54 protein-coding genes (1 of these 54 cut by a window edge) are annotated in these 55,700 nt (G+C 73.5%); 27 read left to right on the top strand and 27 right to left on the bottom strand.

Going from position 1 to position 55,700, the window contains the following annotated elements; genetic code table 11:
• Positions 1-965: the beginning of a discoidin domain-containing protein gene (locus EIY87_RS41865; protein WP_125315506.1), read on the bottom strand. 2,626 nt of this gene lie to the left of the window's left edge; the window shows 965 of its 3,591 coding nt (coding positions 1-965); the start codon lies at positions 963-965; its stop codon lies beyond the left edge, outside the window.
• 173 nt (positions 966-1,138) lie between these two features.
• A complete protein-coding gene (locus EIY87_RS41860; protein ID WP_125315505.1) occupies positions 1,139-2,002 on the bottom strand; it encodes a MerR family transcriptional regulator in 864 nt (287 codons plus the stop codon).
• 230 nt (positions 2,003-2,232) lie between these two features.
• Between EIY87_RS41860 and EIY87_RS41855 the strand changes: the two genes are divergently transcribed.
• The 5 genes from EIY87_RS41855 (at position 2,233) to glgC (ending at position 8,460) form a co-directional block, all read left to right on the top strand.
• The gene (locus EIY87_RS41855) at positions 2,233-2,619 is read left to right on the top strand and encodes an STAS domain-containing protein (protein ID WP_125315504.1); all 387 of its coding nucleotides are present in this window, start codon (positions 2,233-2,235) and stop codon (positions 2,617-2,619) included.
• A 94-nt stretch (positions 2,620-2,713) separates the two neighbouring features.
• A complete protein-coding gene (locus tag EIY87_RS41850) occupies positions 2,714-4,267 on the top strand; it encodes a choice-of-anchor A family protein (protein ID WP_191984461.1) in 1,554 nt (517 codons plus the stop codon).
• A 129-nt stretch (positions 4,268-4,396) separates the two neighbouring features.
• The gene (locus tag EIY87_RS41845) at positions 4,397-5,932 is read left to right on the top strand and encodes a glycosyltransferase family protein (RefSeq protein WP_225440370.1); all 1,536 of its coding nucleotides are present in this window, start codon (positions 4,397-4,399) and stop codon (positions 5,930-5,932) included.
• A gap of 159 nt (positions 5,933-6,091) precedes the next feature.
• Positions 6,092-7,246 carry a glycogen synthase gene (gene glgA, locus EIY87_RS41840; RefSeq protein WP_125315503.1) on the top strand — a complete coding sequence of 385 codons (1,155 nt, stop codon included), beginning with the start codon at positions 6,092-6,094 and terminating at the stop codon, positions 7,244-7,246.
• The gene (glgC, locus tag EIY87_RS41835; protein WP_191984460.1) at positions 7,243-8,460 is read left to right on the top strand and encodes a glucose-1-phosphate adenylyltransferase; all 1,218 of its coding nucleotides are present in this window, start codon (positions 7,243-7,245) and stop codon (positions 8,458-8,460) included. Before glgA ends, glgC begins: the two co-directional genes overlap by 4 nt.
• Positions 8,461-8,466: 6 nt before the next feature.
• Here the strand turns inward: glgC and EIY87_RS49085 are convergent, their stop codons facing one another.
• Both EIY87_RS49085 and EIY87_RS48190 read right to left on the bottom strand, forming a co-directional pair.
• Entirely contained in the window at positions 8,467-8,598 is a 132-nt protein-coding gene (locus EIY87_RS49085) for a hypothetical protein (protein ID WP_255482215.1), read from the bottom strand.
• Positions 8,599-8,698: 100 nt separating this feature from the next.
• On the bottom strand, positions 8,699-8,848 hold the full coding sequence (locus EIY87_RS48190) for a hypothetical protein (protein ID WP_191984459.1): 150 nt from the start codon (positions 8,846-8,848) through the stop codon (positions 8,699-8,701).
• Between the two features lie 179 nt (positions 8,849-9,027).
• Between EIY87_RS48190 and EIY87_RS41830 the strand changes: the two genes are divergently transcribed.
• Positions 9,028-10,062 carry an NADPH:quinone reductase gene (locus tag EIY87_RS41830; RefSeq protein WP_125315502.1) on the top strand — a complete coding sequence of 345 codons (1,035 nt, stop codon included), beginning with the start codon at positions 9,028-9,030 and terminating at the stop codon, positions 10,060-10,062.
• Here the strand turns inward: EIY87_RS41830 and EIY87_RS41825 are convergent.
• Complete coding sequence (locus tag EIY87_RS41825) at positions 10,049-12,817, bottom strand: AfsR/SARP family transcriptional regulator (protein WP_125315501.1); 2,769 nt, start codon at positions 12,815-12,817, stop codon at positions 10,049-10,051. The genes EIY87_RS41830 and EIY87_RS41825 overlap by 14 nt on opposite strands.
• Positions 12,818-12,935: 118 nt before the next feature.
• Between EIY87_RS41825 and EIY87_RS41820 the strand changes: the two genes are divergently transcribed.
• The 3 genes from EIY87_RS41820 (at position 12,936) to EIY87_RS41810 (ending at position 17,278) form a co-directional block, all read left to right on the top strand.
• Positions 12,936-13,415 carry a hypothetical protein gene (locus EIY87_RS41820; protein ID WP_125315500.1) on the top strand — a complete coding sequence of 160 codons (480 nt, stop codon included), beginning with the start codon at positions 12,936-12,938 and terminating at the stop codon, positions 13,413-13,415.
• A 219-nt stretch (positions 13,416-13,634) separates the two neighbouring features.
• The gene (locus EIY87_RS41815; RefSeq protein ID WP_125315499.1) at positions 13,635-15,506 is read left to right on the top strand and encodes a serine/threonine-protein kinase; all 1,872 of its coding nucleotides are present in this window, start codon (positions 13,635-13,637) and stop codon (positions 15,504-15,506) included.
• Complete coding sequence (locus EIY87_RS41810; protein ID WP_125315498.1) at positions 15,503-17,278, top strand: serine/threonine-protein kinase; 1,776 nt, start codon at positions 15,503-15,505, stop codon at positions 17,276-17,278. Before EIY87_RS41815 ends, EIY87_RS41810 begins: the two co-directional genes overlap by 4 nt.
• Before the next feature lies 1 nt (position 17,279).
• On the opposite strand, the gene EIY87_RS41805 is transcribed toward EIY87_RS41810, so the two are convergent.
• Positions 17,280-18,230 carry an alpha/beta hydrolase gene (locus EIY87_RS41805; protein WP_125315497.1) on the bottom strand — a complete coding sequence of 317 codons (951 nt, stop codon included), beginning with the start codon at positions 18,228-18,230 and terminating at the stop codon, positions 17,280-17,282.
• A gap of 104 nt (positions 18,231-18,334) precedes the next feature.
• Between EIY87_RS41805 and EIY87_RS41800 the strand changes: the two genes are divergently transcribed.
• Positions 18,335-19,375 (top strand): helix-turn-helix domain-containing protein, encoded by a 1,041-nt coding sequence (locus tag EIY87_RS41800; protein WP_125315496.1) that lies wholly within the window; start codon positions 18,335-18,337, stop codon positions 19,373-19,375.
• Here the strand turns inward: EIY87_RS41800 and EIY87_RS41795 are convergent.
• Both EIY87_RS41795 and EIY87_RS41790 read right to left on the bottom strand, forming a co-directional pair.
• Positions 19,368-20,327, bottom strand: a complete 960-nt coding sequence (locus EIY87_RS41795; protein ID WP_125315495.1) for a TIGR01777 family oxidoreductase — start codon at positions 20,325-20,327, stop codon at positions 19,368-19,370. The genes EIY87_RS41800 and EIY87_RS41795 overlap by 8 nt on opposite strands.
• Before the next feature lie 31 nt (positions 20,328-20,358).
• The gene (locus EIY87_RS41790) at positions 20,359-21,240 is read right to left on the bottom strand and encodes a LysR family transcriptional regulator (protein WP_125315494.1); all 882 of its coding nucleotides are present in this window, start codon (positions 21,238-21,240) and stop codon (positions 20,359-20,361) included.
• A 115-nt stretch (positions 21,241-21,355) separates the two neighbouring features.
• Here EIY87_RS41790 and EIY87_RS41785 point away from each other — a divergent pair, with 115 nt between their 5' ends.
• Positions 21,356-22,537, top strand: coding sequence for an MFS transporter (locus EIY87_RS41785; protein ID WP_125315493.1), 1,182 nt, complete (start codon positions 21,356-21,358; stop codon positions 22,535-22,537).
• Here the strand turns inward: EIY87_RS41785 and EIY87_RS41780 are convergent.
• On the bottom strand, positions 22,522-23,850 hold the full coding sequence (locus EIY87_RS41780; RefSeq protein ID WP_125315492.1) for a jacalin-like lectin: 1,329 nt from the start codon (positions 23,848-23,850) through the stop codon (positions 22,522-22,524). The genes EIY87_RS41785 and EIY87_RS41780 overlap by 16 nt on opposite strands.
• Positions 23,851-24,287: 437 nt before the next feature.
• Here EIY87_RS41780 and EIY87_RS41775 point away from each other — a divergent pair, with 437 nt between their 5' ends.
• The 11 genes from EIY87_RS41775 to EIY87_RS41725 all read left to right on the top strand — a co-directional run bounded on the left by EIY87_RS41775 (position 24,288) and on the right by EIY87_RS41725 (position 33,354).
• Entirely contained in the window at positions 24,288-24,737 is a 450-nt protein-coding gene (locus EIY87_RS41775) for a hypothetical protein (RefSeq protein ID WP_125315491.1), read from the top strand.
• A 7-nt stretch (positions 24,738-24,744) separates the two neighbouring features.
• On the top strand, positions 24,745-25,182 hold the full coding sequence (locus tag EIY87_RS41770) for a hypothetical protein (RefSeq protein ID WP_125315490.1): 438 nt from the start codon (positions 24,745-24,747) through the stop codon (positions 25,180-25,182).
• Positions 25,179-25,646, top strand: coding sequence for a hypothetical protein (locus tag EIY87_RS41765; protein ID WP_125315489.1), 468 nt, complete (start codon positions 25,179-25,181; stop codon positions 25,644-25,646). The genes EIY87_RS41770 and EIY87_RS41765 overlap by 4 nt, the downstream gene beginning before the upstream one ends.
• A complete protein-coding gene (locus tag EIY87_RS41760) occupies positions 25,643-26,041 on the top strand; it encodes a hypothetical protein (RefSeq protein WP_125315488.1) in 399 nt (132 codons plus the stop codon). The genes EIY87_RS41765 and EIY87_RS41760 overlap by 4 nt, the downstream gene beginning before the upstream one ends.
• A gap of 43 nt (positions 26,042-26,084) precedes the next feature.
• Complete coding sequence (locus tag EIY87_RS41755; protein WP_125315487.1) at positions 26,085-26,420, top strand: competence type IV pilus major pilin ComGC; 336 nt, start codon at positions 26,085-26,087, stop codon at positions 26,418-26,420.
• 75 nt (positions 26,421-26,495) lie between these two features.
• Positions 26,496-27,584 carry a type IV pilus twitching motility protein PilT gene (locus EIY87_RS41750; RefSeq protein ID WP_125315486.1) on the top strand — a complete coding sequence of 363 codons (1,089 nt, stop codon included), beginning with the start codon at positions 26,496-26,498 and terminating at the stop codon, positions 27,582-27,584.
• A complete protein-coding gene (locus EIY87_RS41745; protein WP_125315485.1) occupies positions 27,581-29,110 on the top strand; it encodes a GspE/PulE family protein in 1,530 nt (509 codons plus the stop codon). Before EIY87_RS41750 ends, EIY87_RS41745 begins: the two co-directional genes overlap by 4 nt.
• Complete coding sequence (locus EIY87_RS41740) at positions 29,107-30,312, top strand: type II secretion system F family protein (RefSeq protein WP_125315484.1); 1,206 nt, start codon at positions 29,107-29,109, stop codon at positions 30,310-30,312. Before EIY87_RS41745 ends, EIY87_RS41740 begins: the two co-directional genes overlap by 4 nt.
• On the top strand, positions 30,312-30,752 hold the full coding sequence (locus EIY87_RS41735; protein WP_125315483.1) for a type II secretion system protein: 441 nt from the start codon (positions 30,312-30,314) through the stop codon (positions 30,750-30,752). The genes EIY87_RS41740 and EIY87_RS41735 overlap by 1 nt, the downstream gene beginning before the upstream one ends.
• Entirely contained in the window at positions 30,746-31,372 is a 627-nt protein-coding gene (locus EIY87_RS41730) for a prepilin-type N-terminal cleavage/methylation domain-containing protein (protein WP_125315482.1), read from the top strand. The genes EIY87_RS41735 and EIY87_RS41730 overlap by 7 nt, the downstream gene beginning before the upstream one ends.
• A complete protein-coding gene (locus tag EIY87_RS41725; protein WP_125315481.1) occupies positions 31,369-33,354 on the top strand; it encodes a hypothetical protein in 1,986 nt (661 codons plus the stop codon). Before EIY87_RS41730 ends, EIY87_RS41725 begins: the two co-directional genes overlap by 4 nt.
• 5 nt (positions 33,355-33,359) lie before the next feature.
• On the opposite strand, the gene EIY87_RS41720 is transcribed toward EIY87_RS41725, so the two are convergent.
• The gene (locus tag EIY87_RS41720; protein ID WP_125315480.1) at positions 33,360-34,139 is read right to left on the bottom strand and encodes a prepilin peptidase; all 780 of its coding nucleotides are present in this window, start codon (positions 34,137-34,139) and stop codon (positions 33,360-33,362) included.
• A gap of 475 nt (positions 34,140-34,614) precedes the next feature.
• Here EIY87_RS41720 and EIY87_RS41715 point away from each other — a divergent pair, with 475 nt between their 5' ends.
• Both EIY87_RS41715 and EIY87_RS41710 read left to right on the top strand, forming a co-directional pair.
• Positions 34,615-35,469 (top strand): universal stress protein, encoded by an 855-nt coding sequence (locus EIY87_RS41715; protein WP_125315479.1) that lies wholly within the window; start codon positions 34,615-34,617, stop codon positions 35,467-35,469.
• A gap of 40 nt (positions 35,470-35,509) precedes the next feature.
• A complete protein-coding gene (locus tag EIY87_RS41710; RefSeq protein WP_125315478.1) occupies positions 35,510-35,920 on the top strand; it encodes a hypothetical protein in 411 nt (136 codons plus the stop codon).
• Here the strand turns inward: EIY87_RS41710 and EIY87_RS41705 are convergent.
• On the bottom strand, positions 35,913-36,503 hold the full coding sequence (locus EIY87_RS41705) for a TetR/AcrR family transcriptional regulator (protein ID WP_125315477.1): 591 nt from the start codon (positions 36,501-36,503) through the stop codon (positions 35,913-35,915). The genes EIY87_RS41710 and EIY87_RS41705 overlap by 8 nt on opposite strands.
• Positions 36,504-36,540: 37 nt before the next feature.
• On the opposite strand from EIY87_RS41705, the gene EIY87_RS41700 reads away from it, so the two are divergent.
• The gene (locus tag EIY87_RS41700) at positions 36,541-36,885 is read left to right on the top strand and encodes a cupin domain-containing protein (protein WP_125315476.1); all 345 of its coding nucleotides are present in this window, start codon (positions 36,541-36,543) and stop codon (positions 36,883-36,885) included.
• Between the two features lie 36 nt (positions 36,886-36,921).
• Here EIY87_RS41700 and EIY87_RS41695 read toward each other — a convergent pair whose 3' ends face one another.
• The 11 genes from EIY87_RS41695 to EIY87_RS41645 all read right to left on the bottom strand — a co-directional run bounded on the left by EIY87_RS41695 (position 36,922) and on the right by EIY87_RS41645 (position 48,877).
• Complete coding sequence (locus EIY87_RS41695) at positions 36,922-37,935, bottom strand: pectinesterase family protein (RefSeq protein ID WP_125315475.1); 1,014 nt, start codon at positions 37,933-37,935, stop codon at positions 36,922-36,924.
• Positions 37,936-37,997: 62 nt separating this feature from the next.
• Positions 37,998-38,768, bottom strand: a complete 771-nt coding sequence (locus EIY87_RS41690) for a pectate lyase (protein ID WP_125315594.1) — start codon at positions 38,766-38,768, stop codon at positions 37,998-38,000.
• Positions 38,769-38,977: 209 nt separating this feature from the next.
• A complete protein-coding gene (locus EIY87_RS41685; RefSeq protein WP_125315474.1) occupies positions 38,978-40,255 on the bottom strand; it encodes a pectate lyase family protein in 1,278 nt (425 codons plus the stop codon).
• Between the two features lie 10 nt (positions 40,256-40,265).
• Complete coding sequence (locus EIY87_RS41680) at positions 40,266-41,192, bottom strand: DUF6807 domain-containing protein (protein ID WP_125315473.1); 927 nt, start codon at positions 41,190-41,192, stop codon at positions 40,266-40,268.
• Complete coding sequence (locus tag EIY87_RS41675; RefSeq protein ID WP_191984458.1) at positions 41,189-42,466, bottom strand: Gfo/Idh/MocA family protein; 1,278 nt, start codon at positions 42,464-42,466, stop codon at positions 41,189-41,191. The genes EIY87_RS41680 and EIY87_RS41675 overlap by 4 nt, the downstream gene beginning before the upstream one ends.
• Positions 42,466-43,593 (bottom strand): Gfo/Idh/MocA family protein, encoded by a 1,128-nt coding sequence (locus EIY87_RS41670; protein ID WP_125315471.1) that lies wholly within the window; start codon positions 43,591-43,593, stop codon positions 42,466-42,468. The genes EIY87_RS41675 and EIY87_RS41670 overlap by 1 nt, the downstream gene beginning before the upstream one ends.
• Positions 43,590-44,372, bottom strand: a complete 783-nt coding sequence (locus tag EIY87_RS41665) for a DUF624 domain-containing protein (protein WP_125315470.1) — start codon at positions 44,370-44,372, stop codon at positions 43,590-43,592. The genes EIY87_RS41670 and EIY87_RS41665 overlap by 4 nt, the downstream gene beginning before the upstream one ends.
• Positions 44,373-44,376: 4 nt before the next feature.
• Positions 44,377-45,222, bottom strand: a complete 846-nt coding sequence (locus EIY87_RS41660; RefSeq protein ID WP_125315469.1) for a carbohydrate ABC transporter permease — start codon at positions 45,220-45,222, stop codon at positions 44,377-44,379.
• Positions 45,219-46,181: a carbohydrate ABC transporter permease gene (locus EIY87_RS41655; protein WP_125315468.1), complete on the bottom strand. Its 963-nt coding sequence runs from the start codon at positions 46,179-46,181 to the stop codon at positions 45,219-45,221. The genes EIY87_RS41660 and EIY87_RS41655 overlap by 4 nt, the downstream gene beginning before the upstream one ends.
• A gap of 3 nt (positions 46,182-46,184) precedes the next feature.
• Positions 46,185-47,477, bottom strand: coding sequence for an ABC transporter substrate-binding protein (locus EIY87_RS41650; protein ID WP_225440368.1), 1,293 nt, complete (start codon positions 47,475-47,477; stop codon positions 46,185-46,187).
• A 212-nt stretch (positions 47,478-47,689) separates the two neighbouring features.
• Complete coding sequence (locus tag EIY87_RS41645; protein WP_125315467.1) at positions 47,690-48,877, bottom strand: Gfo/Idh/MocA family protein; 1,188 nt, start codon at positions 48,875-48,877, stop codon at positions 47,690-47,692.
• A 262-nt stretch (positions 48,878-49,139) separates the two neighbouring features.
• Here EIY87_RS41645 and EIY87_RS41640 point away from each other — a divergent pair, with 262 nt between their 5' ends.
• Positions 49,140-50,123, top strand: a complete 984-nt coding sequence (locus tag EIY87_RS41640) for a LacI family DNA-binding transcriptional regulator (protein WP_125315466.1) — start codon at positions 49,140-49,142, stop codon at positions 50,121-50,123.
• Positions 50,124-50,192: 69 nt separating this feature from the next.
• On the opposite strand, the gene EIY87_RS41635 is transcribed toward EIY87_RS41640, so the two are convergent.
• The 5 genes from EIY87_RS41635 to EIY87_RS41615 all read right to left on the bottom strand — a co-directional run bounded on the left by EIY87_RS41635 (position 50,193) and on the right by EIY87_RS41615 (position 54,807).
• Entirely contained in the window at positions 50,193-51,437 is a 1,245-nt protein-coding gene (locus EIY87_RS41635) for an FAD-binding protein (protein ID WP_125315465.1), read from the bottom strand.
• Positions 51,438-51,483: 46 nt separating this feature from the next.
• Positions 51,484-52,512 carry an Lrp/AsnC family transcriptional regulator gene (locus EIY87_RS41630; RefSeq protein WP_125315464.1) on the bottom strand — a complete coding sequence of 343 codons (1,029 nt, stop codon included), beginning with the start codon at positions 52,510-52,512 and terminating at the stop codon, positions 51,484-51,486.
• Between the two features lie 144 nt (positions 52,513-52,656).
• Positions 52,657-53,427, bottom strand: coding sequence for a hypothetical protein (locus EIY87_RS41625; RefSeq protein ID WP_125315463.1), 771 nt, complete (start codon positions 53,425-53,427; stop codon positions 52,657-52,659).
• Positions 53,424-54,002, bottom strand: a complete 579-nt coding sequence (locus EIY87_RS41620) for a papain-like cysteine protease family protein (protein ID WP_191984457.1) — start codon at positions 54,000-54,002, stop codon at positions 53,424-53,426. Before EIY87_RS41620 ends, EIY87_RS41625 begins: the two co-directional genes overlap by 4 nt.
• Before the next feature lie 208 nt (positions 54,003-54,210).
• A complete protein-coding gene (locus tag EIY87_RS41615) occupies positions 54,211-54,807 on the bottom strand; it encodes a DUF6801 domain-containing protein (RefSeq protein ID WP_125315461.1) in 597 nt (198 codons plus the stop codon).
• A gap of 231 nt (positions 54,808-55,038) precedes the next feature.
• Between EIY87_RS41615 and EIY87_RS41610 the strand changes: the two genes are divergently transcribed.
• A complete protein-coding gene (locus EIY87_RS41610; RefSeq protein WP_125315460.1) occupies positions 55,039-55,545 on the top strand; it encodes a hypothetical protein in 507 nt (168 codons plus the stop codon).
• The last annotated feature ends 155 nt before the right edge of the window (positions 55,546-55,700 follow it).

Below are 55,700 nucleotides of genomic sequence, written 5' to 3'. Positions count from 1 at the left end.
AGGCCGAAGCGGCGGCGGTACCACCAGGCGTGCCGGGAAAGCGCTTCCGGGACGTGCAGGTTGTTCATCCCGGACACCGGGTCGGGCAGCTGGCCCTGCTCGACGAGCGAGGCCAGTACCGTGCCGGGCACGGTGGCGGGCAGCCAGCCGCGGGTGTCCACAGTGGAGCCGGACAGCGCCTTCCCGTCGCCGGTGGGCGCCCAGTCGTCCATCGTGAGGACCCAGCCGGACTCGAGCGGCACGGTGCCGTCGGGGGCCACGGCGAGCGCGGGCGGGTCGTCGTGCGGGCGGACCGGGAAGCTCGTCCAGCCGTGCACCTCGGGGCGGTTCCGCGGGCCGGTGCCGAAGACCTGGAAGCCGTTGAGGCCCAGCGGGTTGGTGGTCGAGCGGCGGCTCGCGGTGAAGCGGACCCAGCGCGCGGTGACGGCCAGGGGGATCGTCACGACGCCCCCGGTGCCGGCGTCGGTGTGGTGGACCGTGCGCCACGCGCGGCCGTCGTCGGAGACGTCGAGGTCGAACGCCGTCGCGTAGCTCGACTGGATCTCGGCACCGCTGGTGCGGCTGCGGGACGCGCCCGCGTCGAAGGCCGGGTCGCCGGGCCGGGCCTCGAAGGTGAGCACGACGGAGTCGATGCGGCAGGCGGCCTGCAGGTCGACGACGATCCACTGGCCGTCACCCTGGGCGGCGCGCCAGCCGGAACCGCGGACGCCGACCTGCGCGAGGCCGTCGACGGCGAACTCGGCGGGCGTGGCGGCGTACGCGGTCGAGGACACCTGGACCGGCCGGAAGAGCGCGAGGTCGGTCTGCTGCGCCACCGCGGGCGCGGCCGACGCGACCCCGGGCAGCACGGCGGCGAGCCCGAACCCGGCGAGCAGCCCGGTCCCGGCGGCCAGAACGTGCCGCCGCGACACCGCGGCAACCTCCACCGGCTCGACATCCGGGGCGACGCCGTACTCCTCGGCCATGCGAACTCCGTTTCCCGACAGGCTGACAACGTTGCCAGGAAGCTTCCGCCGAGCGCGTCGGAGCGGTCAAGAAGACAAGGTGGACAAGAATTCGGAAAAATGACATCGATGTCTGCGAAGCGGTGCGCGATGCGGCTGCAGCGAACTCGCACCGAAGCGGCCCGGAGCGCCGGCTACAGCTCCGCGTGCGCCGCTGCCAGCTCGACCGCCGCGTCGAGGTCGTTCACCGCCGGGTAGCCGCGGTCGCCCAGGTTCGCCCAGCCCGGACCCGCCGTGCCGACCGGGCGGCCGAGGGCGCGGACGCGGGCGGCCAGGAGGTCGTCCGCGGTCGGCGGGGTCATCGACCACAGGACCACCAGCACCGGGTCGAGGCGGGCCGCCAGGTCCGCCAGTGCCTCCGCCGGCACCAGCTGGCCGAGGTACGCCACCGGGATGCCCGCCTCCGCCAGCGTCGCCCGCAGGGCCTCCATCGGCAGCGAGTGCCGCTCGGCCGGGCAGCACGCCAGCAGCACCGGGCGGCCGGGAACGGCGGCCGGGAAGCGGGCGCTGAAGCGCTCGTACGCCAGTGAGATCTCCGTCGCCAGCGCCCACTCCGAGGCGAAGCAGGCGTCGCCGCGCTGCCAGCGTTCGCCGAGGCCGCGCAGGACCGGGGCCAGGACGTCGGTCCAGGCGGCGGCCGGGCCGAGCGTGCCCAGCGTTTCGTCGAGGAGGCCGGCCACCGTCGCGGACCGCAGCTCCTCCGCCGCGTCCGCGAGCTCGCGGGCCCGGTCGGCCGCCGGGATCTCGGGGGTGTCCGCGTCGCCGCCGAAGGCCGCGGCCGCCGCTTCGCGCACCGGCATGCCGCGCGCGACCAGGCGCTGCATCTGCTGCAGGCGGCGGACGTCGGCGTCGGAGTAGCGGCGGTGCCGTCCGGCGCCGGCCGGGGGGCCGATCCCGTACCGCGCGCTCCAGCTGCGCAGCGTCACGGGCGAGACGCCGAGCAGCTCGGCGACCTTGCCGGGCGCCCAGGCTCCCGCGTCGACGTTCTTGGCTTCCACCGCTTCCCTTCGCCTCGCGGACGGCGAACCGCCGAATCTTAGCGACGTCCGGTTCCGGGGAGGGACGCGGCGGCGAGGGGCCGGGAACGGTGGTGCTGCGCGAAATACGGTATACCCGGACGCAGCGCTTGCGCATCGAAACCGCCTGGATGTCGCAGCGTCCCGCCCGCCGACGAGTGATTTCGCGCCGCCCGGGGTACCACTCGCCCGGGAACGACTGGAGGGAACCGATGACCGAGCACCGCACCGCGCCCGAGTTTTCCACCAGCACGGACGCCGGGATCGTCACGGTCCGCTGCACCGGTGAACTCGACCTGGGCTCGGCGGGCCCGCTGCGCGACCGGCTGCTGGCCCCGATCCGCGCGGGGGCGCGCGGGGTCGTGGCCGACCTCACCGGCACCACCTTCTGCGATTCGACGGTGTTCAGCGTCCTGGTGGAGGCCCACCGCGACGCGGTCGCACGCGACGTCGCCTTCGCGATCGCGCCGAACGACGCGGCGGTGGCCCGGCCGCTGCGCGTCCTCGGCCTGGACGGAACGCTGCCGCTGCACCCCGGGCTCGCCGCCGCGAAGGCGGCCGTGGCGCAAGCGCGGGGCGCCGGGCGCCGCAGCGCTTGACGCGGCACTCCCCGATCGGGTGCATCCGCGGGCACCCCGCCTGACCCGGCGCTATCGTCCGGCACGGAAGTCCACAGTGGACAGGGGAGGTCCCGTGCGCGTGACCCATGCCGCCCTCGCGGCGCTGGCGGCCTGCGGGCTCGTGGTCCTTTCGATCCCGGCCGGGCGCCCCGCGGCCGCCGATCCGCTGCCCGGCGGGCTCGGGCCGTGCGTGCCAGGGACGTGTCCCGGCACCTTCCCGCCGGTCGGCAACGGCGCGTTCGCCGGCCGCGACAACGCCATCAACGTCTTCGCCGGCGGCGACATGCGCGTCACCGGCAGCGCCGCCGAGGCCGAGGGCCGGGTGGTCGTCGGCGGGGACTTCACGCTGCGCAAGACCGCCGGCTCGTCGATCTACAACGTCGGCGTCGCCGGGGTCGGCTCGCGCGTCCCGCCGCCGGACGGGGCCGACTACCTGACCGTCGGCGGGGACCTTTCGGTGGCCGACGGGCAGCGGCTCGACGCCGTGGGCGACTCCGGTGGCGGGGTCGTGCGGCACGCCGGGACCGTCAGCGGCACCGTGATCGGCACCCTCGTCCACGACCCGGCGGCGCTGAAGCCGTACGCGGGCCTGCGGGCCGAGCTCACCGCCGCCAGCGAGTGCTATGCGCGGGCCGCGGCCACCGGAACCGTGGTGAACCAGAACCACCAGACGCTCTTCACCGGCGACGGGAAGTCGGCGCTGCAGGTCTTCACCGTCACCCAGGACGTCGCCGGCCCCGGCGGCGCCACCCAGGGCATCGCGTTCGCGGGCATCCCGGACGGGGCCACGGTGCTGGTCAACCTCACCGGCTCGGCCCGGGTGATCAACACCTACAGCGGCAGCCTCGACGACACCGACCCGCTCAACCGGCTGCGGCCGCGCCTGCTGTGGAACTTCCCCGACGCCCGGGTGGTCCGCCTGACCGGCAGCGGCATGTTCCAGGGCAGCGTGCTCGCGGGCCGCCCGGACGGCACCACGACCGTCACCCTCCCCGGCACGAACGGCCGCTTCTTCACGGCGGGCAGCCTGGTCCACGGCTCCGGCGTGGGCCAGGGCAGCGGGCAGGAGTACCACGCGTACCCGTTCACCGGCGACCTGCCCTCGTGCGACCAGACCCCCGAGCCGACCACGACCACGACGGTGACGACGACCTCGACGGCACCCACCACCACGCCGACCAGCACCACCACCGGCCCGACCACCTCGACCACCACGGCGCCCACCTCCCCCACGAGCACCACGACCGAACCCCCGTCGACGAGCACCACCCCGACCACCGGGACGACGACCACCACGGTGCCCACCAGCACCACGACCGAGCCCACCTCGACGAGCACCACGCCGACCGGCCCGACCACGGCCCCCACCTCGACCACGGGGCCGAACACCACCAACCCCACCACTACGACGGTCACCTCGACCACGGTCACCACCCCGACCGCCACCTCGCCTGAGACGAGCACCACCCCGGCGGGCACGAACCCGACCGTCCCGACCACCCCGGGCGGCCACGGACGCCTCCCCAGCACCGGCACCGACCTGGGCCCGGTACTCGGTCTCGGCGCCCTGCTGCTCACCAGCGGCGTCGCGCTCGTCCTCGTCACGACCCGCCGCCGGACGCGCTGACGCTCCACAAAGGAACGCGGTCACACTGCGGTCCCACGCGAACCGTGCCACGATCGGGCGACCCCCGGACCGGCCACCCGGGGGCATTCGATCGTGCTGAGGGCGATGGCGCGCCCGCGAGGTGGACAGGTGCTGGCGGAGACTGACGCGGACAGAACGACCGAAGACCGGACGAGCACGCGCGGCCGCTGGCTGCCCGCCTACGGCGCCGTCCTGGCCGCCGCGGCCTTCCTGGTGACGCGCGGCAGCCTCACCGACGACGCCTACATCACCCTCGCCTACGCCAAGAACCTCGCCGTGCACGGCGAATGGGGCATCATCCCCGGTTCGCCGGCGAACTCCGCGACGTCGCCGCTGAACGTCCTGCTCCTCGGCGCGCTGACCCTCGTGACGCGGGTGGTGGGCGGGCCGCACCCGGTCGTCGCGCTCGGTGTGCTGACCGTCGGGTGCGGTGCCGCGCTCGGGTGGGCGTGGCAGCGGCTCGGCCGGCGGCTCGCGCTGCCGCCCGCGGCCGGTGTGCTCGGGGTCGCGCTGGTGCTGCTGAACCCGTTCGTGCTGTCCGCGGTCGGGCTCGAGGTGCTGCTGATCCCGGCCGTGCTGCTGGTGCTCACGGTCGTCGCGCTCGAAGGCCGGGTGCGCTGGTTCGGCGTGGTCGCCGGGCTGGCCGTGCTCACCCGGCTCGACCTCGTGGTGTTCGTGGTGGTCATCGCCCTCAGCGCGCCCGCGATCCGGCGGCGGCTGCTGCCCGCGGCCGGCTTCGCGGTGCTGACGGCGGCGCCGTGGTTCCTGGTCAGCTGGATCGTCTTCGGCTCGTTCGTGCCCGACACGCTCGCCATCAAGCAGACGCAGGCGGGCCTGTTCGCGCCGTGGAGCTACAGCACCGGGCCGATGATGTACTACCTCGGCTGGCCGGTGACCGTGTTCGTGTCGTTCGTGCCGGCGCTGCTGGGCGTCGTCGCGCTCGCCGGGTGGGCGGCGGCGCGGTTCGCCGTGCGGTGGCCGCTGTTCCCCGCGCTCGGCCCGGTCGCGGCGCTGGCCGGCGGCGGGGTCCTCTACTACCTGGCCTACTCGTTCATCGGGGTCGGCCCGTTCCACTGGTACTACGTGGCGCCGGTGACCGCGGCGAGCGCCTTCGCCGTCGCCGCGTTCGGCACCTGGTACGCCCAGGCCCGCGAGCGCGCGGAACTGCGGACCGGCCCGCCGGTGCTCGCCCTCGGGCTGACCGGCGTGCTGCTGCTGGGCGCGGCCGCGGTCGACGGCGCGCAGGGCCTGCCGTGGCCGTCGCCGGTGGTGTTCGGCAACTGGGCGAGCGCCGAGGACTACGCGCGGGTCGGCACCGAGCTCGGCGCGCGGCTGAACGGGGCGAGCGTGGCCAGCCCGGGCGAGATCGGCACCCTGGCCTACTTCTGCGAGTGCGCCATCCTCGACGAGTTCTCCGACCGCGGCGAGGCGGTGAAGCTGGTCGAGAAGCGGATCGCGACGGCGAACCCGCTGATGAGCCTGGCGCTGCGGGTCAACTACCACTGGCTGGACACGTCGGTGGCCCCGCGCAAACCGGACTTCCGGATGCAGTACGCGTCCGGCCCGGCGACCGGACCGGGCGACTGGCAGGTCCGCTCCGCGGCGAAGGGCGTCGGCCACTTCGTCTTCACCCGTGAGCCGTGAGCGCGCACTTGCCGTTAAGGCCACCTTACGGGCGTCTGACGCCCGTAAGGTGGCCTTAACGGCACTTCGGCCGCCTACCCGGGCGGTGACGGAAAACTCCGGTATTTCCCCTGGACGTCAGACTGCGCGAAACCCCCGTGAGGCCATAGGGTTCCGGTCATGAAGGTCGGCCTGCTCACCCGGGAGTACCCGCCGGAGGTCTACGGCGGCGCCGGGGTCCACGTGGAGTTCCTCGCCCGGGAGTTGCGGCCGCTGGTCGATCTCGACGTGCACTGCTGGGGCCCTGACCGCCCCGACGCGACCGGGCACACGGATCCCCACGGCTACCGCCAGCCCGCGTTCACGACCATGGACATCGCCGTGTCCATGGCGAACGCCCTCGAAGGCCACGACCTCGCGCACAGCCACACCTGGTACGCGAACCTGGCCGGGCACCTGGCGAAGCTGACGCACGGCATCCCCCACGTCGTCACCGCGCACTCGCTGGAGCCGCTGCGGCCGTGGAAGGCCGAGCAGCTCGGCGGCGGCTACCGCGTGTCGTCGTGGATCGAGCGCGAGGCCTACGAGTCCGCCGACGCGATCGTCGCGGTCAGCGGCGGCATGCGCCGGGACGTCCTCGCCGCCTACCCCGCGGTGCCGCCCGAGCGCGTGCACGTGATCCACAACGGTATCGACACGGCGCTGTACCGGCCCGACCCGGGCAAGGACGCGCTGGTCAAGCACGGCATCGACCCGGACCGGCCGTACGTGCTGTTCGTCGGCCGGATCACCCGGCAGAAGGGCGTCCCGCACCTCGTCCGCGCCGGCGCGAAGCTCGACCCGGGTGTCCAGCTGGTGCTGTGCGCCGGCGGCGCGGACACCCCGGAGCTGGACGCGGAGTTCCGCGGCCTGGTCGCCGAGCTGGAGCGGGCGCGCACCGGCGTCCGCTGGATCCCCGAGATGCTGCCGCGCGAGGAGGTCGTGCAGCTGCTCACCCACGCCGCGGTGTTCGCCTGCCCGTCGGTCTACGAGCCGCTCGGGATCGTGAACCTCGAGGCGATGGCGTGCGGCACGCCGGTGGTGGCCAGCGACGTCGGCGGCATCCCGGAGGTCGTCGACGACGGCCGGACCGGGCTGCTCGTGCACTACGACGAGCGGGACGCGGAAGGGTTCGAGGCGGGCCTGGCCGCCGCGCTGAACGAGGTGGTGGGGTCCCCGGACCGGGCCGCCGCGATGGGTACCGCCGGCCGCGAGCGCGCGGTCGGCGAGTTCGGCTGGAGGGCGATCGCCGAGCGGACGGTCGCCCTCTACGAGGCGTGCGGGAGGTCGTCGTGAACAGTGGAGCCGACGTGCTGGGCATCGTGCTCGCGGGCGGCGAGGGCAAGCGGCTGATGCCGCTGACCGCCGACCGGGCCAAACCCGCCGTGCCCTTCGGGGGTGTGCACCGGCTGGTCGACTTCGTGCTGTCGAACCTGGTGCACGGCGGGTTCCGGCGGCTGTGCGTGCTGACGCAGTACAAGTCGCACTCGCTCGACCGGCACATCTCGACGACGTGGCGGCTCTCGTCGCTCACCGGCGAGTACGTCACGCCGGTGCCGGCGCAGCAGCGGCTCGGGCCGCGCTGGTACCAGGGCAGCGCCGACGCCATCCACCAGAGCCTCAACCTGGTCTACGACGAGGACCCCGACTACATCGCGGTGTTCGGCGCGGACAACATCTACCGGATGGACCCCCGGCAGATGCTGGACGCCCACATCGCTTCCGGCGCCGGGGTGACGGTGGCCGGGATCCGGGTCCCGCGGTCGGAGGCGAGCTCGTTCGGCGTCATCCGCACCACCGACGGCCTGATGATCGACGCGTTCATGGAGAAGCCCGACGACCCGCCGGGCCTGCCGGACTCCCCCGACGAGTCGTACGTGTCGATGGGCAACTACATCTTCACGACGAAGGTGATGCTGGAAGCGCTGCACGCAGACGCCGAGAACGCGGCTTCGCACCACGACATGGGCCGCGACATCATCCCGGCGCTGGTGAAGTCCGGTGAAGCGGCGGTCTACGACTTCAACGGCAACGTCGTGCCCGGCGAGACCGAGCGCGACCACGGCTACTGGCGCGACGTCGGGACCATCGACAGCTACTACGAGGCGCACACCGACCTGATCTCGACGCACCCGATCTTCAACCTGTACAACCGGAAGTGGCCGATCCTCGCCCACCCGGGCCAGCGGGCGGCGGCGAAGTTCGTCGAGGGCGGCTCGGCGAACCAGTCGATCGTCAGCAACGGCTGCATCATCTCCGGGGCACAGGTCGTGGACTCGGTGCTCTCCCCCGACGTGCTCGTCGAGCAGGGCGCGGTGGTGCAGGGCTCGGTGCTGCTCGACGGCGCCCGCGTCGGCCGCGGCGCGGTGGTGCGGCGGGCGATCCTCGACAAGAACGTCGTGGTCCCGCCGGGGGCGCACATCGGGGTGGACCTGGCCCGCGACCGCGGGCACTACCACGTCAGCGAAGGCGGCATCGTCGTGCTCGGCAAGGGGGAACGGGCGATCTGAGGGCGCTCAGGAGCGGGCGGCGGCCGAGATCCGCTCGACCACCTGGCGCGGGTCGATCCCCCAGCGTTCGGCGAGCTCGGAGATCGTGGCGCCCGCCGCGTACTCGGCGGCGATCATGCTGTTGACGACGCCTGCCACGGATCACTCCTCGACCGCCGGGTGCTGGGGCACCGAGATGCTACATGTTCACTGCGGACGTCGAACAAAGTGCCACACGTCCGACCTGACCCGCGTCCGCTCACCGCCCGGCTTTGTCCGGTTCCGGCGCCGGATTACCCGCATTCGCCTTCGCGCGCGTCGCGCTGAAGACCGCGTCGAAGATCGGTGTCGGTTCTCGTTCGTCGCGCTTGGGCCGCTCGTCCCCCGGCGTGCGCTTTTCCTCTCCCACGCGCCCAGTTTCTGCGACGGCGGCCGGTTTCGCGCGGGCAACACCGAAAATCGCCCGGCCGGGGGATCACCCGCGGGCCGCCGTTTTCCGTTTCTGCCGACGGCGAAAAACCGATTTCCCGAGGGCCGATTTCGCGGCGCGCGGGGAATAACCGCGGGTCGGGCGGGATTGCACCGGACATGAAAGCAGTCGTCTACCGCCGCCACGGCGGACCCGAGGTGCTGGAGCTGACCGAGCGGGCCGTGCCGGAGCCGGGTCCCGGTGAGGTCCGCGTTCGGATCGTGGTGTCCGCGGTCAACCCCACGGACTGGAAGGCCCGCGCCGGCCTGCGCGCCCAGCCGGGCGCCGACGTCCCCGAGACCGTGCCCAACCAGGACGGCGCCGGTGTGGTCGACGCCGTCGGCCCGGACGTCACCGGCTTCGCGCCGGGCGACCGCGTGTGGGCCGTCATCGCCGGGGCGTACGGGCCCGGGTCGGGCACCGCGCAGGAGTACACGGTGCTGCCGGCGGCGAAACTGGTCCGGCTGCCCGACGGCGCCGGCTTCGACGAAGGCGCCGGGCTCGGCATCCCGGCGCTGACCGCGCACCGGGCGCTCACGGTCGCCGAAGACGGGCCGTCCCGGCTCGCCCCCGGCGCCCTCGACGGCCGCACGGTGCTGGTCAGCGGCGGCGCGGGCGCGGTCGGCAACGCGGCGATCCAGCTCGGCCGCTGGGCCGGGGCGACGGTGATCGCGACCGTCTCCAGCGACGAAAAGGCCGCGCTGGCCCGTGCGGCGGGCGCCCACCACGTCGTCCGCTACCCGGACGCGGACCTGGGCGCGCGCATCCGCGAAGTCGCGCCCGACGGCGTCGACGTCGTGGTCGAGGTCGCGGCCGGGGTCAACGCGAAGCTGCACACCGAGGTGCTGCGCCCGCGCGGCACGGTCTCCCTGTACGGCGACGACCGCGGGTCGGGGACGGTGACGCTCGACTTCGGGGCCAACGTGTGGGTCAACGCGCGTTACCAGTTCCTGGTGCTGTACACCGTGGGCGAGGACAAGCTGAAGGCCGGCACGGAGGACGTGACGGCGGCGCTGGCCGACGGCGCGCTGCGGGTCGGCGAAGACCGGGGCGTACCGGTGCACCGGTTTTCCCTCGACGACACGGCGAAGGCGCACGCGGCGTCGGAGGACGGCATCACCGGCAAGGTCCTGATCGACGTCACCGCTCCCTGACGAAGGCCTGCGGAGGTCGAGCCGCCGCCGACGGAGTTGCCGCGCTTTTGCCGTGGCCCGGGGGCACCGGGGCCAGGCCGAGGCCGGCTTGGAGGGCGAGGCCGGCGCGCAGGTGCGCGCCGGCCTCGTCGCCGGAGAGCGAAGCGGCCAGGCCGAGCAGGGCGCGGGCTTCCTGGGCGCGGTAACCGATGCGGCGCGCAGTCGTGAGGGCCAGGCGGTAGGCGGCGACCGCCGCCGGTGGGTCACCGAGGGCCAGTGCGGCCGCACCGAGGCTGGTGGCCGCCATCGTCAGCAGCAGCGGGTGGTTGAGGCGCGCCAGGATCGCGCACGCGCGTTCCGCCTCGGCGTGCGCCGCGCCGGGGTCGCCGGCCGCCAGGAGCACCTCCGCCAGGTCGATGCGGCTCCACGCTTCGCCGAAGGCGTACCCGGCCGAGACCGCCGCGCGGACCGCCTTCTCCCCCGTCGCCCGCGCTTCGGGGTGGCGGCCGAGCCGGGCCAGGACCAGGCCGAACTGGGCCGTCGCCAGGACGGCGCCTTCGTCGTCGCCGAGCTCCTCGCGGATCGCGCGGGCGCGGGCCGCCGACGTCAGCGCGTCCTCGTACTCCCCCAGCACGTCCTGGGCGTTGCTCAGGTTGGCCCACACGAGGGCGGCGACGGCGTGACTGCCCGTCTCCCCCGCCAGCACCAGTGCCTGCCGGTAGTGCCGGACGGCGTCCGGGTAGCGGCCGAGCATGCCGTGCACCGCGCCGAGCCGGGCCGTCGCCGCCGCCTCGGCCGCGCGGTCGCCGGACGCGCGGACCAGGCGCAGCCGCTCCGCCGTCGCCTCGGCCGCCTCGCTCAGCCGTCCGCTTTCCCAGTGCGCCGTCGTCAGGTTCGCCAGGCTCAGCTGGCGGGCGTGCGGGTCGCCCAGCCGGTCCGCGGCCGCCACGGCCGCGCGGGCCAGCGCGGTCAGCTCGTCGCGGTGCCCCCGCTCGCGCAATGCCGCCACCGCCCGGTCGGCGATGCGCCAGACGTGCTCGTCGTAGCCCGCGAGCGCCGTGACGGCGACGAGGTTCGCGCGCTCGGCCGAGAACGAGAACTCGCCGTCGCGGTAGTGGTCCAGGAGCCGGTCCAGCGCCGCCGCCGTCTCGACGGGGTCGCCGGCCTCGCGGGCGTGCTCGGCGATCAGGTCGTGGAAGCCGTACCGCCCGGGTGCGGGCTGACGCAGCAAGTGCGCGTCGAGCAGGTCTTCCAGCAGCCGCTCGGCGTCGCCGGTGCCGCACAGCGCCGCGGCAGCCGTCACGTCGAAGTCGGCACCCGGGTGGGCGCCCAGCAGCCGGAACGCCCGCCGCTGCGCCGGTGCCAGGTCCCGGTAGGACAGCGCGAACGCGGCGGCGACGTCGCGGCCGCCCGCGCGCAGCTCCGCTAGCCGCCGCCGTTCGGAGCCGAGCCGCGCGGCCAGGTCACCGGCCGTCCACAGTGGACGTGCGTGCAGCCGGGCGGCGGCGATCCGCAGCGCCAGCGGCAGGTACCCGCAGAGCCGCGCGACGTCCGCGCCGGGCCGGCCTGCCGCGGCGGCGAAGAGCGCTTCGGCTTCGGCGGGCGGCAGCACGTCCAGGCCGATCGCGAGCGCGCCGTCCACGACCGGACGGCGGCGGCCGGTGACCAGCACGCCGGGTCCGCCCGGCAGCAGCGGGGCCAGCTGCCCGGCGTCGGCGGCGTTGTCCAGCACGACGAGCAGGCGGCGCCCGGCGCCCCGGGAGCGCCACAGCGCGGCCCGCTCGTCCAGCCCGTCCGGCTGGCGGCTCGCCGGCACGCCGACCTGCAGCAGCAGCGCGGACAGCGCGGCTTCGGCGGGCAGCGGGTCGCGGCCCGGGGTGTGGCCGTGCAGGTCGAGGAACAGCTGCCCGTCCGGGAAGTCCGCGGCGGCCCGGTGCGCGACGCGGACCGCGAACGCCGTCTTCCCGACCCCGGCCATCCCGTCGACGACCACCGGGCGCCCGGCGCGCAACGCCTCGAGCGCGCGAGCCACGTCGGCCGCGCGGCCGGTGAAGTCCGGGACGTCGTAGGGCAGGAAGCAGCGGCCGGGCGCGGGTTCCTCGTGCAGGAGCTCTTCGTAGACCGCCCGCAGCGGCGCGCCCGGGCTGATCCCGAGGTCGCCGGCCAGCCGCCGCTTCGCGCGCTGGTAGACGTCGATCGCGTCGGCCTGCCGTCCCGCCCGGTGCAGCGCCCGCATGAGCAGCCCGACGAGTCCTTCGCGCAGCGGGTGCGCGGCGACGAGCGCGGTCAGTTCGGCGACCGCGTCGCCCTCGCCGCCGTCGACCTCGGCGGCCAGGCACTGCTCCAGCACCGCGAGCCGCCGCTCCTCCAGGCGCTCGGCGTCCGGGCGCAGCGCGGCGCTGTCCACGCCGGCGAGCGCCGGCCCGCGCCAGCACGCCAGCGCCTCCCGGAACTCGCCGCGGGACGCGTGCTCCTCGAACGCGTGCAGGTCGAACGCGCGGGGCCGCAGGGTGAAGCCGGGCCCGTCGGCGGTGAGGACGTCTTCGCCGGCCGCGACGAGCGTGCGCCGCAGGGCTGTGGTCAGGTTGCGGACCTGCCGCACCGCGGTGGCCGGGGGTTCGCCGTCCCACACGACGTCGACCAGCCGGGCCACCGGGACGACGCGCCCGGCGTCGAGCAGCAGCGCCGCCAGGATGCGTTCCTGCCGCGGCCCGGACGGCCCGATCCGCCGTCCGCCGTCGAGCACTCGCACCGGCCCCAGGACGCGGAACTCCATGACCTCACCCCGCGGGCGAGGTTAACGGGGTTCCGCGCGGCGCCGGTGCGGAAGTGATGCACCTGTGATGCGCCGCCCGGGCAGCCTCGGCGCCGGTCCACGAGGAAGGGAAGACCAGATGCGCAAGTGGGGTTACGCGGCGCTGGGCACGCTGCTCGCGGCGGCGGCGCTCGGCGCCCCGGTCGCCGCGGCGGCCGGCGAGCAGGGCGACGGCGGGCAGCAGGAGTGCCGCCGGGCGTTCGACCACGCCGTGTGGGAGGACATGGACAGCTACAACAAGCGCGACGCGGCCCGCTACCGCGCGATCATCCACCGGGACATGGTCACGGTGGGCCGCCGGGGCAACCTGTACCTCGGGTACGACGCGAACGTGAACCCGGTGCTGGAGCAGTTCAAGGTGCCCTACGAGTACTCGATGCCGTGGACGGTGACGCACACCGTCGTCGAGGGCTGCCACATGGGTTTCGCCATCCTCGACGCGCACTACCTCGAGCCCTCGCACGGCATCGACCGGCACTACACGATCAGCCTGACGCTCGTGCGGGACCACGGGCGGTGGCAGGTGGTCAAGGACACGGTCACCGACGTCGTGCCCTGACCCGCGGGGCGCGCCGGGTCCGGGGGTCCCGGCGCGCCGCAGGGTCCCGGCAAAGTGGGGGCAGCTCGCTCTGCAGCGGCTCCGCCGACGTCTTGAATGACTCATTCAGGTCTTCGGAGGTCCTGAATGACTCATTCAAGACACCGCAGGCGCGCGCGGTCCGGGCGTTCCGGGCCACCGCGCCCGGCCGACGCTCTACCATCGCCCGCGGAGGTGGGCGTGGAGCCGTTGGGACCGGGAGAACCGGCGCGGGCCGGGCGGTACCGGCTGCTCGCCGCGCTCGGCGCGGGCGGGATGGGGCGCGTGCTGCTGGGCGTCGCGCCCGACGGCAGGCTCGCCGCCGTCAAGCAGGTCCACCGGCAGTTCGCGCACGACCCCGGGTTCCGCGAGCGGTTCCGCCGCGAGATCGAGGTCTCGCGGCTCGTCTCGGGGGCCTACACCGCGGCCGTGATGGACGCCGAGCCGTTCGCGCCGACGCCGTGGCTCGCCTCGGTGTTCGTCCCCGGGCCGTCGCTGCAGGAAGCCGTGGACGCGACCGGGCCGCTGCCGCCCGCCGCGGTCCGGCACCTCGCCGCCGGGCTGGCCTCTGCGCTGGCCGGCATCCACCGCGCCGGGCTGGTGCACCGGGACCTCAAGCCGGGCAACGTCCTGCTCGCCGAGGACGGTCCCCGCGTCATCGACTTCGGCATCGCGCGCGCCGCGGAAGGCGACACCGACCTGACGCACACCGGCGTCATCCTGGGCTCGCCGGCGTTCATGTCGCCGGAGCAGGCGGACGGGCGGCCGCTGACCCCGGCGAGCGACGTCTTCTCCCTCGGTGCGCTGCTGGTCCTCGCCGCGACCGGGCGCAGTCCGTTCGCCGGGGCGTCGGCGCCGCAGTCGCTCTACAACGTCGTGCACACGCACCCCGACCTGCGGGCCCTGCCGCCGGACCTGCGCGCGCTCGCCGAGGCGTGCCTGGTCAAGGACCCGGCGCGGCGGCCGGCGCCGGCGCGGCTGCTCGAACTGCTCGGGCCGCTGCCGCCGGTGCAGCGCCCGTGGCCGCCCGCCGTGCACGCGCTGATCGCCCGCCGCCAGGCCGAGGTCGCCGCCGTCGTGGCCAAGCCGCCGAAGCCGCGGCGACGGCTGCGGGTCGCGCTCGCCGCCGGGGCCGCCGTCGTCGTGCTGGGCGGCACGATCACCGCCGTCACCCTGCCGAACGGCGACGGCGGGGCGACCGCCGCCCCGGCGAGCAGTACCCCGCCACCGCCGGCCGCGACGACGTCGGCGCCGAACCCGGACCCGCTGGGCCCGGACAAGCTGCGCGGGGCCGACCCGTGCGCGGTGCTGCCGTCGGTGCCCGGGACCGGGAAGCTCACCCCGAAGATCGGCGTGCACTTCTTCGCCTGCACCTACGAGACCGCGCAGGGCAAGTGGCTGGAGCTGACCATCGGCGGCCCGGTGGCCGCCAACGGCACGCCCGCCGGGGACCTCGACGGCCGCCCGCTCAGCGTCGAAGACGAGGCGACCCGCTGCACCGCGTCCGTGCCGGTGGTGGACCGGCCGGCCGCCACGATCGGCGTCGAAGCCAGTGACGCGGCCGGGGCGTTCGACAAGCCGTGCGACGTGGCGAAGGCCGCTCTCGGTGAAGCGGTGAAACGCCTCCGCACGTTGAACTCCGCGCCGCCGCCGGGAAGTCTCGCGCCGGTCGACCCCTGCGGGCTCGTCACGACGGCCGCCGCGCAGCGGATCGTCGGCCCGGTCACCAAGGTCGAACCGGACGGCCTGCACGAGTGCCACTGGCAGGCCGGCGGCGAGGTGACGCTGACGCTGGAGCGCGGCACCCGGCCGTTCGTCTCGAAGGACTCCTACTACGACTCGGCGGGCACCGTCGACCTCGGCGGCGTGACCGCCTTCTACACCACCAAGCGGTTCAACCCGGCGAAGGTGCTGTGCAGCCTCAGCTGGGCGCACCGCCCGATCGACGAAGGAACGTCGGAGAACGTGACCGTCGCCTACAGCACCTCGGCCAGTTCGCTGAGTCCCGAAGAGACCTGCCGGCAGACGCAGGACTTCGCCAAGGCGGCCCGGCCGGGATTGCCGAAGCCGTGAAGCCACTCGCAGCGGGCGAGCCCCGCGTCGCCGGGAGGTACCGCCTGGTCGCCGAACTCGGCGAGGGCGGCATGGGCCGGGTCCTGCTCGGCGTCGCCCCGGACGGCCGGCTCGCCGCGGTCAAGCAGGTGCACGCCGAGTTCGCGCGCGACCCGCACTTCCGCGGCCGGTTCCGGCAGGAAGTCGTGGCCTCGCAACGGGTTTCCGGGGCGTTCACGGCGGCCGTGATGGACGCCGATCCCGACGCCGAAACGCCGTGGCTGGCGTCGGTCTTCGTCACCGGGCCGTCGCTGAAGGAAGCCGTCGAAGCCACCGGGCCGCTGCCGGCCGAAGCGGTCCGGCGGCTCGCCGTCGGGCTGGCGAGCGCACTGCTCGAGATCCACCGCGTCGGCCTGATCCACCGCGATCTCAAGCCCGGCAACGTCCTGCTCACCGGCGACGGGCCGCGCGTCATCGACTTCGGCATCGCGCGCGCCACCGAGGGCGGGGCGGAGCTGACCGGGACCGGCGGCATCGTCGGCTCCCCCGCGTTCATGTCGCCGGAGCAGGCCGAAAGCCGCCCGCTGACCCCGGCGAGCGACGTCTTCTCCCTCGGCGGCCTGCTCGTCATGGCGGCGACCGGGCGCGGGCCGTTCACCGGCGCGACCACGGCGCAGGTGCTCTACAGCGTCGTGCACGCCGTCCCGGACCTGACCGGGGTGCCGCCCGAGCTGCGCGCGCTGGTCGAGCCGTGCCTGGCCAAGGACCCGGCGCGAAGGCCGTCGCCGCGGCAGATCCTCGACTTCCTGGGCGCGGTGCCGCCCGGGACGTGGCCGCCGCCGGTGCACCGGCTGATCGACGCGCAGGACTCCGCGATCCGCGCCGCGCTGGCGTGGCCGGTACCCGAGCCGCTGCCCGCCCCGCCACGCCGGCGCCGCTGGGTGCCGGTCGTCGCGGTGCTGGCCGCCGTCGCCGCGCTCGCGGCGGGCAGCCTGGTCGCGCTCCAGGTGTTCCGCGCCGATCCCCCGCCGCCGAGCCAGCACCTGGACCCGGTGAGCCTGGAAACGTTGCGCCGCACCGATCCCTGCCAGGTGCTCGACGGCGTGCCGGTCGCGGACGCGGGCAAGCTGCGGGCCGAGCCGGACCCGATGTACTTCGACCGCTGCGAGTACGAAACGCGCTCCGGCGCGAAGATCGGCGTCAAGCTGGGCGAGCGCATCTACGTCGAAGGCGGCCGGCCCGCCGAGGACCTCGACGGCCGGCCGGTGCTGTTCTCCGAGATCAGCGGGAGCACGTGCGACGCCAGTGTCCAGCTCCCCGCCCAGCCCGAACTCGGCGTGACGGCGCTGGCGAAGACGTGCGCGCTGGCGAAAACCGCGCTCGGCACGGTGCTCCAGCGGCTCCGCGACGGCGGGATCGGCTACGCGCTGCCGCCCGGGACGCTGCTCGCGCTGGATCCGTGCCAGGCGCTGGAGAAACCCGAGGCGGTACTCGGGCCCGTCCGCCAGGTGACGCTGAACCGCCTCCGCGAGTGCGAGTGGACGGCCACGACGTCGCTGCGGCTGACCTTCGAGAAGCTGACGGTGGTCCCGGAGGAAGGCAGCCCGGTCGACCTCGGCGGGGTGCCGGCCACCCGCCGCGAAACCGGCGACAGCTGCACGGTGACGTGGAACCACCGCCAGTTCGACGCGAAGCAGGCGGAGCACGTCCGGCTCTTCGCGACGAAGCCGGGCGGCGGCGCCTGCGACGCGGCGGTGGCGGCGGGCAAAGCCGTGGTGGGCAAGCTGCCGTGAGTCAGACGCGCAGGCCGCGGCGCAGGGCTTCGACCTCGTCGGCGAACATCCGCCGCGAGATCCCCGCCGCCTCGACCATGCTCGAGCCGTGGAACGTGCCCGGGTAGTGGCGGAACTCGACCGCGACACCGGCGTGGGCCAGGCGCTGGGCGTAGTCGATGCCTTCGTCGCGCAGCGGGTCGAACTGGCACGTCGTCACGAACGCGGGCGGCAGGCCGGCCAGGTCGGTCGCGCGCGCCGGGGCCGCGTACGGGGAAACGCCTTCGCCGCCCGGTTCCGCGCCGAGGTAGCTCGTCCAGCTGAAGACCGCGTTCGGCCGGTTCCACACCGGGGTGTCGGTGTAGGCGCGCATCGACGGGGTGCCGAGCCGGTCGTCGAGTTCCGGGATGCCGAGGTACTGGAAAGCCAGCGCCGGCCCGCCGCGATCCCGGGCCAGCAGCGCGACGGCCGCGGAGAGCCCGCCACCCGCGCTCTCGCCGGCGACGCCGAGGCGGCCCGGGTCGACCCCCAGCTCGTCCGCCTTGGCTTCGAGCCAGGTGAGGGCCGCGTAGCAGTCTTCGACCGGCGCCGGGAACGGGTGCTCGGGCGCCAGCCGGTAGTCGACCGACACGATCACGATGCCCAGCTCGTCGACCAGCCGCAGCAGCGAGGTGTGGAACATGTCCAGGTCGCCGAGGACGAAGCCGCCGCCGTGGATGTAGAGCAGGCCGGGCACGGCTTCGGTGCGGCCGGCCGGGCGGTAGACGCGCACCGGCACGTCGGGCGCGTCCGACGGGCCGGGGACGGCGGTGTCCCGGACGTCGATCGCGGTCGTCGGCTCGTAGCTCGGGAGGACTTCTCCCAGCTGGGACATGGAAGATCGCGCGGCCAGCAGGGATTCGTGGTCGGTCAGGCTCACCGCCGGCAGCATGTCCAGCCAGGGCAGCAGCTCGGGGTCGATCGCGTAGGTCATGGCACCGATCATCGGCCGCCGCCTGCCCGCGGACCACCGCCACGCGGCGGGCGTTGGCGCCCCGGAACTCGCCATCCGGCGGCGGGCGCGCCTATCGTGACGGCATGAAGGGGCTGCTGCTGCGGCTGTCCGGGCTCGATGCCGACGCCGAGAACGCCGTACGGGTGATCGGGTTCTTCGACCGCCTGATCACCGCCCGCGCGGACCTCGACACCCTGACGCGCAGCACGGCCGACCTCGCCGGCTGCCCGGTCGGCGTGCACGCGCCCGGCCGCGGCCTGTCCCTGCGCGCGGCCCCCGGCACCGGGGTTTCCGCCCCCGGCACGGCCCCGCCCGGCTCGGCGGCGCGCGAGCTGGAGGGCGGGGTGGTGGTGTGGGTGGCCCGCGCGGGCGCACCGCTGCCGCTCGACGACATGCTGCTGGAGCGGTTCGCGATCGCGACGGCGATCCTGCTGGAGCATTCGGGGGTCCCGCGACCCGAGCTGGGCGACCCGGCACTGGTGGAGCTGGCGCTGTCGGAGGAGGCCGGGACCGCGGAGCGCTCGCGGGCGCTGCACCTGCTCGGGTTCGGCCCGTCGGCCCGGTTGCGGGTGCTGGCGACGGTCGGCGGGGAGGGACCGGCGGGGCGGTCGGCGGTGCTGGGAACGGTGCGGGCGGTGCTGACGGCGGAGGCGGACCCGATTCCGGACGGCGGCCAAGCGAACGGTCACGCGGCTGCCGCCCGCCGGATGGGCGTCGGCCCGGCCGTGCCCGCCATCGAGGTCGCCCGTTCCTGGGTCGCCGCGCGCACCGCGCTCCGGTTCACCTCCGACGACGACCCCGTGGTCCGGTGGGAGCAGCTCGGCAGCCTCGCCGCCCTCGACGGCAAACTGGCTCCGGCCGATCTCCCCGATGTCCAGGCCCTCGACCGGCTCGCCGCCGAACCCCACGGCGGAGACACCCTCGCCGCGCTCTCGGCCCTGTGCGCCACCGGCTCGGCCCGCAAGGCGGCCGCCGTGCTGCACCGGCACCACAGCACCATGCCGGCCCGGCTCGCGCGGGCCGCGGCCGTGCTCGGCTTCGACGTCGACACGCCCGCCGGGCGGTTCCGGCTGCACCTCGCGCTGATGCTGCGGCGGCTGCGGGACAACGCCGAGCTCAGCTGACCGTCCTGAGTGGACCGTGCAGCAGGTCCGCCGCCGCGGCGGGCCAGGACGGGAAGCCGAACTCGAAACCCGCGTCCAGGAGCCGGCCCGGGACCACGAAACGGCTCTTCAGCAGCAGCTCCGGGTCGCTGCGCAGCACGAACGCGCCGAGCGCCGCCATCCAGCGCGTCGCCGGGAGGCCGACCGGGACGCCCGCGGCCGCGCGCAGCGCCCGCAGGAAATCCCGGTACGGCAACGGTTCCGGCGCCGCCAGGTTCACCGGCCCGCTCAGCTCGTCGCGCTCGATCAGGAAGTCGATCGCCCGCAGCAGGTCGGCCTCGTGAATCCACGACATGTACTGCGCACCGCCGGCGACCGGGCCGCCCAGGCCCAGCCGCGTCAGGCGCCGCAGCATCTCGAACGCGCCGCCGGGCTCGCGGCTCATCACCATCGCCGTCCGCAGCGCGACCTTGCGCGTGCGCGGCGTCGCGGCGACCTCCTGCTCGCGCTCCCACGCCCGGGCGATGTCGACGCTGTAGGACCAGTACGCCGGCACGCCGGGCTCGGCGCCGCCCAGGACGCCGGTGGTTTCGTCGTTCGGGGCGTCGTGGCGGTGGGCGTAGATCGTCGCGGTGCTCATCTGCAGCCAGACCCGCGGTGGCCGCTCCGCGCGCTCGATCGCGCCACCGACGACGCGGGCCGAGTCGATGCGGGAGTTCCACATCTCCCGCAGGTTCGCGCGGGTGTAGCGGCAGTTCACCGACCGGCCGGCCAGGTTGACGACGACGTCGCTGCCGTCAACCTCGCGCGTCCACGGACCCGCGCTCCGCCCGTCCCAGCGGACGTGCCGGATGCCCGGCGCCGCGGTGGCTTCCCCTCGGGTCAGGACGACGACTTCGTGCCCGTTCCCGGCCCACGCGCGGCTCAGCACGCGCCCCAGGTGGCCGGTCCCGCCCGGTATCACAACCTTCACGAGCCCACCGTACCGAAAGAGTTGAACGCGTTCAAATACCGCTCTCGACGAGGTCGAGCAGCGTCCGCAGCGCCCGGCTCGGCGGCTTCGCCCCGGCGGTGACCAGGTTGAGCGGCCAGTCGAGCCCGGCACCCGCCAGCGGCCGGACCACGACGTCCGGCCCGGCCGGCACCGACGTGTCCGGGATGACCGCGACGCCGAGCCCGGCGCGCACGTACTCCGGCACCGGGCGCAGGTCCGCGACCTCGACGGTGACCCGCCGCGGCGAGCCGAGCGCGTCGAAGGCGCGGTCCAGCAGCACCCGGTTGCCGAACCCGCGCGGCGTGTCGATGAAGGCCTCGCCGGCGAGGTCGGCCAGGCGGACCGCCTTCCGCGCCGCGAGCCGGTGCGTGGCCGGCAGCACCACGACGAACGGCCGCGTGTCGAGCCGCAGCACGTCCAGCCCGGCGAGATCGGACTCGGGCAGGCCCACCAGCGCGACGTCGAGGCGGCCCTGGCGGACCTCGTCGGCCAGGCCGGTGGACCCGGTGATCGACACCGCCACGTGGATGTCCACCAGCGGGTAGCGCCGGTGGAACGCCCCGAGCAGCCCGGGCAGGTCGACACCGCCGACGGACGTCAGCGTGCCGATCCGGAGGCTGCCGCGCAGGCCTTCCGACGCCTCCTGGACGGTCGCGCGCGCCCGTTCGAGCGCCTCGATCGCGGCCTTGGCTTCGGGCAGGAACGCCGTGCCCGCCGCCGAAAGCGCGACCCGGCGGGTGGACCGGTCGAACAGCCGCGTGCCGAGCTCGGCTTCGAGGGACCGCACGGCGGCGGACACGGTGGACTGCACCGCGAACACCCGCTGGGCGGCCCGGGTGAAGCTGAGTTCCTCGGCGACGGCGACGAAGTATTCGAGCTGACGCGTGTCCATGGGGCCAACTTATCGTCGAAAGCGATAACTGGCACCAGCACTTTTCGTTGGACTTGCTGAGTCGGCGGGGACATCGTGGACCACGGAAGATCCCTTGGCGTCCCGGAAGGTCCCGATGTCCGTCACCCTCTCCCCCGCCCGGCTCCGCGTGAGCCACGGGCTGGGTTTCCGCGTCGTCGCGGTCGCGTTCGCGACGGCGCTCGCGTTCTCCACCGTGCCGACCCCGCTGTACGCGCTTTACCAGCAGCGCGACGGCTTTCCCGCCTTCCTCGTCACGGTGGTCTTCGCCGCGTACGCGGCCGGGGTGATGCTGAGCCTGTTCCTGGCCGGGCACGTCAGCGACTGGCTGGGCCGCCGCCGCGTCCTGCTCGCCGGGCTGCTCGCGGAGGCGCTCTCCGCCGCCCTGTTCCTGCTCTGGCCGGACGTCCCGGGCCTGATCGTCGCCCGGCTGATCAGCGGCGCGGGCATCGGCGTCATCACCGCGACCGCCACCGCGCACCTGTCCGAGCTGCGCGCCCCGGCCCTCACCGCGACCGTGGTGAACGCCGGCGGCCTGGCGCTCGGCCCGCTCGTGGGCGGGGTGTTCGCGCGGTACGCCGGCGAGCCGCTGAGCACGCCGTTCGCGGTGTTCCTGGTGGTGCTGCTGCTCGAAGCGATCGCGGTGAGCCTGGTGCCGGAGACGGTCGAACGCCGGGAGGAGCGTCCGGCCTACCGCCCGCAGCGGCTCTCGCTCCCGCCGTCGTCGCGGGGCGAGTTCGCCGGTGCCGCCATCGGCGCGTTCGCGGCGTTCGCGCTGAGCGGCCTGTTCATGGCGCTGGCCCCGGCGCTGCTGGCGCACGAACTGCACGAGCCGTCCCGCCTGCTCGCCGGCCTCGCGCCGTTCACCATGCTGGGCAGCGCGGCACTCGCCCAGGTCGCGTTCTCGCGCCTCGGCACGCGCCCGCAGCTGCGGTCCGGGTACGTGCTGATGGGCACCGGGCTGGTGCTGCTGACCGGGTCGGCGTTCACCGCCTCGCTTCCCCTGTTCTTCGCCGCGAGCGTGCTGGCGGGCGCCGGGTTCGGCCTCGGCTTCCGCGCGTCGGTCGGGACGGTCGCGGCGCTCGCGGACGACCTCGCCCGCGGCGAAGTGCTGGCGGCACTGTTCCTCGCGGCCTACGCGGGCCTGGTGCTGCCGGTGCTGCTCGTCGGGCTGGCGATGCTCTTCGCGCCGGGCGCGGTGGTGCTGGCCGGGTTCGCGGTGCTGGAGCTCGCCCTGCTCGGCTGGTCCGCGCGGCGCACCGCTCAGCGCCGGGTGTAGGCGAACCCGATCTTGTCGACCTCGCCGCCGGCGCGCCCGTGGAAGCCCGCGAGCTGCCAGCCCGCCGGCGCCGTGCGGGTCACGCAGTCCGCGGTCGCCGTGCCGCCCGCCAGGGTGCGGCCGGTGCTCGTGGTGAACGCCGCCGAGAAGATCCGCGTGTGCCCCTGGTAGCTGCCCCGGCACACCGTCGCGGTCGTGACGTATTCGCCGGCGGCCAGGGCCAGCGCGGCCGCCGTCCCGCCGGAACCGCCGTGCACCAGCGCCGTGCCGTTCTCGAGCGTCACCCCGAGCTGGTCCACGCGCGAACCGGCGCGCAGTGAGAGCGTCCGGACGCGGGCGCCGGCCGGGATCGCGGCCACGTCGGTGAAGTAGTCGCCGTGGGGGCCGCCGAACTGGTCCGACAGGCGCAGTTCCGGGTTGCGCGTCCAGGTGAAGCGGACGCTGACCGGGTCGTGGTCGGACAGCATGCGGCCCGCGTCGTCGAGGAACCCCGCGTGCTCGTTGTGGTACGCCGTCGCGTCGAGGGAGACGAGCGGGCTGCCGCGGTAGAGGACCTTGTCGACGACTTCGCAGTCGTCGGTGACGTGCTGGGGATCGCACACCAGCGCGGGGCTGCCCGGCGCGGGCGCGGACCCGCCGCGGACGAGCTTGACCCACGCGTCGGTGAAGCCGTTGTCCGCGGCGAACGCGGCGATCGTGTCCGCCGCGCGGGTGTAGCGCGTGTTCGTGTCGCCCATGACGAGCACCGCGTTGCCCGCCGAGTGCGTCCGGATGAACGCGGTCAGCTGCGCCAGGTTCGACGCGCGCGACGCCTGGTCGCCGTCGTTCGTCCCGGCGTTGGTGTGCACGTTGTAGGCGTCCACGTACACGCCCTCGGCGAGCCTGAGCCGCATGAACGTGAACCCCTTGGGCGTCAGGCAGTCGCCCGAGTCGAACTGGCACGAGTTCCAGCGCACGCGCTCGAAGTCATCGGTGTCGTAGGGCAGCGAGGATAGCGTGTTCAGGCCGCTGCCGATCCCCGCGCCGCCGCTGGTCGGGGTGCGGTACGGGTGGTGGTCGGCCGCGTAGAGCGTGGCGTGGTAGTTGAAGTCCTCCTCGACGTGCACCACGTCGTACGGGCCCAGCCGCTGCCCGATCGCCGTCGTGGCGGGCTCGCGCGGGGTCGGCGCGCTCGAAATGCCTTCGGGCAGCCCGGCGACGTTGTAGCTCAGCACGGAGAACGTGCCGCCGTCGGCGGGGTCGGCGTGGGCGGTGGCGGGGACCAGCGCGGCGGCGGCGCACGCGAGCACCACGACGGCGAGGCGGTTCTTCACGGGGTACCTCGTTCTCCCGGGGGTGAGCGACGGGAATGATCGGGGCGGGCCACCGGGTACGTCAAGGACCGGCGGTCGGATGCGTTTCACCGCGCGGGGAATTGTCACCGAAAGTTATCCCCGGACGAAGGCTCGGAAGGCCGCCGCGCACCCCTCCGACGGCCACCGGAAGGCCGCCGCGCCGTCCGACGGCAGCCGGCCGGAAGACCGCGAATCACCGCAGGTCACGGTCCCGCATCGGAACTTTTTCCCGGTGAAACACCGCTGCCGCGGCTCGATCCCGCGCGCGTAACACGCTGGGCCGAACGGCGCAAGGGACCTCGGACCTTCGCAGTCGGGCCGGTCGCCCGAGGTGCCGGGCACCCCCGGATTCGCACACTCTTCGTGACGGCCCGCCCCGGGCCTCCCCTCACACAGCGAATTCCTGGAGAGAACCCATGCGCAAGATCAGCAAGCGGTCCGCGGTCGTCCTCGGTGCCGCCGGAGCGGTCGTCGTCGCCGGGGTCGCCTACGCGGCCTGGACGAGCACCGGCGCCGGCACCGGCTCGGTCACCTCGAAGACCGACGTTCCCTCGGTGATCTCCTCCTCCGGCACCGGAACCGCGCTCTACCCGGGTGGTTCGACCACGTTCACGGTGAAGGTCACCAACCCCAACGACTACCCGGTCGTGGTGAACAGCATCAGCGCCGGTTCGTCGAACGAAGTCAACGGCTGTGCCGCCGCGACCGTCACGAGCGCGGCCGTCACGAACCCCACCGGCACCATCGCGGCCGGCGGCGAAGGCACCTACACCTTGACCGCGACCATGAACGGCAGCGCCACCGACGCCTGCAAGGGCCAGACGTTCACGCTGCCGCTCACCGCCACCCTGTCGTCCAACGCCTGATCCGGCGATGCGCAGGTGGCGGGCCGGCGCGCTCGCGGCCGTCGCGCTCGGGTGGTTCGCGCTCGGCCCGGCCTCCGTCGCGACGACCGCGAACGGCAACGGCGGCAAGCAGTTCACCGTGACCGACGTGCCCGGCCGGGCCACCGCCCTGTTCCCCGGCGCGACCGGGACGCGGTGGATCCGGCTCGGCAACACGGAGAACTTCCCCATCGTCGTCCAGGCGGTGACGACGGTGGTCGGGGCACCCGTGGACGGCCGGGGCCGGGCCGTCCCGGGCTGCCCGGCGTCGGCGGTGCGGGTCGACGCGCTCGCCGCGCCGGTGCCGGTGCCGCGGAACGGCACCGCCGACGCGGCCCTCACCACGCACATGCTGCCCGGCGCCCCGGCCGCGTGCCGCGCCCTCACTTTTCCCTTGACGTACAACGGAACGGCGGTCAAGCCATGAACAACCCGACCCTGCGCCGCGTGCTCGTGGTCACCACGGTGGTCGGCGCGACGCTGGGCGGCGGGATCGCCGTCGCGGCGTGGACGAGCTCCGGCTCCGGCACGGCCGGCGCGAAAGCGGGCACCGCGTCCGCGCCGTCGACCGGGGCGGTGGACGCCTCGGCGCTCACCACCGGACTGCTCTACCCCGGGGCCACCGGCACCGCCCTGATCCGGATCACCAACCCGAACCCGTACCCGGTGAAGGTCAGCTCCGTCACCGGCAACGGGACCCCGACGGCGACCGGCGGCTGCCCGGGCGGCGCCGTGAGCTGGGTCGCGCAGCAGCCGAACACCGCGCTGGCCGCCGGGGCGAGCACGACCCTCACCCTGACGGGCGCGGTGTCGATGCTGCCCACCGCCGACGACTCCTGCCAGGGCGCGGTGTTCACGATCCCGGTCACCGTCACGGTGGTGAGCCAGTGAGCACCACCCGGGTGGCCGTCGCGGCGGCGCTGCTGGCAGCCACGGCGATCGGCGGCCAGGCCGAGGCGGCTTGGCTGAAGAGCGGCTCCGGGACCGCCGCGGCGGCCGCACTGAAACTGTCCACTCCGGACAAGCCGGTCCTGGACGCGGCGAAGTGCAACAACAGCGGCGGCGGTCCCACCGCCACGCTGCACTGGGCTTACCCGGCTCCGCTGCCGCCGGGCTTCGAGCTGCTCACCGCGACCACCCCGGGCGGGACCGCGTCCACCGCGGGCACCGCCACGACCACGTCGGCCACCATCCCCCTGCCCGGCAACAACAAGGTGTACGTCAGCGTGCGCGCGACCGCCGGCGCGTGGAAGGGGACCCGATCCCCGGAGGTGGCCGCCTGCTGATTCCGGAACACCCCTGAAACCCCTGCAACGCAAAGGAAGAACCATGCTGGAAAGACTGCGTGCCGCCCGCGCGAACGAGGACGGCTTCACCCTGATCGAACTGCTCATCGTCGTCGTGATCCTCGGCGTGCTCGCCGGCGTCGTCGTGTTCGCCGTGCAGGCGTTCAACGGCGAAGGCCAGGCCGCCGCCTGCGAGACCGACTGGAAGAGCGTCCAGACCGCCAACGAGGCCTTCTACGCCAAGACCGGCGACTACGCCCTCGCCATGAAGGACCTCACGGACAAGGGCTACCTGAAGAACGCTCCCGCCGGCAAGGGCTACACCATCGGCCTCGCGGCCGGCGGCGTGGTCACCGCCACCGGCGCTTGCACCCACTGAATCCCGTCCGCGGGGCGGGCAGGCCCGCCCCGCGGCACTCCATCCACAAAGGACACCTCGCCCCGGAGGGAACCCATGCCCACCCTGACCGGCAGCCGCGCCGACGGCCTGCTCGAAGCGCTCTGGCAGGCCCGCGGCACCGACCTGCTGCTCACCGCCGGCCTGCCGCCGCAGCTGCGCGTGCACGGCGACCTCGCCGCGGTCGCCGGGCACCCCGTCCTCACCGGCGAGGACACCGACGCCCTGCTCGGCGAGCTGCTCACCGACGAGCAGGCCCGTGCCTGGCGCACCGCCCACGAATTCGACTTCTCCTTCAGCTGGCGCGACCACGCCCGCGTCCGCGGCAACGCGTTCACCCAGCGCGGCGCCACGGTCGTCGCGCTGCGGATGATCCCGCGCCGGATCCCGGCCATGGCCGACCTCGGCCTGCCGCCGGTCCTGGGCGACTTCGCCCGGCGGCACCAGGGGCTCGTGCTCGTCACCGGGCCGACCGGCTCGGGCAAGTCGACGACGCTCGCCGCCGTCATCGACCGGATCAACCACGAGCGCGCCTGCCACATCCTCACCGTCGAAGACCCGATCGAATACGTCCACGAGCACCGGCGGTCCGCGGTGAACCAGCGCGAGGTCGGCACCGACACCGAGTCGTTCCCGGCCGCACTGCGCAGCGCGCTGCGCGAGGACCCCGACGTCCTGCTGGTGGGCGAGATGCGCGACCTCGAGTCGATCCGCTTCGCCCTCACCATCGCCGAAACCGGGCACCTGGTCTTCGCCACGCTGCACACCAACGACACCGCGCAGTCGCTGGCCCGGATGATCGACGTCTTCCCGGCCGGGCAGCAGGAACAGGTGCGGGTGCAGCTCGCCGCGGCCCTCACCGGGATCGTCTACCAGCGGCTGCTCCCGCGCGTCGGCGGCGGGCTCGTCGCGGCGTTCGAGGTGCTCGTCGCGAACACCGCCGTGCGCAACCTGATCAAGGAGGGCAAGCCGCACCAGCTGCGCAACGCGCTGGTGACCGGCCACCGCGAAGGCATGGTGACGCTGGAGCAGTCGCTGTCCGCGCTCGTCGCGGCCGGCCTGGTCTCCCCCGCCGACGCGGCCGCCCGCAGCCTGCACCCGCAGGACATCGACCCGCGCCCGCGGCCCCGGAGCGTGCCGGCATGAGACTCCGCACCCAGCCCCGCACCGTCGACCTGCGCACGGTGACCCCGGACCGCGCGGCCGCCGACCTGCTCGGCGAAGCGAAGGCGCGCGAGCTCTGCGCGATCCCGCTCGCCGTCCGCGAGGACACCGTGCTGGTCGCGGTCGCCGACCCCGCCACCGCGCCCGCGCTGCAGGAGGCGCTCGGCCGTCCGGTGACCGTCGCGCTCGCCGCCCGCGCCGACATCCTCGCCACCGTCGAGCGCACCTACCGCGCCCTCACCGGCGTCGACCAGCAGGTCAAGGCGTTCGAAGCGCGCGACGCCGTCCGGCGCGACGCGTCCCGCGCCGAACCGGCGGCCACCGCGAACGACGACGCGCCGGTGGTCCACGTCGTCGCGCTGATGATCAAGCAGGCGCTGCGCGACCGGGCCTCCGACATCCACGTCGAGCCGCAGGCCGAGCGGGTCCGCGTCCGCTACCGCATCGACGGCGTGCTGCACGACGTGCTGGACCTGCCCGGCTCGATGGGCCCCGCGGTGACCAGCCGGATCAAGATCCTCGGCGGGATGAACATCGTCGAGCGCCGCCGCCCGCAGGACGGCCAGATCAGCATGGCCGTCGAGGACCGCCCGGTGGACATCCGGGTGGCGACCACACCGGTCGTCGGCGGCGAGAAGGTCGTGCTGCGGCTGCTGGACAAGAGCCGCCCGCTGTTCCGGCTGCCGCAGCTGGGCATGCCCGCGGAGATGGCGGCGCGCTACGGCGCGGTGCTGCAGTCGCCCTACGGCATGGTGATCTGCGCCGGGCCGACCGGCAGCGGCAAGACCACGACGCTCTACGGCTCGCTCGGCGAGCTGGACAGCACCGAGCGCAACATCATGACCATCGAGGACCCGGTCGAGTACACCATGTCCTCGATCAACCAGATCCAGATCAACGAGCAGGCCGGCGTCACCTTCGCCGACGGCCTGAAGTCGATCCTGCGGCAGGACCCCGACGTCATCCTGGTCGGCGAGGTCCGCGACGTCGACACCGCGCGCATCGCCGTGCAGTCCGCGCTCACCGGGCACTTCGTGCTGTCCTCGCTGCACGCCACCGACGCCGCGTCGGCGCTGCACCGGCTGCTGGACATGGGCATCGAGAACTTCCTCGTGGCGTCCTCGGTCACCGCCGTGCTGGCCCAGCGGCTCGTCCGGCGGATCTGCCTGCGCTGCCGCGAGTACTACGAGCCTTCCGCCGAAGAGCTGTCCTTTTTGGACTCCATGGACGCGGCGGGGCCCGACGGCGGGTTCGTCCGGGGTACCGGCTGCAACTTCTGCGCCCAGACCGGGTTCCTGGACCGCACCGGCGTCTACGAGCTGATGCCGGTCAGCGACGGGATCCGCGCGCTGGTGCTGGACAGCGCGCCGCACCGCGAGGTGCACGAGCTGGCCCGCAAGGAAGGCATGCGGACGCTGCAGGACGAGGCGCTGCGGCTGATCGCCGGGGGCGTCACCACCCCGGCCGAGGTGCTGCGGTCGATCTACCTCACCGGAGGCGCGCGATGAACCGGTACGCCTACGTCGCCACCGGCCCGGACGGGCAGCGCACCCGCGGTGTGCAGAAGGCCGCCGACCTCGACTCCGCCGCGCTCGCGCTGTACGAGCGCGAACTGCGGGACATCGAGCTCACCGAGAAGAAGAGCGTGCTCAGCCTCGAGCTGACCGCGCCGCGGGTCAAGCGCGAGGTCGTCCTGCATCTCTCGCGCCAGCTCGGCGCGTTCGTCCGGGCCGGGCTGCCGCTCATCGACGCGGTCCGCATCCTCGGCGAGGAGGCCGCGAACTCGTCGGTGGCCCGGATGCTGCGGGACGTCGAACTCGGCCTGCGCGGCGGCGACCGGCTGTCGGACTGCGTCGACCGGCACCCGAAGATCTTCCCCGAGTTCTACCGCGAGATCCTCCGCTCGGCGGAGCTGTCCGGGCAGCTCGACGTCGTCCTCGACCAGCTCGCCGACTACCTGGAGCGCGACCTCGAAGCCCGGCGCAAGATCAAGGCCGCGCTGATCTACCCGGCGATGATCGCGCTGATGTCCGTGGTCACCGTCGTGGTGCTCGCGACCTTCGTGCTGCCGCGGTTCAAAGTGTTCTTCGCCAGCCTCAACGCGAAACTCCCGCTGCCGACGCGCATGCTGCTGGCCGTCACCGACTTCCTCGGCCAGTGGTGGTGGGCGCTGCTGGCCGGGCTCGCCGCCGTGATCGCGCTGTACGTCTTCGGGGTGCGGACGCCGGGCGGGCGGTACGCGCGGGACCGCGTGCTCCTCGCCGTCCCGGCGATCGGCCCGACGGTCCGGCACGCGCTCGTCGAGCGGTTCTGCCGGATCCTGTCCTCCATGGTCAGCGCCGGGGTGCCGCTGCCGGAAGCCCTGCGGGTCGCCACGGACTCCCTGCGCAACCGCGTGTTCATGCGCGCGCTCGCCCGGGTCGCGCACGCCGTGCTCGAAGGTGAGGGCCTGGCCCGCCCGCTCACCGGCTCCGGTCTGTTCCCGGTGACCGCCGCGCAGATGATCCGCGTCGGCGAGGACACCGGCACCCTCGACACCCAGCTGGAAGTCACTGCCCAGTACTACGAAGGCGAGCTGGACTACCGGCTGAAGAAGCTGACCGCGTTGTTCGAGCCCGCCGTCATCGTGGTGATGGGCCTGGTCGTCGGGTTCGTCGCGGTCGCGCTCGTCTCGGCGATGTACGGCATCTTCACCCAGGTGCACGTCTGATGCGCGCCGGCGACCGGGGCGAGAGCCTCCTCGAACTGCTGGTCGCGATCGCGATCCTGGGGGTCGCGGTCGCCGCGATCGTCGGCGGCATCGGTGCCTCGACCCTGATGTCCGACGTCCACCGCAAGCAGGCGACCGCGGGCGCGGGCGTGCGCGACTTCGGCGAGGCGATCGAGAACCAGGTCATGGCCGGCGGCTACGTCCCGTGCGCGACACCTGCGAAGTACGCCGCGCCGGCCGGGTTCACGGTGCCGGCCGGGTTCACCAGCACGGTGACCGCGGTGAAGTACTGGACCGGCTCGGCGTGGTCGGCCACCTGCGGCGCCGACACCGGGCTGCAGCAGCTGACCGTGCAGGTCGCCAGCGGCGACGGGCGCGCGAGCGAACGTCTGGAAGTCGTGGTGCGCAAGCGCTGCGGGCTCGGGGAGGCACCGTGCTGAACCGCCGCTCCGACGCCGGGTTCACGCTCATCGAGCTGCTCGTCGTCGTCGCGCTCCTCGGGGTGGTCGTCGCGCCGATCGCCACCGCGGTGCTGATCGCGATCAAGAACACCGACGCCACCTCCGCCCGCCTCGCCGTCTCCCGCGACGCCCAGCAGAGCTCGGCGTTCTTCGCCCAGGACGTCGCCGCGACCGGCCTGCGCGACTTCACGGGCCAGGTCGCCAACGGCAAGGTCCCGTTCTCGGCGTCGGTCCAGCTGGGCGCGGCCTACGACGCGGGCGGCCAGGTCTGCGGCACCGCCGCGACGCCGGTTTCGGTGCTGCGGCTGCTGTCCGACGACTGGGACACCAGCACGCCGGCTGCGACCCGGCGCACCGCGATCGTCGCCTACTACCTGGCCGGGACCGAGCTGCACCGCCTGCGCTGCCTGGGGTCGCCGTCGCCGGTGTCCGACGCCGTCGTCGCGCACCACGTCCGGCCCGGCAGCCCGGCCGTCACCTGCTCCAGCACCTGCACCGACGCCGCCGTGCCGCAGTGGGTGAAGCTCACCTACACCGCCGTCGCGGCCGGCGCCGACCCCTACCCCATCACCCTGTTCGGGCAACGGAGGCAGACATGAAGCGCGACGACACCGGGGCCGCGCTGCCCCTGGTGCTCATCCTCGTCACGGTCGTCGCGGTGGTGCTCGGCGCGCTGCTGTCCTTCGCCGACACCAGCGTCCGCGCCACGGTCAACCTCCGCGACCAGGCCTCGGCCGCCTACACGGCCGACGGCGCGTTGCAGGCGGGCATCAACGGGATCCGCAACAGCACCTTCACCGGTGCGTCCGGCCAGCACTGCTTCGGCGGCTCCGACACGCTGGACCTGCCGAACTTCGGCGGCGGGGGCTCGGCCGCCGTGACGTGCTCCGCGGACCCGGCGAAGGTACTGATCCAGTGCCCGTCGCTGAGCGCCTGCAACCGGCCGGGCAACGCGATCCTCACCCTCGGCACCGGCGGCGAAGACGGCCTCACCATCCAGCAGCCGACCGGCTCGGCGTTCCGCGTCCACGGCGTCGTCTACTCGAACTCGAACATCAACGTCGTCAACGGCTCGCTCGACACCAACACCGCGGTGTACGCCCGCGGGGCCTGCGCGGGCACGATCCGGAGCACGCCGGCGGCGTCCTGCGGCTACGGCGGTTCGGCACTCGGCGCCGATCCCGGGTACGCCCCGGCGCTGACCTCGGTGCCCGCCCACCGGGCCGTGCCCGGCTGCACCGGCCCGGTGGTGACCTTCGAGCCCGGCTTCTACGACGACGCCGTCGGCCTCTCCGCGCTGATGACCAACAGCAGCCCGTGCAAGGACAGCATCTGGTGGTTCAAGCCGGGCGCCTACTACTTCGACTTCCGCAACAGCTCGGCCGCGCGCCCGCCGGGCCTGCCCGCGGGCGACGACGTCTGGACGGTCAACAGCGGCCGCCTGGTCGCGGGCACGCCGGTGGACCGCGCCGGCCGGGTCATCGCGGCGCCGTCGGCGGCGGACACGGCCATCCCGGGCGCGTGCGACAACCCGATCGAAGACGCGAGCGCGGTCGGCGTCCAGTTCGTCTTCGGCGGCGACAGCCGGCTCGCGGTCAAGGCCGCGGAGGCGGAGATCTGCGGGTCCTACAGCGGGACGAAACCGCCGGTCGCGCTGTACGGGCTCACCTCCGGCGCCGAGGCCCCGGTGACCGCGACGCTCACACCGTCCGGCACGCCGTCCGGGACCTTCACCAGCGCGCCCGCCGGCAGCCTGTCCACTGTGGACGGCAACCTGGCGACGTGGACGAACAACGGCAACGGCAACCAGAGCGCCACCGTGACCGCGACCGGGTACGCCCCGCCCGCCGCGATCCCGGCCGGGTCCCTGTTGACGTCCGCGAAGATCCGCGTGGTGCACGGGAACGACAACGGGTCGAGCCAGGACGCGCTGTCCGTCCAGCTGGGCGCGGACAAGTTCGGCGTGCCGTCGTACTCGGACAAGGTCCTGCACACCGACCTGGTCGACGTCACGGGCGCGCTGTCGCAGCAGGTGTACGACGGCGGGTTCACCGGCGCGCAGCTGGCGTACACGGCCGCGGTCAAGCACAAGGGCACCGAGCAGGTGGACGCGCTGCAGCTGGAGCTCACCTACACGCCGCCCGCGTTGCGCGCGCAGAGCGGGTGCACGCAGCTGATGTACGTCACCAGCGCGGCGTGCGCGCTGGTGACGTCGGTGAACACCTCCGGGAACCGGTTCTACGTGCAGGGCACGACGTACGCGCCGAAGGCCGTCCTGGACATCACGCTGAACAACGCGATCGAACCGATCTTCCGCTTCGGCGTGATCGCCCGGTCGTTGCAGGTGAAGCTGACCGGCAGCGTGTCCTTCACCGGCCCGGTGATCGAGGTCCCGGACGACTCCCCCGGCTTCGTCTTCGGCGTCTACCTGGCGGCGTACGTCTGCCCGGGCGCGAGCACGTGCACCCCGGCCGGCACCCCGGCGGCGCGCGCCCGGGTCGCCTACGTCGACGGCGACCCGGCCCACCCGGTGGCGGGCGCGAGACAGGTGTCGGTGCTCAGCTGGTCCGGCAACCGCTAGACCGCTCAGGCCAGGCCGGCCAGTTCGCGGTAGGCCCGCCCCAGCGGGTCCGCCACGAAGACGGCGAGCAGCGCGGCGGCGATCATGAACGGCCCGAACGGCAGTGCCGTCTTGCGATCGCCCTTGCCGGCGGCGAGCACGACGACGCCGGCCACCGCGCCGAGCAGGAAGCCGCCGAACGCGCCGAGGAGCAACGCCGTCCAGGAGAGGTAGCCGAGGACGCCGCCCAGGAGTCCGGCGAGCTTGACGTCACCGAACCCCATGCCCCGGGGGTACACGAGGGCGAGCAGCAGGTAGAAGCCGAACAGGGCGGCCCCGCCGATCCCGGCGCGGGCGAGGGCCCACCAGTCGTCGCGGTACCAGGCGGAGGCGGTCAGCAGCACGGCGAGCACCGGGTAGGACGGCAGCACGATCGCGTCCGGCAGGCGGCGGCAGTCGAGGTCGATCAGCGCGAGCGCGATGCCGATGGCGCCGAAGTAGAGGTAGGCGGGCAGGTCCGGCGGGTCGAGCCGGAGGGCCAGCAGCGCGAAGAGGACGCCGGTGCCGAGTTCGACGAGCGGGTACCGGACGCTGATCCGGCTGCCGCAGTTCGCGCACCGGCCGCGCAGGACGAGCCAGCCGAAGACGGGAACGTTGTGGCGGGCGCGGATCTCTTCGCCGCAGCCGGGGCAGCGGGAGGGTGGGCGGACGACCGACTCGCCACGCGGCACGCGGTGGATGACGACGTTGAGGAACGACCCGACGAGGAGTCCGAGCACCCCGGCCGCCACGACCAGCACCGCCATCGCTCCTCCGGACCGTTCGAGGGACGCCGCAGATCTTGCCGGAGACCGGCACGGGCCGCGACCGCACGCGCCGGGGCCAGCGCCCGACTTGGCCGGACGTCATGAAAGGGTCGTTCATCTCGCCAGACGACATGAACGACCCTTTCATGACATCCCCGCGACGCCGGGCAGACCACGCGGCCAGGCGACTTTGCGGCCGGTCACCCGCTCGCCGGCGCGACTTTGCCGGGACCCTGGCGCCGGACGACATGAACGACTCTCTCATGACATCCCGCCGGCCTCCCGGCCGCGCCCGCACCGCCCGCCACGCGAGCCGGGTCCGAGATTCCGGCCCGGCGCCGCCCCGACCTTGCCGGAACCCCCGCGGCCGGACGACATGAAAGGGTCGTTCATCTCGCCGGACGAGGTGAACGACCCTTTCATGACATCTCCGCCAGGCTCCCGGCCGTGACCGCACCGGCCTACAGTCTTGAAGATGACCGGACCGCCGATCGTCACCGGGGTGGACGGGTCGGCCGAGTCGCTCGACGCCGTTCGCTGGGCCGCGCGGACCGCACGGCTGCGGAGCGCTCCCCTCGAGATTGTCCACGCCCTCGACGTCCCCGCGCTGCTCGCCGGTGGAGTCGTGCCGCCGCCGGATGAGCTTGTCGACGCGCTGCGGGCACGCGGGCGCCGCGCGCTGCGGACCGCTCAGGAACTGGCCGCCGCGCAGGGGGTGCACGATGCCGTCACCCGGCTCGACTCCGATCGCGCGGCGCAGGCGCTGATCGAGGCGTCGAGGTCCGCGGCGCTGCTCGTCGTCGGCTCCGCGGGGCACGGGCGGCTCACCAGCCTGCTCGCGGGCTCGGTCGCCGCGGCCGTCGGGACGCACGCACGCTGCGACACCGCCGTCGTGCGCGGGGACAGCTGGGACGAGCCCGGCGCGGCCGACCGCCCGGTCGTCACCGGGATCGACGGCAGCGAAGCCGGCGCGCGGGTCCTCGCGGCCGCGCTCGCCGAAGCCCGGACCCGCGGGGCGCCGCTCGTCGTGCTGCACGCCTGGGCGGACACGCCACCGCCGCGCCGGGATCCGCGCTGCGTCACCGAGGCCGGGCACCGGCTGCTCGGCGAGCGGCTGCTGGCCCACGACACCGGCGACGTCGAGGTCGAGCGGGTCCTGGTGCACGCCCACCCCCGGCGGGAGCTGATCGAGCGCAGCGGCGGCGCGCAGCTCGTCGTCCTCGGCGACCGCGGCCGCGGCGGCTTCCCCGGGCTCCTGCTCGGCTCCACCGGCCAGGCCCTGCTCCACCACGCCGACTGCCCGGTCCTGCTCGTCCGCACTACCGCCTGAAGGGAAGCGGAACGGAAGCGGGACCCGCCAGGATGACGCCATGAAGACTGCGATCCGAGCCGCGCTGGCGGCACTCGTGGCCGGCGTGACGGTCCTGGCGGCCCCGGCCCAGGCGGCCACCACCACCCAGAAGACGGGCGTCTGCAGCACCGGCGGCTTCGGCGGCTCGTTCACCCTCCGGTACGAGACGTCCGGCGGCTACCACCACATGCTCGGCGCGACGACGTCGTCGGGCCCGTACATCGGCGACGCGGGCAACCTGCTGCTGCGGATCTTCTACCGCGACGGCTTCACCACGCACACGATCTACACCCGCTCGATTCCGACGTCGGGGAGCACGAGCCTGACGCTGCCGTCCGGCATCAACGTGCCGGTCACCGCGGTGGGGAACGCGTCGACCACGTTCGACAACGGCACGGAATCGTGCGTCGCGACGGTGTCGATCACGTGAGGAGCGCCTCCCGCAGGATGGCCCGCGCCGACCCCGCCAGCACGTCGGCGGCCCGCGCGCGGTCGAGCCCGCCGATGTCGGTCAGCCACACCAGCGACTCGATGCCCGACGCCGACCGGATCGCGGTCGCCAGGCCGTGGACGTCCAGGTGCGGGTGCGTCTCCGCGAGCGGGGCGAGCGCCTCCTCGATCCAGCGGATCGCCCTTCCCCGGCGCAACACAGGTTGCTGGGCACCGGGCTCCAGCGACAGCCGTAACTGCGCGCGCAGCTGCGGCTCCCAGCGCAGCGTGAAGGCGATGAACTCCCGCATCACCAGCTCGAGCCGCGCGGCGGGATCGGCGGGCGCGTCCGGGGGCAGCAGGCCCGCGTCGTCCTGGATCTCCGGGTAGGCGGCGAGCAGCAGCTCGCGCTGGTTCGGGAAGTAGCGGTAGGCGGTGGTGCGGGAAATCCCGGCCGCGGCGGCGGCGTCCTCGACGGTCGGCGATCCACCCTCGGCGAGCAGCGCGTGCGCGGCCTCGACCAGCGCGGCCCGGGTGCGGCCCTTCTGCCGCCGCCTGCCAGTGGACTCATATGGTACTGCCATGCCATCATGGTACTCACGTCCCACGAAGGAGGCGGCCATGACCGGTGACCCGGCCGAGACGAACCCCGAGCTGTACCAGGTGGTCTTCGAGAACGAGCGGGTGCGGGTGCTGGAGTACCGCGACTCACCCGGCGACCGGACCGCGCCCCACCGCCACCCCGACACGGTGATGGTCACCCTGAGCGCGTTCAGCCGCCGCATCTCCGCCGGCGGCCGCGAAGTCGGCGTGGACCTGCCCGCCGGAGCCGTGCGCTGGGTCGCGGCGCAGGAGCATTCGGGCGAGAACGTCGGCACGACGCCGACGCACTCGATGTTCATCGAGCTGAAGGAGCCCGGCGGCGCGGTCGCGGGGGCTGCCTTGGGACCGGCCGGAGGTCAGTAGCCGTACGGCCGGCCCGCGTTGGGGCAGGTGGCGGCGTCAGTGCACGGGGTTCCACCCGTCGGCGCCCGCGAGGTAGCGCTGCGCGGTGAAGTTCGCGGCCTGCGCGGCGGTCAGCTGCGGCCGGTCGGTCCCGGTACCCGCGCCCGCTCCCGTGTTGCGGTACTCGAAGAACCGGGCGTCCTTCCACGAGAACCCCGACATGTCCGTCCAGGGTGCCGCCTTGATCGCCGCCGGGAGCGCGGTGTCGCGGATGACGACCTGCGCGATCGCGTCGACGTCGCCGCCGGGGTGCCACGGCCGGCCCAGGTAGAAGCTCGACGCCGCGGCCGGGCTGAGGACGCGGCTGCCCACGATCAGGAAGCCGTACGGGTTGGTGCGCCGGGTGCTGGCCGCGGTCAGGTAGCCGTTCGGGTTGGAGCCGCGGTCGAGCGCGGTGATCGTCGCGCGGTCGAACACGGCGGTGGCGCGCCCGAAGAGGAAGTCGACGTCGCCGCTGATCGCGCAGTTGCGGTAGTACTGGCGGCCGGTCGTGCCCACGGCCGCGGTGTCGGCGTACAGCGTGTCCTGGTGCCCGAGGAAGGTGACGTTGTCGAAGACCATCCGGTCGCCGGTGGTCTTGACCGCGACCGCCTGGGTGGCGGTGATCTCCGGGTGGGCCTTGCGGTCGAAGGAGTTGCGGAACGTCAGCGCCGTCGCGGTGAAGCCGTTCGCCGCGATCGTCGCGGTCGCGCTCCCCGTCGTGCCGTAGGTCGACCCGTCGGGTTTCTTCGTCCCGCTGGCGTTGTCGTAGTCGACGACGACGTCGGCCGCCTTGCCGGTGGTCCCCCGCAGGGTCACCCCGGTCTTGGCCGCGGGCACGGTGATCACCTCGTGGTAGGTGCCGGGCTTGATCGACACGGTGCCGCCGGCCGCCACGGCGTCGATCCCGGCCTGGACGGTGGTGTACGTGCCCGAGCCGTCCTTGGCGACGACGACGGTGGCGGCCGCGGGCCCGGCCGGCGGGCTGACCAGCGCCGCGAGCGTGGCCGCGACGAGCAGGGTCGTGAGCATGACGCCTCCCTGGGAACGCCGCGGGTGCCGGACGGCGGCCGGCACCCGCGGCGCGGCTCGGACTACCGGTAGGTGATGTTCGCGCTGGTGTAGAGGCAGTTCGTCGAGTCGGGACCGCTGCCGATCTTCGTCGGCTCGCCGCTGGTGACGCCCTGGTACTTCTGGCAGGGCTCGATCTTGCGGCTCGAGTCGCCGACGATGGTGATCCGCGTCAGCTTCGCGGTGTCACCGTAGTTGGTGTTGATGCCGACGAGCGCCTTGCCCGGCACGGTCGCGGTGACGTTGTCGACGACGACGTTGCGCTTGTACTGCGTCTTGCAGTTGCCGCAGGAGCGGTACAGCTTGCCGAAGTCGTTCACCTCGAAGTTCCGGATGTACATCGTGCCCGGACCGTTGTGCTGGAACACCTTGTCCGACGCCTTGCGCGCGCCGCCGCCGTCGATCGTCATGGTCTGCGAGGCGGAGGTGCCCTTGAACGTCGCCGCGTCCTCGCCGACGTCCTCCCACCAGACGTTGAGCAGCGTGCAGGTGCCGAGGCAGTGCACGCCGTCGGCGGCCGGGCTGCCCAGGACGACGTTCTTCAGCGTGGTGCCGTTGGCGAGCTGGAACAGCGGGCTCTGGCCCTCGTCCTGACCGCCGGACCCGAGGTCGCCGGTGCCGTAGAACCGCTTGAGCCCGCCGTCGTAGGTGCCGCTGGTGACCTTGATCGTCGCGCCGACCGGCACGTTCGTGCTGGGGCTGGGCCAGGTGGCGGCCGCCGCGCTCACGGCGGTGCCGGCCGCCGCCGAAACCGCGAGCGCGGCCACGGCCACCACCCGGGTCATCCGGGAAATCACTGGGGAAACCATGCATCACTCCCTGGTCTGATTCTTCAATCGGCGCTGACGGAAACGTCCGACCGGGTTGTGAAAGCGCTTTCTCGCCACCGAGTTTCGGGTTGCGGGCAGTCCGTGTCAACGTCGTTCGCCGCGGGCGGCCGGCAAGTCGCCCGGATGGTCGCCACCCGCGGCGCTTTTCAGAAAACACCGAAAGTGTCGAAACGTCAGCGCCCGTCCGGTCCGGCGGCGGCGAGCACCCGCGCGGGGACCTGCCACGCCGGGTCGAGGCGCTCGACGAAGGCGGGCGTCCACCCGGCGTCGGGGCCGAGGTCCGGGTCGTTGACCGCGTTGTACTCGGCCAGCAGGTCCACCGGCTTGGGCCACGTGGTGCCGGTCGCCACCAGCGTGCCGGTCGCGTGCAGCACCGTCCCCTTCCAGTACTTGGCCAGCGCGCCGAGCGGCACCGAAGCGGGGATCCGGAAGAAGTTGTTTTCCGCGTAGATCCGGGACTCCACGCCGACGCCGAGGGAATACGTGTACGCCGCCGCGTCCCGCACCGAGTACAGGTTGTCGTAGACGTGCACCTGCCCGTACCGGACCCGCGGCGCGCGCTGCCCGATCTCCGAAAAGAGGTTGTGGTGCACGGTGACCCGCAGCTTGCCGACGTCGTAGGTGGGCTTGTCGGTGTTCCCGATCAGCATCGTCTTGTCGTGGTCGTGCAGCCGGTTGTACGAGACCGTCACCAGGTCGGCGCCGTTCACGATGTCCAGCAGGCCGTCGTGCACCTCGTACTTCCGCCCGAAGTACGTCGGTTGCGCGGAGTTCCCGCCGTCGCCGAAGTCGTTGTGGTCCACCCAGACGTGCGTGGCGCCGACCAGGTCGACGTTGTCGTACTCGGAGTTCCAGTTGCCGTCGGCGCCGTCCAGCGGGTCCCACTGCGGGAAGCAGTCGTGCGCGTCGGCGAAGCTCAGGTTCCGGAGGATCACGTTGTCGCCGGTCACGCGCAGCGTCAGCCCGTGCAGCGTGCCGTGGTCGCCGATGATGGTCGTGTTCGGCCCGACGTCGACCACGACCTGCGCCGCCTGGTTGGCCTGGGACCGCGCGCGGGCCTCCTCCAGCGGTCCGGACGGCTCGACCTTGCCCCAGGTCGCCGGGTCGTACGCGGCCAGGTACGCGGGCAGGCTGTAGCCGGGGTCGGCGAAATCGGTGCAGCGCAGCGGCCGGTCCTGATCGTCCACATTGCCTTCGATGGTGCCGCGGACGCGGATGATCTTCGGCGCGCCCGGGTCCGCGGCGAGCGCGGCGACGAGTTCGGAGCGCTTGGTCACCGTGCGGACGCCCGGGGCGGCCGCTCCCCCGGTCGTCCCGGTGGTCGCCGCGGCCCAGCCGTCGTGCGCGCCGAGCACGACACGGCCGGGGTCGTGCCCGTGCGCCTGCGCGGGCGCGGCCGCGCAGGTGAGTCCGATCAGGGCAAGGCACCCCGCGAGAGCTTTCCACTGCATGGCAGCTCCTTCATTCGGCCGCCCGGGCCGCGAGCTCGGCCAGCCGGGCGGGATCCGGCTCGCCGTCGACGACGACGAGGTGGTGGGTCAGCGTCAGTTCCCCGCCCGGTTCGAGCAGCCACGGCCGGTGGTAGGTCGTGGCGAAGCTGACCACCGGGAACGGCTCGGCCCGGACGTACCAGGCCGTCGGGTACGCGGGGTTCGCCGGGCTGTCGGCGAACAGCAGCGTCGAGGTCCGCAGGCTGACGTCGTGGCGCCCGGTGAAGGCGAGCCACGGCGCCTGGTGCCCCATCGCGCCGTCGGCGGTCCGGCCGTCCGGGGTCCGGACCTCGCCGCCGACGAACGACCGCGGCCCGCGCCAGAACAGCCCGCCGTAGCCCGCCGTGTCCCGGCCCTCGGTGACCGGGCTCCCCCAGCGCAGCTCGCGGCCGCTGGTGTTGCGCAGCCGGCTGGTCCAGGTGAGCGTCCAGTGCCCGCCGTCGACCGAAACGTCGCCGAAGCGCAGCGTGCGGTGCTCGGTGAGCCAGCGCAGGCCGGCCGCGGTGCGCCAGGCCAGCTCGTGCCGCAGTTCGCAGTGCCCGGCCGTGGACACCAGGCTTTCCCAGCGGACGTGGCCGACGGTGCCGTTGTTGTCCAGCGGGGTGTACCCGCGGCCGCGCACGTAGGTGCGGCCGCCCCAGAAGTTCTCGCCCGACAGGTGGGCCATGGTGAACTGCAGGCCGTTGTGCCACGTGTGGTCGTGCGGCCGGACCGCGGTGACGACCTCGCCCGCGGTGGTGCGCAGCGGGTGCAGGTACGGCTTCGGCGAGTCCCCGGCCGGGGTCGCGGGCGCGACCACGTACTCGGCGAGGACGAGGTCGCCGAGGCGGACCCGCACCCGGTCGTCGTCCTCTTCGGCCAGCTCCAGCGTCCCGTCCCCGACCGCCGCCCGGCTCACGCCCGCTCCCCGATCTCGGCGAGCAGCTCCGCGACGGCGACCGGCCGTCCGCTCGCCAGCGACCGGTTGGCGGCCAGCCCGGTGAGCAGCGCCGCCAGCCCCGCGTCGTGGTCGGCCGCGCAGCCGAGGGCGTCCGGCTCGGCGTCCCCGAGCAGCTCGGCGAGCATCCGTTCGTCCCCGCCACCGTGGCCCTCGCCGAGAACCTGGTCGAGCACGACCTCGGGCGGCGCCCAGAGCCGTTGCAGCGTCAGCCGGGCCCGCCCGGGTTCGGGCCGCGTACCCGGCGGGAGGTCCGCGATGGACGCGGCGTGCTCGTTTTCCCGGACGTCCAGCTCCAGCCGTCCCTCGCTGCCGGAGAAGGCGACGCGGTAGCCCTCGCGCGGCGAATACGCGTGGAGGTGGTAGTTCAGCACCGCGCCGCCGCGGTGGCGCACGAGGACGGACAGGTCGTCCTCGATCGTGATGCCGGGCGCGAAGACGTTGCGGTCGCGTAGGTAGCCGTCCTCGGTTTCGGCGTCCCGGTAGAGCGCGCGCAGCCGGGGCGAGCGGTCGAGGTCGAGCGCGAACGGGTCGCCGGTGGTGCCGGTGCCGCGCACGTACTCCGTCCGCTGCCCGTGCTTGCGGCCGTTTTCCTCGCCGTAGAAGAACAACCGGCCCAGCGCGAACACCGTCTCGGGCCCGCTGCCGAGCCACCAGTTGACGAGGTCGAAGTGGTGGCCGGACTTGTGCACGAGCAGCCCGCCGGAGTTCGCCTTGTCGCGGTGCCAGCGGCGGAAGTAGTCGGCGCCGTGCGCGGTGTCGAGCAGCCAGCTGAATTCGACCGAGCCCACCTCGCCGATCGCGCCGGTTTCCAGCAGTTCCCGGACCCGGCGGTGCACCGGGTTGTAGCGGTAGTTGAAGGTGACGCGCACCGAGCGTCCGGTCGCGCGGCGCGCCGCCAGGATCCGGCGGGCGCCGTCGACGTCGGTGGTCATCGGCTTTTCGGTGACGACGTCGCAGCCGGCCTCGAGCGCGGCGACGACGTAGTCCGCGTGCGTGTGGTCCGGCGTGCACACCACGACGACGTCGATGCGTTCCTTCGCCAGCATGGCGGTGAAGTCGTCCGGCCGGTAGCCCGGCACCGCGGTGCCGAGCCAGCCGTTGTGGACCCGCATGCGGGTCTCGGACGAGTCGCAGAAGGTGGCCAGCTCCGCCCGCGGCGAGCCGGCCAGTGCCCGGGCGAACAGCCCGGCCCGCGAGCCCAGCCCGACGATCGCGTACCTACGCACCACCATCACCTCTCTCCCCGGCGCGCGCCGGCGCCGGTCCAGGGCAGCCCGAGTTCGGAGAAGAGGGCGAGCCGCTCGGCGGCGGTGTCCACGGCGGCGTCGATGCCCGGCACGACGTCGTGCCGGTCCGCCCCGGTCCCGACGGCGCGCACCCACTCGGCGGGCAGCGGCCGCGGCTCGGGCGCGTCGCGGACCGCCTCGACGAGCGCGGTGAAGGCACGGGTCGCCGACAGCGGCGCCCGCAGCGGGACGCCGTCACGCACGTGCTCGACGAGGTTGACCAGCAGGTCTTCGGGCGGGTCCACCGGCGTCGGTGTCCCCCGGATCTCGAGCCGGTCGGTCTTGTACTCCCAGCGGATCCGGCCTTCGGTGCCGTGCACGAGGACGTAGGGCTGGTGGTCGGCCGCGGCGGCGAGCGTGGCCGCGACGACGACGTCCGGCGCGCCGGCGAAGGCGAGCCGCGCGCAGGCCGTGTCGTCGGATTCGATGGCGCGAGCCCGGTAGAGCTCGACGGTCAGCTGGTCCGGGAGCAGGTTCGCGGTGCCGTTGAGCAGCAAGGCGGTCGCCACGGCGTGCGCGAAGGGATTGGTGAGGGCGCCGTCCACGACCGGCTGCCCGCCGACGCGGCGCCGTCCCGCCCACCCGGTCCGCCCGAAGTACCGGTCCCGCCGGATCCACGCCCCGGCGGCGGCGATCCCGGTGACCGTCCCGATTTCGCCGTCCGCGATGGCGGCCCGGACGAGCGGGACGGCGGCCGAGCCGAAGCTCTGGAACCCGGTCTGGCAGGCGAGGCCGCGGTCGCGGGCGAGCCGTTCGAGTTCGCCGAAGCCGCCGAGGTCCAGGACCGGGGGTTTCTCGAGCAGCAGGTGACAGCCGGCTTCGAGCGCGACGCGGGCGAGCGGCAGGTGGGTGTGCGGCGGAGTCGCGACGACGGCGATGTCCGCGACGAGTTCGTGGGGGTCGCCGGTCAGCTTGGCCCCGGCGGGCAGGAGCGCGCGGGCTTCTTCCGGCGGCTCGCGGACGTCGCACGCGCCGGCGAGCACGATCTCCCCGCGATCGTGCAGCGCCCGCGCGCGGCGGAGGTGGGTGAGCGCGTGCCCGGCGGTCCCGAAGACGACGACGGCGGGAATCACGACCGCCCTCCGGTCGCGACGGCGGCGAGGCACAGCGGCCCGGCGACGATGAAGGCGAGGATGGGCAGCATCCAGACGAGCACGGCGGAGAGCCCGACGGCGGCGGCGAGCAGCGCGGCGCTACCGGGCGACGCAACGGTTTCCCGCGCGGCGGCAAGGGTTGCGCGGCGCCAGGGAGTGGCGGCACCGCTCGAGCCCGCGCTCGGCCGCCCCATGGCACCCGCCATTCCAGCGGCGCCCCCGGCAGCCTGCTCGCCCGGACCGCCAGCGGCAGCCGCACCCGGCCGCCTCGCAGCACCGGCGGCCAGCGACACCACGCCCGGCTCGCCAGCGGCAGCCACGCCCGGATGTCCCGCGGCCACAGCCACCCCAACGCTCGGCGACACCGCGCCCAGCCCTGGGCCGCGGGTGGCCACCACCTCGCACGTCCGCGCCGCGGCCACCACCGCCGCTCCGGCCAGCACCCCCAGTACCGGCCGAACCAGTCCCGCGCCCGGCAGCGACCCCGCCACCTCCAGGTCCACCGCGAACACCACCACCGCCACGACACAGCCGACCCCGAACAGCACCCCACCACGGACGACCGATCGGAAGTCCGCCCAGAACGTCGTCCACAGTGGACCGCCCACCCCACGCCGGGAGCGATCGACCGCACGGCACCCCGCCACCAGCGCGGGCGCCGCCGTCACCACCGGCACGGACGCCACCGCCACCAGCAATCCCGCCAGCAGGCAGTCCGAGAACTCCCCCAGCCCCGCCCGCCACGTCGCTTCGCGCATCCCCTCACCCCTTCAGACCACTCGTGCTCACGCCCTCCACCAGCAGGCGCTGGAACGCGAGGAAGAACAGCACGATCGGGACCAGCGCGAGCGCGGACATCGCGAACATCGCGCCGAAATTGGACTGGCTGCTGGTGTCGACGAACAACCGCAGGCCCAGCGGCACCGTGAACTTCTCCGTGTCGTTCAGGTACACCATCTGCGTGAAGAAGTCGTTCCACGTCCAGATGAACGTGAAGATCGACGTCGTCACCAGCGCCGGTTTCGACAGCGGGAGCACCACGTGCCAGAACGTCCGGTAGACCGAGCAGCCGTCGATGATCGCGGCCTCGTCCAGTTCCCGCGGGATGCCGCGCATGAACTGCACGATCAGGAACACGAAGAACGCCTCGGTCGCCAGGAGCTTCGGCAGGATCAGCGGCACGAACGTGTTGACCAGCCCCGCCTGCTGGAAGATCACGTACTGCGGGATCAGCGTCACGTGGTAGGGCAGCATCAACGTCGTGATCATGAACGCGAACAGCGCGCCGCGGAACCGGAAGTTCAACCGGGCGAAGGCGTACGCGGCCAGCGAGCACGACAGCACGTTCGCCACCACCGACAGCCCGGCCACCAGGAACGAGTTCAGGAAGAAGCGGCCGAACCCGACGTCCGCCGCGCCCTCCCAGCCCTTGGTGTAGCCGTCGAAGACGAACCTCGTCGGCAGCAGCGCCAGCCGGGACAGGATCTCGTCCGGCGGCTTGACCGACGCGAACGCCAGCCACACCAGCGGGTACAGCACCACGGCGACGATCACCAGGCAGAGCACGTGCCAGCCGAACGACCGGGCCGTGCGCGGGAGCGCCGTCATGTGCGCTCCTCGGCGTCGTCGTAGAACACCCACAGCTTCGCCGTGCGGAAGACGATCGCCGTCACGATCGCGATCACCGCCAGCAGCACCCACGCCATCGCCGACGCGTAGCCCATCCGGAAGTCCTGGAAGCCGACCTCGAACAGGTAGAGGGTGTAGAACAGGTCCGCGTCGGCCGGGCCGCCGCGGCCGCCGCCGATGACGAACGCCGGGGTGAACGCCTGGAAGGCGTGGATGGCCTCCATCACCAGGTTGAAGAAGATCACCGGCGACAGCATCGGCAGCGTGATGTGCCGGAAGCGGCGGAACGCGCCGGCGCCGTCGATCGCCGCGGCCTCGTGCAGCTCCGCCGGGATCTGCTTGAGCCCGGCCAGGAAGATCACCATCGGCGCGCCGAACTGCCACACGCCCAGCAGCACGATCGAGGCGAGGCTGAACTGCGGGTCGTCGACCCAGCTGGGCGTGTGCCAGCCGAAGAACGCCAGCACCTCGTTCACCGGGCCGCCGCCCATGAACAGCGCCCGCCACACCAGCGCCGCCGCGACGCTGGCGCCGAGCAGCGAAGGCGCGTAGAACGCCGCGCGGTAGAAGCCGTTCGCGCCGCGGCGGGTGTTCAGCAGCATCGCCACCAGCAGTGACACCGTCAGCTTCAGCGGCACCGAGACCAGGACGTAGATCAGCGTCACCTTCACCGACTGCAGGTATCGGTCGTCGTCGGTGAACATGTGGGTGAAGTTGCCGAAGCCGACCCAGTCCGGCGCGGTGAACATGTCGTAGTCGGTGAACGACAGGTACAGCGACACGACCATCGGGCCGACGGTCAGCGCCACCGCGCCGAGCAGCCACGGCGTCAGGAACGCGAAGGCCTCCGGCTGGCTCTTGCGGCGGCGCCGGGCCGGCCGGGCGCGCGCGGCCGGTTCGGCGGCGACCGGCGGGTCCGGGGTGCGCAGGGTCGTCATCGGCTAGGACAGCCCCTTCTCGGCCTCGGTCATGAACCGGTTCACGGCGTCGTCGATGCTCATCCGGCCGAACGCGACCTCTTCGTACGTCCGCTGGAGGAGCTTCTGGATCGCGCCGGCGCCCTTCGGCGGCACCGGTGGCGCGGCCCCGAGCTTCGGTTCGAGCGCGGCTTCGTAGTCGTAGAGGGTCTTGTCGTTGCCGGTCGCCGACCCCGCCAGCTGCGCGCGGACCTTGAGGTTCGGGGCCAGGCCGCGGTCGGTGCCGACGATCTTGCCGACCTCGGCGTCGTTCACCAGGAAGTCGACGAGCTTCGCGGCCGCCTCCTGCTGCGCGCTGCGGGCCGAGACGGCCAGGAACATCGACGGCCGCCGGTACTGCCCGGTGTCGCCCGCCTTGTCGGTCGGGTACGGCGCCACGTTCAGCGGCTTGCCGTTCGCCTTCTGGTAGGCGGGCAGCAGGTTGTCGTAGGCGAACTCCGAGCTGGTCAGCTTCTTGCCCAGCGGCGACTGCTCGGGCGAGGTGTTGTAGGACGCCGTGACGTCCGCGGGCGAGCTGCCCTTGGCGTCGCGGAAGCCGCTCGCGAGCTGCCAGTAGCGGCGCAGGTCGTCGGCGGTGAAGCCGAGCTTGCCCTCGGGGGTGTAGAACTGCTTGCCCTGCTGGCGCAGCCAGATCTCCAGCGTCGTGTCGAGGATGCCGAAGTCGGTCGCGCCGCGCGCGGCGAACCCGCCGGCGGCGCTGACCTTCTGCGCCGCGTCGGCGTACTGCTGCCAGGTCAGGCCCTTGGCCGGGTCCGCGCCCGCCGCGGCGAACGCCGCCGGGTCGTAGATCATCGCCGGGGTGTTCTGCGCCCACGGCACGGCGTACCGCTTGCCCTGGTACACGCCGGTGGCGGCCAGCTCGGGGTTGACGTCGGCGAGCGAAATCGCCTTGCCCGCGCCCTGGTTCAGGTCGGCCAGCACGCCCCGGCCGCCGTACTCGGCCAGGTACCGCGTGTCGACGTTGAGCACGTCCGGTGGCTTGCCCCCGGCCGTCTGCGTCGCCAGCTTCTCCCAGTACGCCGCGTACGCCGAGAACGACGTCTGCACCTTGATCTTCGGGTTCTTCCGCTGGAACAGCTCCACGGCCTTCTTCGTCAGGTTCGCGCGGCCGTCGCTGCCCCACCAGACGAAGGTGATGGTCACGTCCCCGTCGCCGGAACCGGAGCCCGAGCCGCACGCGGCCACCCCGGTCAGCAGCAGGGGAACCACCACGGCCAGCGCGGCGAGCCGGGTCCCACGCACAGTTGTCCGCCCCATCGATTTTCTCCGTCCTCAGCCGGTCAGCACTTTTCTGAAAACGCTGTCAGCGCGCTCACGGTAGGCAGTGCGCCACACCGGTGTCAACGGTCGATCCGGGACTACAACCCTTGTGCAGCAATGCTTTCCACAAAAAGAAGGCACGTCGAGAAAGCGCTTACAGCAACCGGGTGGATGACCGGGGCCGCCAGCGCGAAGGGCACCGGCGCGGGCTATCCGGTGCGGTGGGCGGTCCCCGCCGTCCGCGCGGCGCTCGCCCACGGGACGCCGATTTCGGAGAACAGCGCCAGCCGGTCCGCGGCGACGGCGACCTCTTCGCCGATCCCCCGCACCACCGGGTGCCGGCTCGCCCCCTCGCCGACTGTGCGGATCCAGCCCGCCGGGATCCGCGACGGCGACGGCGCGTCCCGGACCGCCCCGACCACCGAGGCGAACGCCCGGGTCCGCGCCAGCGGCGCGAGCAGCGGCACGCCGGCCGGGTCCCGGTGGTGGGCCACCAGGTTGCGCAGCAGGTCGGCCGGCGGCCCGAGGTGGACGCGCTCGTCGTCGATCTCCAGGCGGTGGCTCTTGTACCAGAACTTCGCGCGCCCCTCGGTGCCGTGCACGACGACGTAGGGCTCGTGGTCCTGCTCCGCGCACAACGACGCGGCGACGACGACTTCGGGACCGGCCGCGAACCGGATGCGCAGGCACGCGGTGTCGTCGGCTTCGATGTCGCGCGTGCCGTAGAGCTCGAGCGCGATCTCCGCCGGGTCGTGGCCGCCGACCCCGCCGACGAGCAGCGCGGTGGCCACGGCGTGGGAGAACGGGTTGGTCAGCGCGCCGTCGACCACGGCCTCGCCGTCGAGCCACCGGCGGCCGGCCCACGGGTTGCGGCGGTAGTAGGCGTCGGTGCGGATCCACGCCCCGGCCGCCCCGACGCCCACGACCTCGCCGAGCCGGCCCGCGGCGATCGCCGCCCGGAGGACGGGCAGCGCCGGGGAGCCGAAGCTCTGGAACCCGGTCTGGCAGGCCGCGCCGGATTCCGCGGCCAGCCGGGTCAGCGTGGTGAACCCGGCGAGGTCGAGCACCGGCGGGGTTTCCAGCAGCAGGTCACCGCCCGCGCGCAGCACCGCGCCGCCGACCCGGACGTGCGCGTGCGGCGGGGTCGCGACCACGGTGATGTCGGGGCGGCACCGGCGGAGCAGGTCGTCGACGCCGAGGTGCGCGGTGGCTCCCTCGGGCAGCAACGCGACCGCCGCGGCGGACGGCACCCGGATGTCGGCCATGCCCGCGAAGCGCACCAGCCCCTCGTCGTGCAGGATGCGCGCGCGGTGCAGGTAGCTGAACGCGTAGCCGGACGTGCCGACGACGGCCAGCCTCGGCGGGTCCGCGGCGGTGCGGCTCCGGCTCCCCGACATGGGTCTCCGATCGGCGGGGCCCACCCGGGCCGCGCGGAAGGTGACGAAATGGGTCAGGCGTACGGGAGAAAGTTCCGGTCGTCACGGTAAGGCGTGCCCGACAGGGGTGTCAATGTTCGTCGAATTCATCGAAACAATGGTACTCCGAACGGCGGCGCACGTTTCGAGATAGCGCTTACTGGAAACATGCCGCGAGTTTGCAGCATTTGTTGACAACGCTACCGCGCGTTTCCATCATGGTGCAGGACCATGAGGAGTTGCCGTGACCGTGACGATTCACGACGTCGCCCGCCTCGCGAACGTGTCGATCTCGACGGTGTCCCGGGCGTTCACGTCACCGGATCTGGTCCGGCGGCAGACCCGCACGCGGGTGCTGGCCGCGGCGACCGAACTGGGCTACCACGCGGTGGGCACGCCGCAGCCGGTGCCCGCCGCGCGCACCGGGCACATCGGCATCGTGGTTTCGGATCTGGGCAACCCGTTCTTCACCGGCGTGCTCAACGGCGTCCAGGCCCGCGCGCGCCAGGACGACATCGCCGTGCTGTTCGCCAACAGCGACGAGGACCCGGCGATGGAGCAGAACCTGGTCCGCCGGATGGCGAAGCAGGTCGACGGCGTCGTGCTGTGCAGCCCGAGCATGACCGACGACCAGCTCCGCGCGCTCGCCGGGCAGACCACGCTGGTGCTGCTCAACCGCGAGGTGGCGGGCATCCCTTCAATCGTGATGGACGCCGCGGACGGGATGCGGCAGGCGATCCAGCACCTGGCCGCGCTCGGCCACCGCCGCTGCGCCTACCTCGGCGGCCCGCGCGCGTCGTGGGCCAACCGCGCCCGGCGCCACGGCCTGGCGGAGGCGGCCGAGCGCCACGGCACGGACGTCGTCGAGTTCGGCCCGTTCCCACCGGTGTTCGAGGGCGGGCTGCAGGGCGCGGACCTCGCGCTCGCGGCGGACGTGACGGCGATCGTCGCCTACAACGACCTGGTCGCCTTCGGCGCGCTGGCGCGGCTCAACGCGCGTGGCGTGCCGGTGCCGGACGAGATCAGCCTGGTCGGCTTCGACGACCTGGTCTTCGCGGCCATCTCCGCACCGCCGCTGACGACGATCGCGATGCCGACGGAGGCGGCGGGCCGCGCGGCGGTGACGATCCTGCTGGGGTTGCTCGACGGCGAGGCCGACGAGCGCACGGCGCAGGTGCTCGACACCTACCTCATCGTGCGCGCGACGACGGCTCCCCCGGCGGGCTGAAGGGGACTTTCCTCTCATCAGATGCAAGGAAAGTCCCCTTCAGCTCATCACATGCGATGAACGTCCCCTTCAGCCCGTGCCGCTGAAGACGTGCCGGTCCAGGAACGGGTTCCGGAACTTGCCGCCGGGGTCGAGACTCGCGGCCAGCGCCCGGAAGTCGTCGAGCCGCGGGTAATCGCCGCGGACGTCGTGGAAGAGCTTGCCCCAGTGCGGCCGCGCGCCGAACCCGGCCAGGCGTTCCTCGAGGACCGGGAGGACCGCCTCGACTTCCGCCTGGCGTGGCTGCCAGGTGAAGTGCAGCGCGACCCGGTCGCCGCCGTGGCACGGGCTCAGCCACAGCTCGTCGCCCGCGATCGCGCGGATCTCCGACACCAGCAGCAGCGGCGAGACGAGATCGGCGAGTTCGCGGACCGCGGCGATGGCGGCCGTCGCGTGCTCGTACGGCACGAAGTACTCCGACTGCAGCTCGTCGCCGACGCTCGGGGTGAACTCGAGCGCGAAGTGCGGCAGCCGCTGGTGCCACGGGCCCGGCACCCCCTGCTGCGGCGTGCAGTTCCCGGCCGTGATCCCGGCGGCGTGCGCCGGGTGCCGCGGGCCGTCGGCGGGGACCGCGCCGAACAGCTCGCCGCGCTCGGTGAAAGCGCCCTCCCGGCTCTTGACCCACGCCAGGTCGATGGCGTCGTTCGCCCAGTTCGTGAAGAGGCTGACGCTGTACCCGGCGTCTTCGATCTCGTCGAAGTGCCGGTACGCGGCCTCCCACGGCAGGGCGTCGAAGACGTCTTGCCGGACGTCGAACGCGGGCACCACGTCGAGCGTCAGCCGGGTGACGACCCCGAACGCGCCGAGCCCGACGACCAGCCCGGGGAACTCGGGGTCGGCGCGGGTGAACGTCCGGAGCCCGCCGTCGGCGGTGACCAGCTCCAGCGCCGAGACGGCCGCGGCGAGCCCCGGCTGCCGCCGTCCGGAGCCGTGGGTGCCGGTCGCGACGCTGCCGGCCACCGTGATGTGCGGGAGCGACGCCAGGTTGGGCAACGCGAAGCCGGCGGCGTGCAGCTGCTCGGCGAAGTCGCCGTAGCGCGCGGACCCGCCGACGGTCACCGTGCCGTCGCCGATCTCCACCCCGGTGTCCAGCGCGCTGAGGTCCAGCAGCGTCCCGCCCGGGGAGTCCGCGATGTCGTTGAAGCAGTGGCGGCTGCCGAGCGCCTTGACGCGGCTCGCGCCCGCGACGGCCTCCCGCACTTCGTCCACCGTGCGCGGGGTCAGGACGGCGCCCGCCGCGTAGGTGTGGTTCCCGGCCCAGTTCGACTCGCCCACCCGTTGTGTCCTTCCCCGCGCCGGAAATCCGCCTCCGACCCTACGCTCAGCGCGCCGGGATGATCGCCTGGTGGGTGCCGCCGAGGCCGTGCGGGCTGAGCAGGCGGCCCATCCGCTTGGGCATCCGCAGCGTGATCGCGCGGTCGACGACGCGGGCGCCCGGTGCCGCGGCCGCCAGCGCCGCCTCGTAGGCCGTGCAGCCGGCCGGCTCGCGCAGCCACGCCGACACGACCAGGTTGCCCTCCCCCACGACCGCCGCCGAAAGCCGGGTTTCCGGCAGGTGCGCGATCGCCGTGCCCGCGCGGTCGAGATCGGACGCGGGCACGTCGAGGCGGTAGCCCGCGATCACCGGCCAGCCCGCCGGCACGTGCGCGAGGTCGCAGCGGAAGTCCAGTTCGTGGTTGCGCACCATCCGCGCCAGCGCGCGCCGCACCGCCGACTCGCTCATCCGGCAGTCGCGGGCCAGCTCGGCGTAGCTGCGCCGCCCGTCCTCGCCGAGGGACTCCACCAGCGCGCGCAGGTCGCGGTCGTTCCACTGCTGCGGGACGACGAGCCGGGCCTGCTCCGCGGTGTCGTCGAGCACCGCCCGCTGCTCCGGGGCCAGCGCGTTGACCAGCCACCCGCTGCCCTCGCGGTAGACGCGCGTCGCGACGGCGAACCGCACCTCCAGCACCCCGGGCAGCGCCCCGATCCGGCCGGTGACCAGCGCGTCCAGCGCGTCGAGGTCCCGCGCGGCCAGCGACAGGTACAACCCGAAGCGGCTGGTGGTGCGCTCGACGCTGAACACCGCCGGCCAGCCGCAGAGCTCTTGCGTGAGCGCGACGAGGGCGTCCGGGCGGCAGGCGACGTCGACGTACCCGACCGTCGTGGTCGGGGCGGTGACGTACGCGGTGAGCCAGGCGAGCCCGGCCGCCTGCAGCCGGTCCCAGCGGCGCGCCGCCGTCGTGGCATCGGTGCCCACGGCGGCGGCGATCCGGGTCCACGGCGCCCGCGGGTCGCGCTGCAGCGCCTCCACCAGCGCGAGGTCCGACGCACTCGGCCGCGCCGGCTCCGGCGGGGCCGAAGGAACGGGCATGGCGCATTGTGCCCTGATCATGATCACCTGCCAAGAGCCGCCGGCCGCGGCGCGTGGTCTGCCCGGTGCCGTGGGAATGTCATGAAAGGGTCGTTCATGTCGTCTGGCCAGGTGAACGACCCTTTCATGACATCGCGGACCGTCCTACTGGCGCCGCAGCCGCGGCACCACGACCGCGCCCGCCGCCAGCAGCACCACCCCGCCGAGCACGAACGGCAGCACCGGGACCTCGCCCGGCTCCGCGGCCGGGACCGCGCGCTCGCGGCCGCCGTAGCCGCCGCCCGCGCCGTCGCGGTCGTACGCCGAGCCCGGCAGCTTGTCCGCGTACCGGTCGTGCAGCGCCGCCCGGTAGTCCGCCAGCGCGAGCTTTGTTCCCGCCGCCAGGCCCGTGACCGAGCCGTCGAGCACCGTCACGGCGTCGCCGTGGACCGCGTACCAGGCGTTGACCTGCGGCTCGTGCAGGAGGTAACCCCCGGCGGCGGCCTGGGCGTAACGCTGCTCGTAGTCGCCGGACGCGACGTTCACGACGGTCCAGGCCGGGCCCTGCCGCTCGGCCCAGACCGTCGCTTCCGCACCGTCGCCGGTCCGCGCCGGCACGGCGACGTAGGCGAGTTCGGCCGGGACGTCCGACTTCCCCGCGACGAACGCCGCCGTCGGCTCGTACACCGCGACCTGGGTGCGTGGGTCGGCCTTCGCGGTGTTCGCCGTGGCCGCCGCCGCGTGGGCGCCGGGGAACTTCGTCGAGGCCAGCCGGTCCACCGTCGCCCGGCTGCCGGTCAGCTGCCCGATCGCGGCGGTGTCCGCGGCGGTCGGGGTGCCGGCCGGCCCGTTCGCCGCGCTCGCAGCCCCGGTGGTGGCGAGCATCGCGGCGCCGGCCAGCACGGCCGCGCCCATCGCTTTCCGCAGCACGCTCATCCCTCGATTCCGTACACGGTGTGGGTCCACTGGAACTGGGTGTTCGAACGGTAGGTGTCGTAGTTCATCGAGTTGTAGCGGCTGTTGTTCGGCCACGGGTCGCCGTATTCGACGCGGGTGGCGCCGTTGGAATTGTCGTAGCCGTAGAGCACGTGCATGTGCCCGCCACCGGAGCGCCAGCCGATGCGGGTGCCGATCGGCTGCCCGGCGTCGATCTGGTTCTTGATGCCGGTGAACGTGAGCGTCTGCCCGTTCGAGTTGTACGTCCCGGCGCTGGTGAATCCGAGGTAGCGGAACACCCGCTGCTGGTCGGACAGGTAGCCCTGGTTGTTGGCGCAGTCGCTGCCGGACTCATTGTGCGCGATCTGGCAGAACCGGGTCTGGGTCAGGGAATGGCCCCAGTAGTCGGCGATGGTGTTGCCGCTGGCGTCCCAGCACCACTGGTCCTTCTGCTGGGCCTGCATGGTGATGCCGAGGTCGGTGCGCGCGGCGGCCGCGGTGGCCGGCGCCTGCAGCGCGACGGCGGCGGCCGTGGCGGCCGAAAGGATCGCGAGTCCACGAAGGACTCCTGGCATGGTTTTCACGAAGGTGGACCTCCAGCCGGTGACGAGGCGGTGTGGTGGCACGGAATACTCCGCGCCCCGCCCGTGCATCCGGTACCTACTAAGGGAGGAACACGTTGGGGAGGAACGGTTTCCGGTGGATCCCGGCATTTCCCGTGGTGCCGGATTCCGGCACCGGCTCACCCCCGCCGGGCGGATTCCGGCGGGGGTGGGCCCCGCGTCAGTTCACGGTGGTCGTGCCCAGGGTCGCGTCCTGGTCCGGCGGGTCGAGCGTCAGGTCGACGTCGAACTCGCCGAGGCTGCTGTCGGTGACGACGTGGGTGGCCGCCGCCGCGTCGACGCTGCTCGTGGCCTCCCCGGCCGGGGTGCCGGCCGGGACGGTGAAGTCGACTTGGCCCTGCGCGGTGAACTTCAGGGAGCCTTCGGCGGGCACGGGCGTTTCGGGGATGGGCAGCTCGATCGGGATCGCCACCGACTGGCCGGCGATGGCGACGTTCACCTGGGACTTGATCGCGCCGGACACCTTGGTGGCGCCGACCAGCCGCAGGCCGTCACCGGCGGCCTGGCCGGCGTCGACGTCGAGGCTGAACGGCACCGAAACCGGCGTGCCCGCGGTGGCGGTCGCCGGGATGTCGGCCTTGACCACCACCGACACCTGCTGGTCCCCGATCAGCGGGAACCCGCCCTTGTAGGTGAGCGTTTTCTCGGCCGCGGCGGCCGGGCCCGCACCCGCCACGGCGATCGCGCCCGCCAGCACCGCGGCCATTCCCATTCCGAGGAATCGGCGGCCGGTTTTCCGCACGAGGGTTTCCGTCATATCGGATCCTTTCATCGTCGAACGGACTTTCGGATAGTAGGTGAGAAACTCCCCAACCGGCCATTCTCCTTTTCCGTTTCCGGAGAATTTGTCATGCGCGTTGGCCGGTGCCGGTGCGGTTTTTGTCACCCGCCGGCGAGAGCGGCGGTGTAGTGGCGGTGTAGCGGCCGCGCGCAGGGTTCTCCCCGACGCCGGGGCACGCCGTCCCGGTCTACTGAGGGAGACACACCCATGCGAACCATCTGCCAGGCGGCCGCGCTGTCGGCCGCCCTGCTGTTCGGCGGCGCCAGCGTCGCTTCGGCCGCCACCGCGCCGACGGAGGTGTACTCGGAGGTCACCGCGGCCGACATCGCCGACCCGGGCGCCGTCCTCACCGACTCGGCCGCCGACCTCGTCGCGGCGCGGACGGCGAACCAGGCGATCTCGTGGTTCTCCAGCCGCAACGGCAGCACCGCCTACCAGGGCTACTGCGAGCGCGCGGTGCGCCTGGCCTGGAACCGCACGACCCACCACGCGAGCGCGATCGAGCACTGGCGCTCCTCGGACGGCGCCCGCCACACGACCGGCACCCCGCCCCGCGGCGCCTTCGTCTTCTGGAACATCTCGGCCTACGGCCACGTGGGCATCGCCGACGGCAACGGCGGCGTCTGGGCGACGAGCGTCAACGGCGCCATCGGCCACGCCCGCCAGGGGTACTTCGCGCACTACCTGGGCTGGAAGCCGGGCAACAGCAACTGAGCACGGTCGCGCCGGGCGTACCTGGGGGTTACGCCCGGCGCGGGGGCCGAAACACCGGGCGGCAAGCCGCCTCCGGCGACCGTCTCACGGACGACTCCGACGCGGGCACCCGCCCGCACCCCGTCTGGCTCAAGCGCGGGTGGCCGCCGACGGGC

Source organism: Amycolatopsis eburnea, from assembly GCF_003937945.1.
GTDB classification, from domain to species: domain Bacteria; phylum Actinomycetota; class Actinomycetes; order Mycobacteriales; family Pseudonocardiaceae; genus Amycolatopsis; species Amycolatopsis eburnea.
This window is presented reverse-complemented; position numbering and strand designations above follow the sequence as displayed.

Bases quoted from the DNA above. Each gene is read 5' to 3' on its own strand.
- EIY87_RS41740 (WP_125315484.1), top strand. From the start codon at position 29,107: ATGAACCGGTACGCCTACGTCGCCACCGGCCCGGACGGGCAGCGCACC.
- EIY87_RS41770 (WP_125315490.1), top strand. From the start codon at position 24,745: ATGCGCAGGTGGCGGGCCGGCGCGCTCGCGGCCGTCGCGCTCGGGTGG.
- EIY87_RS41825 (WP_125315501.1), bottom strand. From the start codon at position 12,817: ATGGAGTTCCGCGTCCTGGGGCCGGTGCGAGTGCTCGACGGCGGACGG.
- EIY87_RS41855 (WP_125315504.1), top strand. From the start codon at position 2,233: ATGACCGAGCACCGCACCGCGCCCGAGTTTTCCACCAGCACGGACGCC.
- EIY87_RS41665 (WP_125315470.1), bottom strand. From the start codon at position 44,372: ATGCGCGAAGCGACGTGGCGGGCGGGGCTGGGGGAGTTCTCGGACTGC.
- EIY87_RS41805 (WP_125315497.1), bottom strand. From the start codon at position 18,230: ATGACCTACGCGATCGACCCCGAGCTGCTGCCCTGGCTGGACATGCTG.
- EIY87_RS41615 (WP_125315461.1), bottom strand. From the start codon at position 54,807: ATGACGGAAACCCTCGTGCGGAAAACCGGCCGCCGATTCCTCGGAATG.
- EIY87_RS41725 (WP_125315481.1), top strand. From the start codon at position 31,369: ATGAAGCGCGACGACACCGGGGCCGCGCTGCCCCTGGTGCTCATCCTC.
- EIY87_RS41625 (WP_125315463.1), bottom strand. From the start codon at position 53,427: ATGAGCGTGCTGCGGAAAGCGATGGGCGCGGCCGTGCTGGCCGGCGCC.
- glgA (WP_125315503.1), top strand. From the start codon at position 6,092: ATGAAGGTCGGCCTGCTCACCCGGGAGTACCCGCCGGAGGTCTACGGC.
- EIY87_RS41685 (WP_125315474.1), bottom strand. From the start codon at position 40,255: ATGCAGTGGAAAGCTCTCGCGGGGTGCCTTGCCCTGATCGGACTCACC.
- EIY87_RS41650 (WP_225440368.1), bottom strand. From the start codon at position 47,477: ATGGGGCGGACAACTGTGCGTGGGACCCGGCTCGCCGCGCTGGCCGTG.
- EIY87_RS41700 (WP_125315476.1), top strand. From the start codon at position 36,541: ATGACCGGTGACCCGGCCGAGACGAACCCCGAGCTGTACCAGGTGGTC.
- EIY87_RS41830 (WP_125315502.1), top strand. From the start codon at position 9,028: ATGAAAGCAGTCGTCTACCGCCGCCACGGCGGACCCGAGGTGCTGGAG.
- EIY87_RS41695 (WP_125315475.1), bottom strand. From the start codon at position 37,935: ATGCTCACGACCCTGCTCGTCGCGGCCACGCTCGCGGCGCTGGTCAGC.
- EIY87_RS41610 (WP_125315460.1), top strand. From the start codon at position 55,039: ATGCGAACCATCTGCCAGGCGGCCGCGCTGTCGGCCGCCCTGCTGTTC.
- EIY87_RS41785 (WP_125315493.1), top strand. From the start codon at position 21,356: ATGTCCGTCACCCTCTCCCCCGCCCGGCTCCGCGTGAGCCACGGGCTG.
- EIY87_RS41655 (WP_125315468.1), bottom strand. From the start codon at position 46,181: ATGACGACCCTGCGCACCCCGGACCCGCCGGTCGCCGCCGAACCGGCC.
- EIY87_RS41790 (WP_125315494.1), bottom strand. From the start codon at position 21,240: ATGGACACGCGTCAGCTCGAATACTTCGTCGCCGTCGCCGAGGAACTC.
- EIY87_RS41715 (WP_125315479.1), top strand. From the start codon at position 34,615: ATGACCGGACCGCCGATCGTCACCGGGGTGGACGGGTCGGCCGAGTCG.
- EIY87_RS41745 (WP_125315485.1), top strand. From the start codon at position 27,581: ATGAGACTCCGCACCCAGCCCCGCACCGTCGACCTGCGCACGGTGACC.
- EIY87_RS41720 (WP_125315480.1), bottom strand. From the start codon at position 34,139: ATGGCGGTGCTGGTCGTGGCGGCCGGGGTGCTCGGACTCCTCGTCGGG.
- EIY87_RS41765 (WP_125315489.1), top strand. From the start codon at position 25,179: ATGAACAACCCGACCCTGCGCCGCGTGCTCGTGGTCACCACGGTGGTC.
- EIY87_RS41735 (WP_125315483.1), top strand. From the start codon at position 30,312: ATGCGCGCCGGCGACCGGGGCGAGAGCCTCCTCGAACTGCTGGTCGCG.
- EIY87_RS41705 (WP_125315477.1), bottom strand. From the start codon at position 36,503: ATGGCAGTACCATATGAGTCCACTGGCAGGCGGCGGCAGAAGGGCCGC.
- EIY87_RS41645 (WP_125315467.1), bottom strand. From the start codon at position 48,877: ATGTCGGGGAGCCGGAGCCGCACCGCCGCGGACCCGCCGAGGCTGGCC.
- EIY87_RS41675 (WP_191984458.1), bottom strand. From the start codon at position 42,466: ATGGTGGTGCGTAGGTACGCGATCGTCGGGCTGGGCTCGCGGGCCGGG.
- EIY87_RS41710 (WP_125315478.1), top strand. From the start codon at position 35,510: ATGAAGACTGCGATCCGAGCCGCGCTGGCGGCACTCGTGGCCGGCGTG.
- EIY87_RS41630 (WP_125315464.1), bottom strand. From the start codon at position 52,512: ATGCCCGTTCCTTCGGCCCCGCCGGAGCCGGCGCGGCCGAGTGCGTCG.
- EIY87_RS41800 (WP_125315496.1), top strand. From the start codon at position 18,335: ATGAAGGGGCTGCTGCTGCGGCTGTCCGGGCTCGATGCCGACGCCGAG.
- EIY87_RS41620 (WP_191984457.1), bottom strand. From the start codon at position 54,002: ATGCCAGGAGTCCTTCGTGGACTCGCGATCCTTTCGGCCGCCACGGCC.
- EIY87_RS41750 (WP_125315486.1), top strand. From the start codon at position 26,496: ATGCCCACCCTGACCGGCAGCCGCGCCGACGGCCTGCTCGAAGCGCTC.
- EIY87_RS41755 (WP_125315487.1), top strand. From the start codon at position 26,085: ATGCTGGAAAGACTGCGTGCCGCCCGCGCGAACGAGGACGGCTTCACC.
- EIY87_RS41660 (WP_125315469.1), bottom strand. From the start codon at position 45,222: ATGACGGCGCTCCCGCGCACGGCCCGGTCGTTCGGCTGGCACGTGCTC.
- EIY87_RS41775 (WP_125315491.1), top strand. From the start codon at position 24,288: ATGCGCAAGATCAGCAAGCGGTCCGCGGTCGTCCTCGGTGCCGCCGGA.
- EIY87_RS41820 (WP_125315500.1), top strand. From the start codon at position 12,936: ATGCGCAAGTGGGGTTACGCGGCGCTGGGCACGCTGCTCGCGGCGGCG.